Source organism: Enterococcus sp. DIV0755b, assembly GCF_051713765.1.
In the GTDB taxonomy this organism is placed as follows: domain Bacteria; phylum Bacillota; class Bacilli; order Lactobacillales; family Enterococcaceae; genus Enterococcus_C; species Enterococcus_C canintestini.
Genome location: NZ_JBIOQN010000001.1, coordinates 2,762,501 through 2,820,171, shown reverse-complemented (window position 1 = coordinate 2,820,171; position 57,671 = coordinate 2,762,501). Strand labels below are relative to the sequence as shown.

The following is a 57,671-nucleotide window of genomic DNA, read 5'->3' as shown; positions in this document are numbered from 1 at the left end:
ATTGATGAGCAATTTATTCCTACTGGAGAATATTCTACAATGGCTATTCCGGAATATAGACAGTTTAATTTTCTTAAAGAAAAACCTATTTCGAAAAGTCTTAATTTAGGAACTCGTTTATCAAAAATATGTGCAGATGGTATAGATTTAGCATATTGTTTTTTAAAGCCTGAAGAGTCACAACCTAAAATAACGCTAACTGATGAGGCAAAAAGAAATAGATTAAAAATATACTCTGATCAAGAATCTTGCGTTGTTTACACGTTGAATAAGTTAAATCGTTTTCTTAAGGTAAATGGTGGCACTCCTATTCAAAAATTTGGAGGAGTGACATTTGAAATGCAGCGTAAACCTAATTATGTTCATGAGAGCGCTGAAGCTTTAAGTACTAACTATCATGCATACACGACTTTTGAAATTAACTAATAAGGAGGGAGTAAAATGAGTTATTATTTGGGAGTGGATTTAGGTACTAGTTCGTTAAAAATTATTTTGGGAAGGGATGGGAAGTTGTTAGGAAGTTCTAATAGCTCATTTACAATCAATTCTCAAGAAGTAGGCTATAGTGAAGAAAATCCTAATGATTGGATCAGAGCCTTCCATGAAGCATTGGCTGATTTGATTGATGAATTCCCTATTATAAAAACGGAGGATTTGGTTTTTAGCTTTTCTGGTCAGATGCATTCGCTTGTTTTGTTAGATAAAAATGGAAATGTCCTAAGACCCGCTATATTATGGAATGATAATCGAACTGTCGAAGAAGTGGCATTTTTGAAAGAACATTTTAATGAGCATTTATTGCAAGTGGAAAAAAATATTCCTTTAGAAGGTTTTACATTACCCAAAATTTTATGGATACAAAAACATGAGCCATCAATTTGGTCGCAGACTTGGAAATTTCTACTACCAAAGGACTATCTAATTTATTATTTGTCTGGAAAAGTTATGACTGAACCTTCTGATGCAGCGGGCACTATTTTATATGATGTCGAAAAACAAGTTTGGGATGAACTGCTGTTAAAAAAATTAGGAATTGATAAAGATCGTTGTCCAGATATCTTTCCATCTAAAGAGATTGTTGGAGAAATGAAATCTGAAATAAAGAAAAAATTTAATTTATCAGGAAAAATCAAGTTAGTATTAGGTGGAGCTGATAATGCTTGTGGAGCCTTTGGAGTAATCCGTAATCCGGATACTGAAGGATTAATCTCCGTTGGAACTTCAGGAGTAGTCTTAATATATGAAGGAGAGCAATCTGCTGATAATTTAGGTAAATATCATTATTTCAATTCTGTGATAAATAAAAATTATAAAATGGGTGTAACGCTTTCAGCTGGTTATTCATTAGACTGGCTAAAGAAAATAATGGCTCCAAATCAAAATTTTAATGAATTTACTCGTTTGGCTGAAAAAAGTTTTGCTGGTAGCCAAGGATTAACTTTTTTACCTTACTTATTTGGTGAACGGAGTCCTTATTTTGACCCAAATCTTAGTGGATGTCTAATTGGAATAAAAGCACATCATGATAGGGCGGACATAATTCGAGCTGTAATGGAAGGAATTGCATTTTCTTTAAAAAATGTTTTTGAAAACTTAGGAGTTGCCGAGACTAATTCGATTGATTGTTTCCGTGTTACTGGTGGAGTTGTCAAGAATCCCTTTTGGTTGCAAATGTTTGCGGATATTTTTAATAAAAAAATTGAAGTATTAAACTTCAATGAAGGTCCTGCATATGGAGCATTGCTCTGTGCAGCTACTGCAAATAATGAAATGCATAAATGGAAAGATGCTAATAAAGTTAAGAAAACCTACTATCCAATAAAAGAAAATATGGTGATGTATAAAGAAGCGTTTGATCGCTTTAAATTATTGAGTGATGGACGGTAGAATAAATGTAATATCTTATTTATAAAGAATAGCTATTTGTTAAGAATTAAGAAATAGAATATTACATTACAAGTGGATTCACATCAACCGATAAAACAATAGCAAAATATATTTTGAAATAAAAAGATGATAGAAATTACTTTAGATCTATAGGCGTATAAAAAAGTGAATCAAGCTTTGTTATAACATAATGAAAAGTGGTATGGGTAAGCCTAAATAATATTAAAACGAACATTTTTTGCTTAGACATACCACTAATGGTATTAAATATAGAAATATTTTTGAAAATAACTTTAACTAAAAAGTTAATGATTTGTAGCTGTAAAATTAACTAATAAATATTTTTAGGTGGAGTCAATAAATTTGAAGCGTGAGAATACATATTTGCAATACTTTACCCCTCTGACCTAGAAGAGCGACTTACTACTAGTAGTAAAAAAATGAAGATAATACTTACAGTAAGATAAACATGATGATACCCTGCGATATGTTGGTTTTGTGCTAGAAAACTGCGCTGGTTAATGACACCTAAAATTGTTACTAGAAAACTTTGACCTAAGGTGCGGCAAAGTGTAATAAAGCCAGAAACGCTACTTAAATTTTCTTGAGTCGCATAAGCTTGAGCGGAAATTACACTGACAGTAACCCCTGTGCCAATGAAAAAGCCAAGAAAACTTGATAGTAACAATAAAGCACCGTAACCAGTTGTATTGGGTAAGAAACTGAGAATTAAAAAGCCAGACAAAGCACCCGCTAAGATAAGTTGCAGGAGCTTTTTTTGTTTATAACGTAAGAGTAATTTGCCTGAATAATAAGAACCAAGAATAAAAAAGATAGAGGATGGTAAAAGTGCAAGACCACCTAATGTAGCGGATAGATGTAATTCAGTTTGCACCCACAGCGGTAGATAAACTTGAAAACCAATTAAAGCGCCATTAATTAGGAAGACACAAATTGTAAGTAAACGAAAATTACTAATCTGAATGGTTTGAATTGGGATAATTGGAACCGTCGTTTTCGTTTCTTGTCGATAAAAAAGAAAAAGTGTCAGTAATCCTAAAATTAAAAGCGCGCTCCCTATAAATATTTGGCTCGCCATCAATTGGATACCACTTAAGGTAATCAGTAGAGTGACAATAAGCGCGCTATATTGCACAAGACTATTTTGAGGAGAAGGAGCATAAATTTTTTCTTCTTGATAAAATAGTTGAACTAACGTTAAAACAATTAAGATAAAGGGAATATTAATAAAAAAGATCCAGTGCCAGCTAAGTTGACTTAAAATGACTCCACCCAGTAAAGGCGCAATAAGCGAGGCAATTCCCCAAGCTGAATTATTTAAGCCCATCACTTTTCCGCGGGTTGAAAGGTCAAATAACTCACCAATTAACGCAAAAGTCATCGGCATGATTCCACCTGCACCAATTCCTTGGATAACACGAGCTGTCAGTAAAAACCAACTAGAAGGGGCAAAGCCACATAAAGTTGTACCTAATAAAAAGAGTAATAAACCAGTTTGAAAAATTCTTTTTTTACCATAATTATCTGCCATTCGTCCAAAAATTGGCGTTGCTAGGGCGCTTGAAAAAAGATACGTTGAAAAAATGAGAGCAGTGAGATTGGGATTTCCCAAGTCATTGATAATCGCTCTGGTGGCAGTTACTACAATCGTGGCTTCAATTGCAGTTATCAATGTAGCGATATAAATTGCGACAATCATCCATTTTGTCTTTGTTTGGTTCAATTCCAATTCCTCCTGTAAAACAATTTATTTGACGAAGTTCATTATATGATTTATTATTTGCTTGCGCAAGTAAATAAACTGAAAAAGGAAGTGTCGCCGATGGAGAACGATAAAAATGAAAGTGATAGCTTAAAACAATTAGCTAGTGTTAGTCGTCGCTATATTAAATTAGTAGATAATTATCTTGCTCCACATCAATTAAACTCCAGTTTATATTATTACATTTTAAAACTACATGACTATGGAGATTTGCCACAAGAAAAGTTGGTTCAACTGACAGGTGTCAATGCGAGCAATGTCACGCGAGCTATAAAAAAACTAATCGATAGCCAGTATTTAAAACGAAAAGAAAATCCCAATGATCGTAGAGGCTATGTTCTTTCCCTAACACAAGAAGGACACGCGATATATCCGATTATTATTGAAGCATTACAACACGCAAACACAGCTTTTTTTGCTCCTTTAAACGCCGAGGAACAAAAATCGTTTATCGACTCACTTAATAAGTTAAGTGATTAGGTTGAAAGGATGACTACCATGAAAAATACAGAATTACTAAATAAAATTGTTACAATTCCAGATGACTATCAATTAGCACAAGAACGACATGAAACCCGTAATCGCCACAAGGTAACTATTTTGCGGTATCAAAAAGATGGGATTTTTGAACTAAATGGTCCTCGGATTATTGCGGTTTTTTTTAAAGATACTTTAGTGAGTGTTAAAAATCTTGCGATAGTTCCTGAAGGTAAATTACCGTCACCTGAACGTGCCCGTGCCCTTGCCGAAGATATTTTTGCTAAAAGTAATCGTAGTTATGCAAGAGGATTGTCATTTATTCGCATTGAACACCAACAACGGGAATTTATTGGAGAAGATAAAAAAACACATCAGTTTCCGGTTTTATGGATTAAATTTAGTCATACCAATGGCAGCTACAATTGGGTAACATTAGCAGGAAATGGTCAACTAATTGAGATGGAAATTGATTCACGCTGGGATTATTTCCGTGGTCGTCGTAAAACTGAAATGTGGGATAATGACGATTGGGTGTTAGCCAGAGAAGGAAAAGGACCGCAATTAAATAGCCCAAATGCATTAGCTTAAATGAGGTGAGTAAGATGAATGAATTGCAGTATGAAAACAACTTAGCGCTTTTAGGGCAGTTGCGCGATCAGCTCCAACGACTAGAAGAGACAGATTACATGACAGCTTACTATAAAGGCTATAGTGCTAGCGGGGCCACATTAGAAGAAATTAAAGAAGAAATGCAAATGCTGGAAGCGCAAATTCATAAGTTAGAAGAAGAACTAGATGATTTTGAATGGTAAGAAAGAAGGCGTAACCATGGATTATTGGGAAATGATTGCAGCTGTAGTTACGATACCGGCAGATTATCAAATTGCAGAAGAAGATCAGATTCGTAATGGTAAGTTGGTGCATATTTTTCGCTTACAACCAGAAGGAAAGTTTAGTCTGAATGGCCCGCGCATTATTGGCATCTTTGAAGATGATAATTTAATAAGTTTAAAAAATTTAAGTACATTGCCTAATGGTGAATTATTAGAAGATGATGTCGCTGTAGAACGAGCCGAAGAAATAATCGCGGAGGTAAACTGGGAATATGGAAGTGATAATATATTTTTGCGGGTAGACTACCAAGAGCGCAATTTTTATGCAATCGATGGACAAGAACAATTTTTCCCTGTTCAGTGGGTTAAGTTTGCAGCCTCATCTGGTAATTATGCTTGGGTAACATTAGGGGCAGCAGGGGAAATTATTGAAGTGGAATACGAGTCAGAATGGGATTATTTTCATGGTCGTCGTAAAACTGAAATGTGGGATAATGATGATTGGGTCCAAGCCTATTATGGTCAAGGACCACAATTAGCTAGTCCCAACGCGTTAGCGTAGTGAAAATAAAAAGAATTTCTAGGTGAAAAAGGTTTAGAATCACACATAACAGGAAAAAAGAGAATTCTCTACTGTAACAAGTTAGAGGATTCTCTTTTTTATAGCTAAAGAAATCAGAATAGGGTGAAATCTGAAAAACAATTGATTAAAATTCCAGCTTATTACTTGAGCGCTAAGTGAGTTTATTTAACTTTTCATTTTATTTTTGAAATGACAGTAATGTTAGTTTTTTGATAGTTAAATAAATGTCGCGTTTTTTGGTCAAGTTTTATAATAAAAATGTAAATGAAAGGAAGGAAAGATATGAAAAAATTACTAATTGTTCTGGTGGCACTATTAGGGATCGGTTTTATTGGTCTAAAAGTTGCTGACTACTTTATTATGGGTGGCGAACAATATTATGTAAAAATCACAACCGATGGACAAAGAGAAGACGTAAAAGCTGATAATGGTGAAAATGTCACGCAATATAAATATTCTTTACCTGGTTATGATAAAGATGGCAATGAAAAACAAATGGACTTTAATGCATTTAAAGATCGTCCTTTAAGAAAGAATGCCTATTTAAAAATTACTTGGAATAAAAATAAAGGCGTGACTTCATATGAAGAAGTCAAAGAATCTGAATTGCCCACAGCAGCAAAAGAAAAATTAGAGTAGGAGAAGTTATGGAAAATATAGTAGAAATCAACAACGTCAAAAAAACTTATGGTACAGGTAACGAAAAGAAAACAGAAGCATTAAAAGGAATTTCCTTTGATGTAAGAAAAGGTGAATTTGTTGGGATTATGGGAGCCTCAGGTTCTGGTAAATCAACATTATTAAATATTTTATCAACCTTAGACAAACCAACTGCTGGCAAAATTACAATCAATCAAAAAGACGTAACGAAATTAAAAGGCAATCAATTAGCAGATTTCAGAAGTGAAGAAATTGGCTTTATCTTTCAAGATTTTAATTTATTAGAAAATATGACTGCAGCCGAAAATATTGCAGTGCCCTTGTCATTACAAGGTGTAAAACCAAAAGAAATTAAACAACGAGTGAAAAAAATTGCGGAACGATTGTCCATTACGCATATTTTAGATAGTTATCCTGCTGCTATTTCCGGTGGACAAAAACAACGGGTTGCTGCGGCACGGGCTTTGATTACCCAGCCAACAATTTTACTAGGGGACGAACCAACTGGTGCCCTTGATTCCAAAAGTGCCCGGGATTTATTGGATACGATGGAAGAATTAAATGAAAAAGATCGCGTTTCTATTTTATTAGTCACCCATGATCCTTTTTCAGCAAGTTATTGTCAACGTATTTTATTTATTAAAGATGGTGTGATACACCAAGAACTTAAACGAGATCTTCAGACGCGAGAAGAGTTTTATCGTGAAATCTTAGCGCTTCTAGCGGAACAGTAAGGGGGAATTTAAATGCTTTTTAAATTATCTCTTACAGGAATTAAAGGAAAATTGCGAGATTACTTAGTACTATTTTCCGGTTTGGTAATGGCTTCGGCGATATTTTACATGTTTGAATCAATGGCAACTAACAAAGCCTTTTTAGAAAGTAACTCAATTATCTCATCGGTTGTAATGATTTTTCATCTCGGTTCGGTGTTATTGGCTATTATTACCTTAGTCTATATTCTGTATGCTAATTCATTTTTGATGACGATGCGGCAAAAAGACTATGCGATGTTTATGATGTTAGGCGCAAAAGGACGAAAAATTGCCCAACTCATTTTTGTGGAAACTCTATTTATTGGTATTTTAGCGACAATTGCTGGTTCTGCAATTGGGATTGGATTATCAAGTATCGTTAATCAGTTATTAACCAAACAATTAGATGTAAAAGTAACACACTTTTCACCCTTTAATACAGAAGCTTTAATGATTACATTCATTTTTTTCATCATCTTATTTTTAGTATCTGCGGTAATTAACGCTGGCTCAATGATTAAAAAACCGATTTTAACTCTCTTACGAGCAAGTGAAACACCAACTAAGAGTCAACGCAAAAATAGTTTATTATTTGTTGAAACTTTTTGTGGGATTGCCTTTTTAGCAGTTGGTTACTGGGTGATGGCGCAAGTAAATACATTAGGGTTTATAGCGTTAGTAATTGCACTAGTGACAATTATTTTAGGAACCTATCTAGTTTTCCATGGTGTTTTGATTTTCATTTTGCAACTTTTAAAACGTTCTGACCGCTTAGTTTTGAAAAAATTGAACGGCTTTACTTTTTCTCAGTTAAGTTTCCGTATTCAAGATTATACACGCATGTTATCAATGGTTGCTATGTTATTTGCTTTGGCGTTAGGTGCTTTGACGGTGGGGCTAGGTTTCCGCAATGAGATTCCTAAAATGACCGACCAAACTTCATCTTATGATTTAGTATTAAATAATGCTCAAGAAGCAACGCAAGATCAAGTAGATGCATTAAAACCAACTGAAAATACCACATACTTGCAAAAAGAAGATGATAAAACCGTTTATTATCTAAAAGATGAATTTAATAGACATCCGTTAACTGCGGTAGTTTATGAAAAAAATAAAACTAGAAAAACAGAATATGATGGGGATAAATTAGCTGCAGATGTACAAGCAATGGATGGTTTACGTTCTTTAGAATTACCAAGTCAAAGAACCAAAGACCATCAAGTTATTGACCGTCAAAGTTTTGAAGCACTCAATTTACCAGTAACGAAATTACAAGTGGTAAAAGTGAAAGATTTCATGACTGCTTTGCCACAATTGAAAAAATTAGCAACTGAAAATGTGACGAACAATAAAGAATTGAGTGATCCAACATCAATGGGGAGTCTTAGCCAAAAAGTGGACGCCTACACAGCTTTTAATGGGATGTTTTCTGGCTTTGAATTTATGGGCTTTTTCTTAGGCATTGCCTTTTTGACTATGCTAGCAAGTTGTTTAATGTTTAAAATCTTATCTGGAGCCAATAGTGACGTTCGACGTTATGCGATGCTAAATAAAATCGGTACCCGAAAAGGTTTATTAAAAGCATCTTTACGCAAGGAAATTGGAGTTTTGTTCCTTGTACCAGGAATTCTTGGAGTAACTCATGTACTGTTTGGTTTACAAATGTTTACGACTTTATTAAGTGAACCGTATGGCGATATCGCACTGCCATTCACTATTTTCTTTGTTCTATATTTTCTATATTATGTACTCACGATTTGGTTATATAGTGGGATCGTTTTGAAAAAAGTTAAATAGTTCTAGCAAATTTAAAGACCTGAACAAGTTGTATTTTAACTTGTTCAGGTCTTTTAAATATTTTTAGGTGAAATGATACGACTTAATCTAAGCAGTGTAAAGATTATGCAGAGAAGATAACTATTTTCACTTTGCTAAATGATGTTGATGGAGTTTACCAGGGCTATAAGTGTGGTGTGATATTTTTCATTTTAAGTATTTTAATAAATTATTGAAAACTATTTCATAGCCTTTTGGCAAAAGGTGCAAACCATCAAAGCTAAGTTCTTTTCGTAAATTTCCGTTCTTATCGGTTAATCCCTTATTAACATCAATCGCTTCATAGCCATAATTTTTTGCTAATTCCCCAATTTTTGCACTTGTTTGCGCTAATAGTTGATTGGTACGTTCATCGGAATAGCGACCACTTTCTCCCGTATGTGGATCAGTAAAATCATCAACTGTATTAATGGGATAAAATTTCATTGTATATAATTTGCTTTGTGGCAAAGCTGTTTGAACTTTGGTTAAAATAGTGGCGTAATTAGCCAATGTTTCTTTTTCTGAAATACCAAATCCAATATCATTTGATCCGATATTAATAAATATTTTTGCGGGCTGTAAATCAGCGATTAGTGTTTTGAAATGGGTTAGTACATCAGCGGTTGTAGTTGCGCGGATACCTCGATTATAGATGTGTAGGGGTAAGTTCAAATTTTCTTGTGTTTGTAATTTCTCCACAGGAAACATTTCCATCAAACTTGAACCTACAAAAACAATTTGATTTTTATCCGCAGTGTCATTCTCTAAAGCATATTGATTTAATAGTTGGTTTTGGAACTTAGCAAGTTGCGGATTAAGTTTTGTTAGTTTTTTTGTTTCTTCATTCATACAAGTCTACCAACTTTCTAGTTACCTTTTAAATTATCGTATTCTACAGAGCAGAATATTGTCAAATGATTCAAATCTATCTCCGGTATAAAAAACTTCTTTTCTAGGAAAATTTTTTACAATGAGTGCCTAATAGTAAGGTTAAATTTTTTAGGAAAAATAAAAGACTAAAGGAACACTTTGAATGTTTCCTTTAGTCTTATTTTAAAAATATTAGCCAAAAGAAGTCGACTAGCGCTAAAAAGCAACTTTTTAATAAGGTTTTATAATATTTTGCACGGTAAAAAGCCAGAGTTTGTGTACTAGTCTTTCTACTTGCGTATTTAAAGTGGGAAAAACTAGTATGCCAACTAGTAACATAACAAAAATGCTGAAAATAATGATAAAAGATAAATGTATTTTTTTGTGCATGAGAATGACTCCTTTTAATTACAACTTATTATAAGGTGTTTTCTCATGCTTGAGTAGGAACAATAGTGTAAGAAAAAACTATGTTAAAAGTCATGCTGCCCTTATGTTAAAAGGTCATAGATAGGAAACAGACTAGTGTAAGTTTCTTCGATATATTGCATTGCTTTAGCCGGAGTGTGCCACAAAGGGCTGTCTTTTTTTATGACTCGTCCAATTTGAAACTCAGCTTTTTTAACAGTATTTAAGCGGGTTAGAGCACTTTTTAAGTTTTCAGGAGTTAATGGTAATATTTCTGGCTTCGTATGATCTAAACTAATCACGCTGTCTTTTGGTAATGAATCAAAAATGGTAGGATTTTGTAGTAAAATTTCTGCCATTTCTTTTTGATTTTTTGGTTGATCAATAATAGCTAACCACATAAAAACATATTCTGGCCAAATGCCTATTTGAAAATGAGCGTTCATTTTATAGCCTCTTTTACCTTCGCTCATAGCAGCCCAGGTATTTTCAGGCGGATGAACAGTTCTTCTGCGATGTTGGGCAATGTGTAGATAAAAAGGTCGGTTAAAATTTTGTGACAGCATTTCGCAAATTGGTTGTCCAATGGTAGTAAAAACAGGTTGAATTTCACTGCGAATAGCGTTCATTCGCTCATCCAGTCCATTAACTGTAAAGACATTAAAACTATTTTCGTTAAACATTTAGTAACTCCTTTTTTATAATGAATAAGTTAAAGATAGCATAATAAAAAGTAGATATAAAAGAAACTAGTTTCTTTGCAGATGATGTTTAGAAAAGTTTGTTTATTGTTAACTTTGTTTAGCATTTTTTCTTAAAAAGTGAAGTCTAGCAATCTATTCGCTATGAGGTGTTTAATTTATGTTATTTCAAAAAAAAACGCTTGAAAGTGCTTACATTTGTTTTGTATTATGATAGATTGAATATATAAATAAAGTGTGGATTGTTACTAATACGATTAGGCAAGAACCGCAAATATAGAAAAAGATAGTGCCTATCTTTTCTATATTTGCGGTTCTTTTTTTGTAAAGGAGTGAGGAGATGTATGAAATAGCACAGATACTAAATAATAATGTAGTTATTATTTGGGATCATGGGCGCCAAAAGGCTATTGCGATGGGAAAAGGTATTGCATTTCAAAAAAAGAAAGGAGACTTTATTGCAAAAAAAGATATCCATAATTTATTTGTTTTGCGAAATGAGCAATCAGAACAAAATTTTTCTGCGTTACTAAAAGATGTTCCAATTGATTTTATCACAACGAGTTATGAAATTATTGAGCATGGAAAACTAAAGTATCGATTTCCTGTCCAAGAATATATTTATGCAACGCTCACTGATCATATTTATTTTAGTTATCAACGGATTATGAACCATGAGTACGTAACGAGCATGTTACCGGATTTAAGTGAACAATATCCAGTTGAATATCAAATCGCAAGAGATGCATTAATAATAATAAAAAATAAACTCGCTATTATTATGCCAGCTGGAGAAGTTGCAAATATTGCATACCACTTCATTAATGCAAAAGGGATAACGACTCAAGGCCGTTCTTCAAAGTTATCCGTTATAAAAGATACATTGACTGAAATTAGTCAGTTTTTACAAGCGCAAGATATTTCAAGAGATGAAGACGGTAATTTATATGATCGGCTAATGATTCATATTAAATATGCTATCGATCGTGAACCTGAAGAATTAAGTAGCGATGATTTAGCAGAACATTTTCGCGAAAAATTAATCAGTCAATATCCACAAGCTTATCAAATTGCTGGACAAATTTTTAATATTATTACAAGTAAAGCTGGCATTATACTGAGCTCTAATGAACAAGTCTATCTAACAATTCATTTACAACGATTATTACAAAGAAAGCAGGAAAAAAGATGAAAAAAGACGAAGTTGCCATGATTGGTTTTGAAATTGTTGCTTATTCAGGAGATGCACGATCAAAATTATTAACTTTATTAAAAGAGACTAAGTTAGGAAATTTCACTGAAGTTCAACCCACAATTGACATCGTCGATGACTTACTAAAAAAAGCACATGAATCACAAACAAAAATGTTAGCCACAGAAGCAGGAGGTGAGGAAGTAGAACTAGGCTTTATCTTTGTGCATGGACAAGACCATTTAATGACGACCTTATTATTGCGGGATGTTGTAATGGACATGATAGAACTTTATCAGCGAACAAATGTATAAGAAAAGAGTATGGAGGATTTTTTGTAACCAAATTGGGAGGTAAAAAAATGAATAAAATCATTCAGACGATTGAAAAGTGGAAACCTTTTTTTGAAAAAGTGTCAAAAAACAGCTATTTATCCGCCATAAAAAATGGTTTTGTCTCTTGTATGCCAGTAGTTATCTTTTCAAGTATTTTTTTATTAATTGCCTATGTTCCTAATATTTTTGGCTTTTATTGGTCTGAAAATACAGAAGCAATGATTATGACCCCTTATAATTTTACCATGGGATTTTTAGCGGTTGGGGTTGTTGCGACTACGGCAAAAGCACTAACGGATAATTTTAATCGAGACATGCCTAAAACAAATCAAATTAATATTATTGCACCAATGGTAGCTTCTATTTGTGGCTTATTATTATTAGCAACAGATCGGCTTGAAGGAGGAATTTCAACTGTATATCTAGGTTCCAGTGGATTGTTAGCAGCTTTTATTGTCGCATTTGTTACCGTAAATGTTTATCGTTTTTGTGTTAAGCGTAATATTACAATTCGCCTACCAGAAGAAGTTCCGCCTAATATTTCTCAAGCTTTTAAGGATATTATTCCTTTTGGGTTTGCGATTATCATTTTTTGGGTATTTGATTTCGCCTTTCGTTCGGCTTTTGAAATGAATTTTGCTCAAGGTGTTATTACTTTTTTCCAACCGCTATTCACGGCAGCTGATGGTTGGATTGGGCTAGCTATTATTTATGGCGCGATGGCTTTCTTCTGGTTTATTGGTATTCATGGACCATCCATTGTGGAGCCCGCCGTATCAGCCATTTATTATGTTAATATTGCAGCCAATGTGAGTGGTTTTCAAGCTGGAGAACACGCAACCAAACTATTAACACCTGGATTACAATATTTTGTAGCAACGTTAGGAGGAACAGGTGCTACATTTGTTGTACCTTTCTTATTTATTTTCTTTGCTAAGTCAAAAGCTAATAAAGCAATTGGGAAAGCAGCTGTTGTTCCAACTTCTTTTGGGGTGAACGAACCTATTTTGTTTGGTGGACCACTTGTATTAAATCCTGTTTTCTTTATCCCTTTTATTACAGCACCAATAATAAATGTATGGCTGTTTAAGTTTTTTGTTGATTTTTTAGGAATGAATAGTTTTCTCTATGTACTTCCGTGGACTTTTCCAGGACCAATTGGACTGATTTTAGGTACAGGCTTTAGTCCACTATCTTTTGTCTTAGCAGTAGTGTTGCCACTTGTAGATGCTTTAATCTACTATCCTTTCTTCAAATCCTATGATTTACAACGATATGAAGAAGAACAAGCTGAAGTAAATAAGGAGAAAATAGTGGAATCTGATGAAGACGCTATCGTAACACTGGTTTCTGATACAGTAATTTCTGATGAAAAAAATGTATTAGTTTTATGTGCTGGTGGTGGAACGAGTGGATTACTGGCCAACGCCTTAAATAAAGGAGCCCAAGAATTTAATGTAAGTGTTAAAGCTGCAGCGGCAGCTTGGGGTGCTCATCAAGATATGTTAGCGGATTATGATCTGATTGTTCTAGCACCACAAGTTGCAACTAATTTGCCGGATTTACAAAAAGATTGTGATCGTTTGGGTATCTCTTGTATTGCAACAGAAGGAGCAGAATATATTGCCTTAACAAGAGATCCGAAGAAGTCACTAGAGTTTGTTTTAAATACATTAAAACACAAAGGAGGAAATACAGATGATGTTGTCATTGCCTAAAGAATTTGTTTTTGGTGGGGCCACTGCGGCTTATCAGGTAGAGGGGGCTACAACAGAAGATGGTAAAGGTCCTGTTTGTTGGGATGTCTTTTTAAAAGAGCAAGGGCGCTTCTCACCAGACCCTGCCAGTGATTTTTATCATGAGTATCCAACAGATTTAGCTCTAAGTAAAGAATATGGCGTGGATGCAATTCGTGTTTCGATTGCATGGACCAGAATTTTTCCAAATGGTACTGGTGAATTGAATAAAAAAGGTGTGGCATATTATCATGCTTTGTTTGCCGAATGCTTAAAAAATGGCATTACACCATATGTGACATTGCATCATTTTGATACACCGTTAAATTTACATCAAAACGGGGACTGGCTAAATCCTAAAACAATTGATGCCTTTGTGGCATATGCTGATTTTTGTTTTGCTGAGTTTGGTAGTCAAGTGAAAAAATGGATTACTATTAATGAACCAGCTTCTATTGCATTTGGACAATATGTAGTAGGAAATTTTCCTCCTAATATTCAATATGATTTACCAAAAGCAATCCAAGCAATGCACAATCAAATGGTAGCTCACGCCAAAGTTGTTAATCTTTTTAAAGAAAAAGATTACACTGGCGAAATCGGTATTGTGCATATTCTTGAATCATATTATCCAGCGGAAGATTCAGTAGACAATTTAGCTGCTGCAAACACATGTAATGTTTTGTACAACCAATTCATGTTAGATGCTATTTATAAAGGGTATTATGATAATGATACTATGTTTGTTATCAATGAGATATTAAAACAGAACGATGGCAAGCTAACTATTTTACCAATGGATTTAACAGAACTTGCAAAAGCAGCAAAACAAATCGATTTTCTAGGTCTGAATTATTATCAAAGTCATTTTGTACAACCCTTTCACGGTGAAAGTTATATTCATCATAATGGTACCGGTGAGAAGGGGACAGCTGTCTTTCGTTTAAATGGTGTGGGTGAAAGAATTTACAATCCCGCTATTCCAAAGACTGATTGGGACTGGGTGATTTATCCTAAAGGTCTCTATGATATGATGCTTTATATCAAAAATCGTTATCCAAACTATCAAAAAATTTATGTTACAGAAAATGGTTTGGGAGATAAAGATCAGGTAGTAAACGGAGAAGTTTTGGATCAGTCCCGAATAGATTATGTTGCTATTCATTTAAAAGCAATCGAACAAGCTATTTCATCTGGAATTGAAGTAAAAGGGTATTTTATTTGGTCCTTACAAGATATGTTCTCTTGGACAAATGGATATAATAAGCGCTATGGGTTATTTTATGTTGACTTTGATAGTCAAAAGCGAATTCCTAAAAAAAGTGCACAATGGTGGAAAGAATTATCGGAATCTACTAAAAAAGGATAGCTAATCGATTATGAAAAGAGGAGTTATGACAAGTGAAAGTCGTAGCTTCTTTTTTATTAAAAAAATCCTTTCATTTTTCAAAACTAATGTTACAATTGTGTTACAAAAAATATTCGTAAATAAAAGTAAAGAAGTGATAATAGTGAAAAAAATGTTAGGGATTTTAACTTTAGCAATCCTATTGGTGGGACCAAATGTATATGCGGCAGAAGAAACAGCGACGAGTGTGACAACCACTTTGGAAGTTTTAGAAACATCAAACAGTAACGAAAGTATGACTACAAATTCTTCATCAACGGAAGCTAGTGAAGTGTCAACAGATACAACAATAGAAGCAAAGGAAGTTGGCGAAGCAATTAAAAATGGGATTGAAGAACAAACAGGGATACCAGCGGCTGCAGACAATAAAGCTGTAAATCAAAATGTATCAGAAATTAGAAATGAATTAGCCAGTGGACAGTATGATATCTCAGCTGAACAGCTGGCAAGTTATACAGATGAGCAATTAGAGGACGCCTTACAAATATTTACGCGGGTAAATCAAGACTTTTATGGCATGGATCTAGGGGCTTATGTCCGTTTGTTGACTGCTTTATATCAAGATAAAACAGTTAATGTTGCAGCAGCAAACGCAGCACTAAGTTTTGATCCTACTAGTCTTTCACTAGCAGAATTAAAAACTCAAGTGGCGGACTTACAAAACTATTTGCAAAATCTTTATCCCGCAAATAGTAGTTTTATTCCAATTCGCCAGTTGAGTAATGATGAATTGGTGGCCATTTTGAATTTTGTCACACCTTTACAAGAAAAAATGCTTACAGAAGAAGGGCGCTTTTTCCCTGGGATTGTAGCTTGGATTGCACGTTATGCATCTGAGGGTATTCCGCAAGCGCGAGGGGATTTGGCTAAACCAGTTGCGACAAACACTACTGAAACAACAAATAATTCTTCTAATCAAGATACAAGCTCTAAAGAAACAGCAACTACAAAAACAGCAACTACAAAAACCACAGACAGTACCAAAGCAGCTACTGGCATCCTTCCAAAAATGGGAGATAAGCCAATGTTTTATCTCTCTTTTGTTGGTCTTCTGGTAGTCATAATAGTGGCAATTATCTTTTATCGACGTAAAAAGAAATAAAAAATAAAAAATCCTTGTGAGATGGACTGAAGATAAATAATCAGTTCAAAATCACAAGGATCTTTTAATCGGGAAAACAGGATTTGAACCTGCGACCCCTTACTCCCGAAGCAAGTGCTCTACCAAGCTGAGCTATTTCCCGTCAACATTTCTTACGTTACTGCTAAAAAATGATTTTTGCAAAAGAAAGGCTTAAAAACAGGGACAAAATCGATTGTTTCATGACAGAGAAGTGTGCATCAGGTATACTAATTAAAAGTAGATGGGAAGCTAAGCTTTTTAGGAGGTTTTTATGGATTTTGCTAAGCAGGATTTTTCATATTACGAGCGTACGATTGCGTTAATGTATCGTAAATTTTTTATGAAGCGGATTGTTTTAACGCTAGTAGCCTTATTCATTGTCGTTATTTATAGTTTTATTTTTAAAGAACATCTTATTATGAATAGTGTTATTATTGTACTACTTTTAGGTTTGGTTATGCTGTTTTTTAAAAAGTTGCAGGAATTTCCTGAAGTTTACGGGAATTTTCTAACTCAAAATGAACCGCTTGCTCAAATTATTCAAATTGAAGAAGCAGAATACAGCTATAATGTTTTAAAAGACAATGTCTTTGTTGTAGCGATTAATAAAAAAGGGGCGCGTAATTTACCGGCTAGTAACAAACAATACACTTTACTAGTAGGCTTTGCGAAAAACTTTTTTACTATGCAACCGCTCGCGATTTATTATTATGATATGTTGGAGTTGACTTATGAAGAGAAGTTTCGCTTAAAACGCAATGGTTACAATAATGTTCCCCGATTTTTGCGGCGTTTTACTTGGACTAATTTAAAAGCAACTGCCGGTAATGGTGTGAATTTTGTGTTGGGGAATCTATTCTTTCTCTTTATTTTATACCGCTTGTTACGTTATTTATGGCGCTTTTTGCAACTGTTGTTCTAATTGTTATTTAAAAAAATAATTGTTGACAGCAATTTACCTGCAATGGTAGATTGATATCAAATTTAGGAAAGGGGTCATGTAGACATGGCACAGCGAACTGTTTTAATTGCAGATTGTTGTTGTATGGTGCAAAACATTGCAGCATACCGTTTTGTCATGCCTATTAATAGACCTAATTTCTAAAGCATTCGCGAACAGTTCTGTGTGCACCAGTAACTATTTGTGTATATTTTTAGAGTATTCGAGGTACTGATTAATAGTCAGTACCTCTTTTTTTATTTCTTAATTTAAGCTAAGGAGCAAAAGCATGATCATTAATCAAATTAAAGAAGCCATTGGAAATACACCACTGTTACGCTTTACCAGTTCACAATTACCAATTCCAAACGGGACAGAAATTTTTGCAAAATTAGAATTTTTAAATCCTGGCGGTAGCATTAAAGATCGTTTGGGGCAGTATTTAGTCAGTAGCGCTGTTCAAACAGGAAAATTAAAAGCTGGTGGCACTTTAATCGAGCCCACCGCAGGAAATACAGGCATCGGACTAGCGCTAGCGGCCCAAGCCTATGGCATTCAAACGATTTTTGTGGTGCCAGAAAAATTCAGTTTAGAAAAGCAAGCGTTAATGCAGGCACTAGGGGCAACCCTTGTACACACACCTACCAAAATGGGCATGACAGGAGCAATAAAAAAGGCAAAGGAACTCGCACAAGAAATACCAAATAGTTATTTACCGCTCCAGTTTGAAAATGAAGGAAATCCAAAAGCTTATTACGAAACACTGGGTCCTGAAATTGTGGCAGATCTTCCTGAAACAATTACAGCTTTGGTAGCAGGTGTTGGCTCTGGTGGAACGTTTGCAGGCACAGGGGCTTATTTAAAAGAAAAATATCCTGAAATTTTATTGTATGGTGTTGAACCAGCAGGCTCTATTTTAAATGGAGGCTTAAGTCATGCCCATGAAATTGAAGGTATTGGGGTCGAGTTTATCCCCCCATTTTTTGAAAATTTACCTATCGCAGGTTATGAAACAATCAGTGATGAAACAGGTTTTTCTTATACTCGCCAACTAGCAAAAGATTATGGGGTTTTAGCAGGTAGTTCAAGTGGGGCAGCTTTAGCGGCGGCTATTAATGTGGCTCAAAAATTACCAGCGGGTAGTGTGATTACGACTGTCTTTCCCGATGCTGGCGATCGTTACTTATCAAAGGATATTTACACACGTACTAAGTATTAATAAGAATTTATTCGACCAATTTTTTAGGAGGAAATTTTATGCATCGCAATACAAAATTAATTCATGGTGGCATTAGTACTGATCCGGTGACAGGAGCGGTGAGTGTACCAATTTATCAGACTTCAACTTACAAACAAAATGGTGTGGGAAAACCTAAGGGCTATGAATATTCCCGCTCGGGCAATCCAACGCGTTTTGCACTAGAAGAATTGATTGCCGATTTGGAAGGGGGGGTTAAAGGTTTTGCTTTTGCTTCAGGTTTAGCTGGTATTCATGCCGTATTATCAATGTTCAAACCAGGAGATCATATTTTATTAGGCGATGACGTGTACGGGGGAACTTTCCGGTTATTAGCGCAAGTTTTTGAAAAAAATGGACTGGATTATACAACTATCGACACGAGTGATTTAAATAATATTGCTGAAAACGTTCAAAAAAATACTAAAGCACTGTATTTGGAATCCCCAAGTAATCCGTTATTGAAAATAACCGATATTAAAGGCGCTACAGCACTGGCAAAAGCCAATCACTTAATCACGATTGTAGATAATACTTTTGCTACCCCATATTTTCAACAACCTTTAGACCTTGGAGCAGATATCGTGGTTCATAGTGGGACTAAATATTTAGGGGGACATAGTGATGTAGTATCTGGCTTAGTTACGACGAACAGCCCTGAGTTGGCAGAAAAAATCGGCTTTTTACAAAACGCAATTGGTGCGGTTTTGGGACCACAAGATAGCTGGTTAATGCAACGGGGTATCAAAACACTCGGGGTTAGAATGCGGGAACATCAAAAAAATGCCTTGACTGTGGCGCAGTTTTTACAAAATCATCCAGCAGTAGCAAAAGTCTATTATCCCGGTTTGACTAATCATCCTGGTCATGAAATTGCTTTAAAACAAATGCAAGGTTTTTCGGGGATGGTTTCTTTTGAACTTTCAGCTGAAGAAAAAACAACAGAATTTGTAGAAAGTTTAGCCTTATTTACTTTAGGAGAAAGTCTAGGTGGCGTCGAAAGTTTAGTTGAAGTACCCGCTGTCATGACCCACGCTTCGATTCCAAAAGACAAACGGGAAAAAGCTGGCATTAAAGATGGTTTAGTTCGTTTATCCATAGGGTTAGAAGATGAAAGAGATTTATTAGCAGATTTAAAAGCAGCTTTTGAAAAGGTGGGAGCATAATGGGGTTAGAATTTATTCCGATTTTTAAGGAATGGGCCAAGGAATACGATGAAACTGTAGCAGGACATGATCCAGAATATGCTGAAGTTTTTGCTAATTATTCAGAAATGTTAACTATGATTACTGAAAAAGCTGGACAAAATGTGTTAGAATTTGGCAGTGGCACAGGAAATCTAACCATTGCTTTGTTAAAAGCTGGGAAAAATGTTTTCCCAGTTGAGCCCTCTGCAGAAATGCGGGACTTGGCTAAAGAAAAACCAGAACTTGCCGGTATTGATTTTTTAGCCGGCGATATGGAGAATTTTCCGTTACCCGCGGGGAATATCGATACGATTGTCGCTAACTTTGTCTTTCACCATTTAAATGGAATTGAAAAAAAGCGAGCGTTGCAAAAATATGCGGTACTCTTACCAAAAGGTGGCAAAGTAATTATCGGCGATACGATGTTCGTTTCGCAAATGCGCTTTGATGATACCATTACCACAGCTATTAATACTGGCAAAGAGACACTGGCAGCAGATTTACAACGGGAATATTATCCTTTATTGCCCAATTTGGAAAATTATTTTCACGAAGCCGGTTTTACGGTAAAATTCTGGCAAATTAATTCTTTTGCTTGGATTGCTGAAGCGGTGAAACGCTGAGAAATTTTTTGGTAACACGACAATTTTAAGCATTGCAGCCGTGATAATAAAAAAATGAAACAAAAAATGTCTTCCCCAAAAACAATTAAGAAGGAGCAAAAAATATGAAGATGAATGTCGAAAGTTTTAATCTAGATCACACGAAAGTAAAAGCACCTTATGTCCGCGTAGCTGATCGCAAAACAGGTGGAAATGGTGATACGATTATTAAGTATGATGTCCGTTTTAAACAGCCAAATAAAGAACACATGGAGATGAAAAGTCTTCACTCCCTAGAACATTTGACAGCTGAATTGATTCGTAACCACGCTGATTATATTGTGGACTGGTCACCAATGGGATGCCAAACTGGTTTTTATTTAACGGTTTTAAACCACGATGATTACGATGAAATTTTAACTGTGTTGAAAAAGACGATGGAAGATGTGTTAAATGCAACAGAAGTTCCTGCCAGTAACGAAAAACAATGTGGCTGGGCAGCAAACCATACGTTAACAGGAGCCCAAGAACTGGCGCGTGAATTTTTAGCAAAAGAAGATGAATGGTCCACTGTTTTTGCAGCAGAATAATTCATTCATATAATAGTAGACAAATAAAAAGCGTACCCAACAAATGACTGTGGGTGCGCCTTTTATTTGTTTTTGTTTTATAAACTAGCATAATCACTAAATAGTTGGTGAAAAGTGGGGTTTGCTTTTTTTAGCTGCACTAAACGTCCAGTTTCACTTTTTAAAAAGCAGTGCTGACTTTCACCAGTTGTAAGAATTTTGGTTTCATCTGATACCGGTGTAATCTGATAGGTGAAATTTAGACGCGTACCGGTGTATTTTTCTACGTTGACGTGGATTTTGACCGTCTCACCGTAATGAATCATCTCTTTATATTGGCAACTCACGCCTAGAACTGGCACAATAATCCCACTTTCTTCTAACAAATGATAGGGCAGTCCCAAGTGTTCCAATAAAGCAACTCGGGCTTCTTCAAACCAACGAATATAATTGGAATGATGAATAATCTGCATTTGATCAGTTTCGTAATAATGGGGGCTACGGATATAACCAGCGTATTTTTCCATTTTGTCTCCTCGTCTTACTTGTTAACTTAGTAATAATCTTTATTTTACTAAAAAATTAAAAGCGGAATAAGTCATCGATTAATTCATAATCGTCATTATTAATCCGAATATCTGTTGCTTTGGCATTAGCCATCATTTGCTCAACATTTCTTGCGCCGGGAATAACAGCAGCAATATTTGGATTTTTTAAATACCAAGCTAAAACAAGTTGGGTTACGGTTGCATCATTGCGATGGGCGATAATCTTCATTTCTTCCATAGTAGCAATAATTTTTTGATAACGTTCTCCAGTGAAATTAGGATTTTTACTGCGGGAATCATTTTCGGCAAATTTTTGGTCAGCGGTATATTTTCCTGATAATAAACCCGATGCTAATGGGAAATATGGAATAAAGCTAATGTTGTGTTTAGCTAAGTAAGGGAAGAGTTCGGTTTCAGCTTCTCGATGCAATAAATTATAATTGTCTTCAACTACATCCACATAACCGTCTAAATTGGCTTCTTTAATTTGAGCTAAAGAAAAATTAGAAACACCAATTGCTCGAATTTTACCTGCTTCTTTTAATTCATGAAGTGCTTTTACTGCTTCATTTTTTTTCGTTGCTTCATCAGGAAAATGGATATAAAAAATATCAATATACTCTGTTTGTAGTCGTTTTAAGGCATCTTCCACTGCATTTTGTAAAAACTCAGGACTATTATCTAATTGCTCTTCATTACCGGGGACTTGGGCTGCTTTGGTGGCAATAATTACGCGGGCGCGGTCAAATTCAGCTTCTTGCAAAACTTCCCCAATTAATTTTTCCGATTGTCCAAAACCATACGCATAAGCGGTATCTAAGAGGGTGACACCATTGCGTAATGCAGTCCGTAAGACTTCTTTGCCTACTTTGTCATCCAAGTTTTTAAATAGGTTGTGACCACCAATTTTATTGGTACCTAATCCTAATGTGGATGCGTAAACTTGTGATTTGCCAATTTGTACATCTGCCATGAAAAAAACCTCCTATATGTTTTTTACTCTAATACAAGTCTAAATCAAACTGCCAAAAAGCTGAATTGAAACGTCTTATCAGTAAAACTTTTAAATGAAAGCAGGGAAATTTTGAAAAGCACTTTGAAAAATCTTGACATTTTCACGTAATTCTAGTAGCTTAACATTAATAGTAAAAATCAGTGAAAGAAAGAGTAGCAAATAAGATCCTTTTAAGAGAGAACTGCCTTGGCTGAAAGTAGTTTAAGCCTTATTTGTCAAAGACATTCTGGAGATGAGCGCGTGCAAAGCCGCTTCCGTTTTACCAACGTTATCGGTCTTGAGGAAAGTTTAACTTTCAAATTTAGGTGGTACCGTGGATTGATCATTCGCCCTTGTGAGAACAAGGGCTTTTTTTGTATTCCAAAAACGGCCAAAAGCTGATTAAAAAAGAGTTTGATGGAGGGTAAAAAATGGCAAAACGAACTGTATATTGTGGTTTAGTTTCAAAAGCTGAGTTAGAACAAACTGTAACCTTAAAAGGTTGGGTACAAAAGCGTCGCGATTTAGGTGGCGTAATTTTTATTGATTTACGTGACAGAGAAGGCATTGTACAAGTGGTCTTTAATCCTGAATTATCAAAAGACGCCTGGGAAATTGCCGATAAATGTCGCAGTGAATATGTGATTGAAGTGACAGGTAAAGTTATTTTACGAGAAGCAGCAGCAATTAATCCCAAAATGAAAACCGGCGAATTTGAAGTTATCGTCTCTGAAATTACTGTTTTAAACAAAGCCAAAACACCACCATTTGCAATTGAAGATGATCAAGAAATCAGTGATGAAATTCGTTTAAAAAATCGCTCACTTGATTTACGTCGTCCTAAAATGACGCAAAATATTATCATGCGTCACAAAACAACCCAAGCCATTCGTCATTATTTAGACGAAAAAGGTTTCTTGGATATTGAAACACCTTATTTAGGTAAATCTACGCCAGAAGGTGCGCGGGATTATTTGGTACCTTCACGAGTACATCCGGGTCACTTCTATGCTTTGCCACAATCACCGCAATTGTTCAAGCAATTGTTGATGAACGCAGGCTTTGATCGTTACTATCAAATTGCGCGTTGTTTCCGGGATGAAGATTTAAGAGGCGACCGCCAACCTGAATTTACGCAAGTCGATATGGAAATGAGTTTTCTAACGGTAGAAGAAATTCAAGAGATTACAGAAGGTATGATTGCAAAAGTCATGCAAGAAGTAAAAGGAATTGAAGTGACGTTGCCATTTCCGCGCATGACTTATGATGAGGCGATGAATCGTTACGGTAGTGATAAGCCAGATACTCGTTTTGCGATGGAATTAGTGGACTTAGGTGATGTGGTAAAAGATGTCGATTTTAAAGTCTTCCAAATGGCACTAACTTCTGGTGGTGTAGTCAAAGCACTAAATGCAAAAGGTGCCGCTAGCAAGTATTCTCGTAAAGATATGGATAACTATGCCCATTATGTTGGTCAGTTTGGTGCAAAAGGACTAGCTTGGGTTAAAGTAGAAGAAGATGGCTTAAAAGGGCCAATTGCTAAATTTTTAACAGAAAAACAAGCGGACATTATTGCCGCTACAGATGCTGAAGTTGGCGATTTAATCATGTTTGGTGCAGATTCCTTTAACGTGGTAACAGCAGCTCTTGGTGCAGTTCGGAATAAAATGGCCAAAGAATTAGGCTTAATTGATGAAAGCAAGTTTAACTTTTTATGGATTACCGATTGGCCTCAATTTGAATATAGTGAAGAAGAAGGTCGTTATGTTTCGGCCCATCATCCTTTCACTTTACCCAAAAAAGAAGATATTCAATATCTAGCAACTGATCCAACCAAAGTACATGCCGAAGCTTATGACATTGTTTTAAATGGTTATGAATTAGGTGGGGGCTCATTGCGTATCCATGAACGCGAATTACAAGAAAAAATGTTTGCTGCTCTAGGTTTTGGCCGCGTAGAAATGCAAGAACAATTTGGTTTCTTATTAGACGCTTTAGACTATGGTTTTCCACCACTAGGCGGAATTGCCTTAGGTTTAGATCGTTTTGTTATGTTACTAGCAGGTGAAGACAATATTAGAGAAGTGATTGCCTTTCCAAAAAATGGGAAAGCGGCTGATCCTATGACGCAAGCACCAAGTACCGTTTCACCATTACAACTATTTGAATTAAATATTGAAGTCACTGCAACCGAAGAAGACTAAAAGAATCTTAAAAGGACACTCACTTTAGTGGGTTGTCCTTTTCTTTTTGCATCAGACTTCGTATAATGTACACAGCGAGAAGAAAGTTGAATTACTGCGATGGGCTTTGATTTGGCTTGCCTCTTAGTTATAGGCATAAGGAGCTTTTTTTATCATGAAAAATATTGCGCAAAAAGTCACTATTTCAGACTATTTGCAAAAGTTTTCGTTTTCTGTTGTTTACGCAATTTTAGCCTCAATTGCAGTAAACTTTTTCTATCAACCAGGAAAGATTTATTCTAGTGGAATTACCGGTGTGGCACAAATTATTACCACACTTTCAACAGATTGGTTCGGGTTTAATCTTCCAGTTTCGGCCAATTTATTAATTTTAAATCTACCTTTGTTTTTAGTCGGGTGGTTTAAAGTTGGTCATAAGTTTACGATTTTCACCGGTATCACCGTTGTTTTAGCTTCTTTATTTATGCAGATTATGCCAGAAGAAGTCTTAACAACAGATCCAATTGTTTGTGCCATTTTTGGTGGGGCTGTGATGGGCGCAGGAATTGGTTATGCATTAAGAAGTGGCTTGTCTTCAGGTGGTTTGGATTTTGTTAGTATTGCAATCCAAAAAAAGACGGGAAAGACAGTCGGCTCGATTTCGATTATTTTTAATATTATGATTATGTTCGCTGCCGGGTTACTGTTTGGCTGGCAGTATGCGTTATATAGTGCCATTGCCATCTTTGTAAGTGGCAAAGTAACCGATGCAGTTTTTACAAAACAAAAGAAAATGCAGGTAACCATTATTACGCGTCATCCTGATGCGGTGATCCATCATATTCAAGATAAGATGCGTCGGGGAATTACGATTATAAATGAAGCAGAAGGTGCCTATAAACATGATAAACAGACAGTCTTGTTAACTGTTTGTACACGGTTTGAATTACCTTTGATGCGTCAGGCAATGAGAGAGTCAGATCCAAAAGCTTTTGTCAGTATCGCTGAAAATGTTCAAATTTTAGGACGCTTTTATGAAGAAGAATTGTAATAAAAATTTATAGAATCTAGTGGGAAAAGTGGCGAAGTCATGGAACAAAAAACAAAACGACGATATATTACTGGCCTAGATGGTGTCCGCACTCTGGCTGTTTTAGGCGTTATCTTTTATCACCTTTTACCAGATAAAGTTAAAGGGGGGTATTTAGGGGTAGCGATATTTTTTGCGATTTCCGGTTATTTAATTACGGATCACTTAAATCAAGAGTGGCAAGAAACGGGGAAAATTCGCTTGCTAACTTTTTATAAAAAAAGAATTAAACGCCTATGGCCTAATCTAGCTCTTGTCATGGTGCTTTCTACGGCCTATATTACTTTATTTCAGCGCAATCTTTTAAATAATTTGCGGGGCGTATTTTTTAGTAGCCTTTTATTTTTTAATAACTGGTGGCAGATTCAAAACGGGGCCTCTTATTTTGATCGTTTCAATAACGAGTCGCCTTTTACGCATATCTGGTACACAGCAGTTGAAGCGCAGAACTATTTAATTTGGCCGATTTTATTTATTATTTTGATGCTACTATTGAAAAAAAGAGGCAAAATTTTTATCGCCGTCATGATTGGCGCGTTAGCTTCTGCCATTTGGATGGCAATCTTATTTAAACCTGGCAGTGATCCAACTCGTGTTTATTATGGCACAGATACGCGGGTCTTTGGTATTTGGATGGGGAGCGCGCTAGCTTTTATTTGGCCGTCAAATCATTTAAAAGAAAGAATTCCTAAAGAAGCAAAACGCTTATTAAATGGTGTGGGCTTAACTTCTTTATTCCTTTTAATTTTAAGTTTCTTTTTCTTAAGTGATCAAAATAGTTTTCTTTATTATGGTGGTTTCTTTTTAATTAGTATTCTGTGTGTCGTTTTACTGGCGGTGGTAGTTCATCCTGGTGCAAGCCTGAACAAATGGCTAACTAATCCGCTCTTTAAGTATATTGGTAGCCGCAGTTATTGGATTTATTTATATCAATATCCTGTCATGATTTTTTATGAAGCAAAAATCAAAAATTTAGCAGACAACGTTTTGTTACACACTGTGGTTGAAATATTTTTAATTATGTTACTAAGTGAATTATCTTATCAATTCTTTGAAAAACCATTGCGACACTTTGATTATTCTAAGACGTGGCAAGTAGTCAAAGGTTGGTTTAAAAAACCAATTCTTAGTTGGCAAAAACCAGCTTTTCTTCCAACAGTTGCAATCTTAGGTATCACGGTAGTCGGGCTTATTATTGCACCGGTCAATCATGTGGATGCCAATCAACAAAAAATGAAAGAACAAATTTTAGCCAATCGTAAAATTGCAGCGGAGTCTAAAAAAACAGCAAAAGAAAAAACCACTAACACAACGACAAGTACAACAGACGATAAAGCGGCTAATGCCAAAAAAGCGGAGCAACATTCAGAATTAGCCCAAAAGTATGGCGTGACCGACAGTCAAGTTAAAAAAGCGGATGCAGCTAAATTTACTTTCTTTGGTGATTCCGTCATGTTAGGGGCGGCAGCGGGATTAAATGAAATGTTTCCTAATTCTGTAGTAGATGCCGAAATCAACCGCCAAGTTTATGCCAGTGTTGATTTACTCCAAAAATTAAAAGACGATAAATTGTTACATGACACTGTGATTATCGGATTGGGGACCAATAGTCCATTTACGGATCAACAATTTGCCGATATTATGGCGATTATGGGACAAGAGCGCAAAGTTTATTGGATTAACATGCGGGCCCCAACTGTGCGTACCCAAGGAACGGTAAATGCAGCCTTAACCAGTATGGCCAAAAAATATAAAAACTTAACGATTATTGATTGGTATGATTATAGTATTAATCATAATGAGTGGTTTTATGAAGATGGTACCCACATCAATCCCGATGGTTTAACTAACTACGTTAAATTAATGGTTGATAGCCTGATCAAGTCTTAAACTTTCACTAGTTTTATAAAAATAAGAAAACTCCTTTTGCTACAAAACGAACCAGTTACCGAAACTGTCTGTCGTTTGTGCAAAAGGAGTTTTTTGTTTAGAAAATCACTTAAAGACGTTCAAATCATCAGATTTACTAGATTGTGTTACCATTAAACTATGAAAAACAGTTTTTTAATCTGAAGTAGGTTGTTGCATTTTAAAATTATGTGTAAAAACAATGGGTTTTATTTACCGATTGTTTAAAAAAATAAGCGTTACGCTTAGTAAAAAAGGAGTAGGACAATGACAGTAGATTATAATTCAAAAGCCTATCTAGAAAAAGTTGATGCTTGGTGGCGTGCGGCTAATTATATTTCAGTAGCACAAATTTACTTAAAAGGAAATCCTTTATTAAGAAGAGAAATCCAACCTAAAGATGTTAAAGTGCGCCCAATTGGTCATTGGGGAACGATTGCTGGTCAAAACTTTATTTACGCCCATTTAAATCGTGTTATCAATAAATATGATTTGAATATGTTTTATATTGAAGGTCCTGGACATGGTGGACAAGTAATGGTTTCAAATGCGTATATTGATGGTCATTATTCTGAAATTTACCCTGAAGTTACCCAAGATGAAGCAGGACTAGAAAGATTATGTAAAATTTTCTCATTTCCTGGGGGAATTGCTTCTCATGCAGCGCCAGAAACGCCAGGATCAATTCATGAAGGTGGCGAATTAGGTTATTCACTTTCCCATGCTACAGGAGCTATTTTAGATAATCCTGATGTGATTGCCGCAACTGTTGTTGGTGATGGTGAATCAGAAACAGGACCACTGGCAGCTTCGTGGTTTTCAAATGTTTTTATTAATCCAGTCAATGACGGAGCTGTGTTGCCAATTTTACATTTAAATGGTGCCAAGATTGCCAATCCAACCATTTTAGCCCGTAAATCAGATGAAGATTTGCAGAAATACTTTGAAGGAATGGGCTGGGATCCAGTCTTTGTTGAAGGAGACGATCCAGCAATTTTACATGAACAAATGGCAACAGTTATGGATGAAACGATTGAAAAAATTAAAGCAATTCAAGCAAAAGCGCGCCAAGACAAAGCCGAAAATGCAACGATGCCCCATTGGCCGGTGATTATTTGCCGCACACCTAAAGGCTGGACAGGGCCAAAGGAATGGGATGGCGAAGCAATTGAAGGTAGTTTTCGCGCCCATCAAGTACCAATTCCAATTGATGAACAACACATGGATCACGTTGATGCGTTAACGAACTGGTTAAAATCTTATCGTCCGGACGAACTTTTTGATGATAAAGGGACAATTAAGGCAGAAATTCAAGCACTTGCACCAAAAGGCGCTAAACGTATGTCAGCCAACCCGATTACAAATGGTGGCATAGATCCAAAACCTTTAAAGATTACCGATTGGAAAAAGTACGCCATCGATACGCAAAAACCTGGTGCCGTAATGGCGCAAGATATGATTGAGTTTGGTAAATTTGCTCGGGATATTATCACCGCTAATCTCCATAATTTTCGAATTTTTGGTCCAGATGAAACAAAATCAAATCGTTTGAATGAAGTTTTTGATGTTACCAATCGTCAATGGTTAGAACCAGAAAATACAAAATATGATGAATGGTTAGCGCCAGTCGGCCGAGTAATTGATTCACAACTATCAGAACATCAAAGTGAAGGCTTTTTAGAAGGTTATGTTTTAACCGGACGGCATGGTTTCTTTGCCTCTTATGAAGCATTCTTGCGCGTGGTAGATTCCATGATTACCCAACACTTTAAATGGATGCGAAAAGCCAAAGAACAAGCGTGGCGGAAAAATTATCCATCTTTAAATTTGATTTCATCTTCGACTGCTTTTCAACAAGATCATAATGGTTATACGCACCAAGATCCTGGGGTGTTAACGCATTTGGCGGAGAAAAAACCAGAATTTATTCGGGAATATTTACCAGCTGATACTAATACCTTACTGGCAGTAATGGCAGAAACTTTGGCATCAGAAGAAAAAATTAATTTGATTGTTTCATCTAAACATCCTCGTCCACAATTTTATTCAGTGGCAGAGGCAGAAGTTTTAGTAAAAGATGGGTTGAAAATTATTGATTGGGCTTCAACTGATGGCAATAAAGAACCAGATATTGTTATTGCGGCAGCTGGCACTGAACCTAACTTAGAAGCCTTAGCAGCAATTACAATTTTGAATCAAGAATTTCCACAGTTGAAAATTCGCTTTATTAATGTCGTCGACTTATTAAAATTACGTCACCCAGATGTTGATCCAAGAGGACTAAGCGATGAAGAATTTGAAAATTATTTTACCAAAGATAAACCAATTGTTTTTTGTTTCCACGGTTATGAAGGTTTGATTCGTGATATTTTCTTTAATCGTACCAATCGCAATGTCCGCATCCATGGTTATCGCGAAAATGGTGATATCACTACACCGTTTGACATGCGGGTTTACTCTCAAATGGATCGTTTCCATGTAGCGCAAGATGTCGCACTGGCAGTTTATGGTGCACAAGGAGCTGAATTTGGTCAAAAAATGGAAGATAAACTTAATTTCCATCATGATTATATTCGTGAAAATGGCGTCGACATTCCAGAAGTTGAAAATTGGCAATGGCAAGAGTTGAAATAGTTTATTAAACAGTAACAGCCCCTTTTTTCTTAACTGCAAATTAGAGCAGCAAAGGAGAAAAGGAGCTGTTTTTTTAGGTAAGAAAAAAGTTAATCTTTGTTACTAAAATACTGCATATAGTGAGGTAAAGCAGCACTGATAGTGGTTGGTAAAACCACATAATTATCTTCTGCCAAGAGATCGCCAATATAGCTGTGGAGATAAACAGCCGCACAGATTGCATCACTTTTATTTTGAAATTGCGCCAAAAAGCCAGTCACCATTCCGGCTAAAGTATCACCAGTACCACCGGTTGCCATAGCAGGATTACCTAAAGGACAATGATAGCACTCTTTTATAGTATAAATTTCGGTGCGATGACTTTTAACGATTACATTGGCCTGAAGCTTTTGTTGAAAAGTAGCATTAGTCTGCTCATTTTGTTGCTCTATTGGAATACCACTGAGGCGCTGCCATTCCATTTGATGCGGTGTAAAAACGGTGTGAGAAGGATGAGTTAGTGACAATGCTTCTTGGGCAAATAAACTAATCCCAGAGCCGTCAATAACCAGCCACTGATTTTTTGTTTGTAGCGATAAAACAATTTTTAATAATTTAAGACTGTGTTCATCCAATCCTAGTCCTGGTCCGATTAAAATGACAGTTGCACTTTCCAGCACTTGAAAAATAAGTTTTTCATCCTCCCAATCCACGACCATAACTTCTGGTAAACGAGCGTGCAAGGGGGCGTGGTTGTCTTTTTGAGTAATCACAGTGACTAAGCCCGCCCCACTTTTAACGCAAGCTTCAGCACTCATCATAATTGCTCCACCATATTGCTTGTTGCCCCCAATTAGAACAGCACGACCAAATGTACCTTTATGGGAAATAGCTGGCCGTTTTTTGATGACGTTAGTTAAAATAGCTTCTGATAAAATTTCCATAGGTTCTCCTTTTTGTTCTTTAGTTTTATTATAACCAATCTTTTTTATTTCAACCAAAAATCAGTCAGCATCCTTTGTCAAAAAGTTGCTAAAAGTGGTATGATAGTTGAGAATAATGCAGTTTTATACATAGACTTAATATTTATGACAGATGTCTAATTAAGTTATGTAATTGTCAGGAGGAAATGTAGATGGATATTAATTGGCAAAAAGAAGTTGATGCTAGAAAAGACGATTTACTTAAAGATTTATTTGATTTATTACGCATTAACAGTGAACGAGATGACAGTAAAAAAACAGACGATGCACCTTTTGGACCAGGGCCAAAAGACGCTTTAAAACACATGCTGGCTTATGGCCAACGCGACAGCTTTACTGTAAAAAACGTCGACAATTATGCAGGTCATATCGAATTTGGTGAAGGAAATGAAACTTTAGGTATCTTCGGTCACATGGATGTAGTACCTGCTGGTGATGGTTGGGACACAGATCCCTATGAACCAGTCCTAAAAGATGGCAAAATTTTTGCTCGCGGTTCTTCAGATGATAAAGGTCCAAGTATGGCAGCATATTACGGCATGAAAATCGTCCGTGATTTAGGTTTACCATTAAGTAAAAAAGTACGCTTTGTCGTAGGTTCTGATGAAGAATCAGGTTGGGCCGACATGAACTATTACTTTGAAAAAGAAGAAAAACCTGATTTTGGCTTTTCACCAGATGCAGAATTTCCAATTATTAATGGTGAAAAAGGGAATATTACTTTAGGTGCTCATTTTCATGGTAACAACGAAGGCGCTTATGGTTTGAAAAATTTTGCAGCGGGTCTTAGAGAAAATATGGTGCCAGGTGCAGCAACAGCAAAAATGTTAGTACCAGATGAAGAAGCTGCCTTAGCAATGGAAAAAGCTTTTTATGACTTTGTTGAACAAAATCCTGTTACTGGTACGATTACTGTTGAAGATGTGGAAGTTTCAATTGAATTAGTCGGTAAAAGTGCCCATGGTGCTAGTCCTCAATCTGGGATTAATGCCGGAACATTCTTAGCTCTATTTTTAGATCAATTTGAATTTGGTGGCGGCGCCAAACAATTTTTACATGTGGCGGCTACAATTATTCACGAAGATTTTTATGGTGAAAAATTAGGTGTAGCGTATGAAGATGAAAAAATGGGTAAATTGACAATGAACGCTGGACTGTTTGCTTTTAAAGAAAATGAAGAAGGCTTCCAAGCAGATAATTTTATTGCAATGAACTTCCGCTATCCCAAAGGTGTGACAGCAGAAGGACTAGAAATTTCTGTTGATGGTAAATTAGGCATGGAAGGTGCCTCTATTACCCACAATGAACGCAATATGTTACCTCATTACGTACCAGAAGATGATCCATTGGTAGCAACTTTACTAGCCGTTTATGAAGATCATACTGGCGAAAAAGGACATGAAAAAATCATCGGTGGTGGCACGTATGGCCGTCTATTAGAACGAGGTGTCGCTTATGGCGCTATGTTCCCAGGTTATGTTGATACTATGCACCAAGCCAATGAATTTATGACATTAGACGATTTATTGCGGGCGACAGCTATCTACGCTGATGCTATTTATCGTTTAGCGAAGTAAGAATTAACAACACTTAGTAAAAGTCTTATTAAAAAGTACCTGAACAGAAGTTTGATGTATTTGCTTATAGCTTACATTCAAAAGCATTTAAACCGTGCATATTCTTCTGCTTTAGGTGCTTTTCTTTTACATTTGATTCTTAATAAAAGGAGGAGTTAGATGAAAAAGAGTTGGATTATTTTAGGCAGTGTTTTATTCATCATTATGATAGGAATTGGGTATAAAGTTTATCAAAATGATAGTAAAAAAGCCAATGTTCTAAAAACAAAAGAGCAACAATTGACGATTTTAAAAGAATATCCTGAAGTTAAAGCGGCACTGCTTCCAGCAGATGATCCTAAAGCAGGGATGTACCCTATCCCAGGTCTTTTTGAAGGGGAAAGTATCGCGTTAAAAACCGGTGAAAAATCTTTATGTCACGATTTAACACCACAAGGGATTGCTATGAGTGCTGATAAAATTTATATAAGTGAGTATTGTCATTTGCATGAACATCATTCTGTGGTACAAGTAATTGATAAAAAGACGAAAAAATGGGAAAAAACAATTGTCGTACCAGGAGAGCCTCATTTGGGTGGGATAGTTTATCGCAAAGAAGCACAACAGCTATGGTTGGCAACTGAAACAAATAAAAAAGCAAGTTTATCTTTGTTATTAACAGATACATTGGCCAATTATGATTTAGCTGAAAAAAACCAGCCAATCCGCTATGATATGACAATTCCAATCGGAGATATACCGAGAGCCTCTCTTTTGGCTTACTTGGATCCCTTTTTAGTTGTCGGCTATTTTTCTAATAAAAAGGAAGGTAAATTAGCGATGTTTCCTTTTGATACTAAAGGGGATTTAGTTTCTGTTGTTACCCAAACGCAGTCACTTAATGACTTAGGGGCAGCAGATGACTTAAATTCTGAAGATACCACTCATATCTTGAAAAAAATTCAAGGAATTGCTTATTGGAAAAATTACATGTTTATGTCGCAATCTTTTGGTAATCGTGATAGTAAATTATATGTTTTTGATTTACAAGATACAAAAGGAGGCTTTAATCCTGAGTCAGCAAAACTTGTACTGGATTTCCCGCCTTATCTTGAGCAAATCAATACCGATGGAGATTCGTTATTTGCGATGTTTGAAAGTGGCGCCAAGGCGTATCGTCATCACACCAATAAGAATATCGAGTACGCTATCCAGTTAGATATTAAAACGTTATTAGGTAATTTAAAAATAAAAGAATAATTTTCATTGTTACTAACAGACACAAAAGGAATAAAAGTCGCTTGTGGATACGAAAAAAGACTGAAAGCTACAGTTAACGTGTAACTTTCAGTCTTTTGGTATAGATAAAGAACTTAGCTTCTGTATCAAATAAAATTAATTGATTTTAATCCGTTTGATGTCTAAAACAGTACCTGTTTTAGCATCAGCCAAAAACTCATAGGTGACTAACTGATCGTCTTCTAAACGTGTAATACCGCCTTCATAGCCTTCAGAATGGACGGCAAATTTACGTAAAGGTTGTTTTTCAAAATTAATCCAAGAGCCTTCAATTGGTCCTTCTTTTAAAAATTCATCTTTAACGATTTGTAAAACATCATCCGCTCGTAAATTTTTTTTGCGTTGTAGCCAAAAAGCAGAAGCCATCCCACTAACTAGACCAACGCCCATTCCTAGCGCCAGTCCGCCTTTAAAATATGAAATTTCATTTTCGTTGTTCATTAGGCGCCCTCCTATATTTTTCATCTAATCTCTGCTAGTAAGTTGCAGAGGATATCTTCTTTTTTATCCACTTTTATTCTATCACAAAGTAAAAAAATACATAGAAAAAACTACTTTTGGCGTGAATGAATTTGTCTGGGAATTTGTTATGCTATAATAGGCACGTAAAGATTTTTATGAAAGAAGGGTTAGCCTACGGGCGCAAATAGATGGAAGAAAAAACATTTGCACGTATTAAAGAATTAACAGAACTACAAGGAACAAGTGGCTTTGAACATGAAGTCAGAGCGTATATGAAAGAAAAAATGACGCCACTTGTAGATGAAATGCAACAAGATGGTTTAGGCGGGATTTTTGGTATTCGTCATCATGAAGATGAAGATGCTCCCCGCGTAATGGTCGCAGCGCATATGGATGAAGTTGGTTTTATGCTAACAGAAATTACTCCGACTGGCTTATTTAAAGTTGTACCATTGGGTGGTTGGAATCCTTACGTAGTATCAGCACAACGTTTTACTTTGAAAACTTCAACAGGGCATAATTATCCTTGTATTTCAAGCTCTGTTCCACCACATTTATTAAGAGGAACGAGCGGTCAACAAAATGTTTCAGTTGAAAGTATTTTATTTGATGCTGGTTTTGCTTCAAAAGAAGAAGCACTAGAATATGGTGTTTTACCAGGAGACACTATCGTACCGCAAGTAGAAACAATTAAAACAGCTAATGGTAAAAATATTATTAGTAAAGCTTGGGATAATCGTTACGGTTGTACCTTAGTTTTAGAAGCATTAGAAGCTTTAGAAAATGAGAAATTGGGGCATACTTTAATTGCCGGTGCAAATGTGCAAGAAGAAGTCGGTTTAAGAGGTTCAAAACCTTCTGTTTCCAAATTCAAACCGGATTTATTCTTTGCTGTTGACTGTTCTGCTGCTGATGACACCGTCACAAAAAATGGAACATTTGGTCATTTAGGCGAAGGTACTTTAATGCGTATTTATGATCCTGGTTTGATTATGTTGCCTCGCTTAAAAGAGTACTTGTTAGATACAGCCGCAACCTACAACATTCCATACCAATACTTTGTTTCAAAAGGTGGTACAGATGCAGGTGCAGCTCATACAACAAATGAAGGTGTGCCAAGTACCGTTATTGGTGTTTGTGGGCGCTATATTCACACTCATCAAACGATGTTTAGTATCGCTGATTTTGAAGCAGCACGGGAAATGTTAATCCAAACTTTAAAAGGTTTAGATAAAAGTACAGTGGAAACGATTATTGGTGGTAAATAGTAAGTAATTCCGAAAAAATGGCGTTAAAAAGAGGAGAGACTCATGATTATTCCTAAAAATTTAGAAGAATTAGCAACTTACGTAGATAAGGGGCAAAATGTCTTTTTCTTCACAGCTGATTGGTGTGGTGATTGTCGGTTCATTAAACCTGCATTACCAGAAATTGAAGCTGATTTTCCGCAGTATAACTTTATTGAAGTTGACCGAGATAAATACATTGATGTTGCAGCCAAGTGGAATATTTTTGGTATTCCTAGTCTAGTGGTCATAAAAGAAGGCAAAGAACTAGGACGTTTGGTTAATAAAGATCGTAAAACAAAAGCGGAGATTGAAGATTTTTTGAACAGTTTATAAGCTTTGGAAAAGAGGAGATTGCAATGAGTAGACAGGTGTATCAAAACATTTTAGTCGGCATTGACGGTTCTGAACAAGCAACGCAAGCATTTCAAAAAGCAGTGGAAGTTGCCCGACGCAACGATGGTAAAGTTTATGTGGCAAATGTCATTCAACAAAATGTCCCCGTTTTAATGGGGTACAGTTCATTGAATCAAAATATTGTGGATCAAGAAACCGAGGCAGCCAAAGTGTTGATTGAAGAATGTAAGGATTATGGCAAATCAGTTGATTTTACGAATATTGAAGGTATTGTGGCTTATGGCTCTGCCAAAACTGCAATGGCGACACAATTACCAGAAAAGTATGATATTGATTTAGTTATGGTAGGACAATCAGGCTTAAATGCAGTCGAACGCTTTATGACCGGAAGTGTGGCAAGTTTTGTTATTCGCGAAGCTCCTTGTGATGTTTTAGTGGTAACTTATGAAGAAAAGAACGAAAAAGCATGACGATTCCTTGCTTTTTTGGTAAGATAGCTAGCGGAAGTTTTAAAACTTCCGCTACTAATTTTTAATAGTGTTTTTAAGGAGGAAACGTTGTGATTTTTGCATACAACAAAGCCCATGTTGGCGATACTTTACTTGTAATGATGGCTGACGATCAGGGATTGGAACAAACGGTTGAACGAAAATTCAATATTGCGCAAATTAAAAATAGCGCAGGTACAATTGTCGGCTGGAACTTTTTCCACGTTTCTGAATTTCTAGAATTAACTGGCAATGGCGCCATTTCATTAACTGATGAACAAATCGATCTTTTAAATGAAAAATTAGCAATTTCAGGTTTTAATGAAAAATTACCTTATGATCATGAACCTCATTTTGTAGTTGGTTTTGTCAAAAGTTGTGTGCCACATCCAGACAGTGATCATTTATCAATCACTGAAACTGAAGTAGACAATGGTGAAGTTTTACAAATTGTTTGCGGCGCACCAAATATTCGGGAAGGTTTAAAAGTCGTTGTAGCAAAACCTGGTACAATGATGCCTGATGGAATGCTAATTTGGCCAGGCGTTTTACGTGGGGTTGAAAGTTATGGCATGATTTGTTCAGCTAAAGAATTAGAGTTACCCAATGCGCCACAGAAAAAAGGTATTTTAGAATTAAGCCAAGATGCAGTCGTTGGCAGTGAATTTAAACGCGCATAACAAGAAAATCTTCATAAACGCGCATAACTTTTTTGGTTTAGGGTAGAATGATAAAAAATTATTTCGCATATTTCTTGTTATTTTGATTCAATGTGCGAAGAGTTCGTGTGTAAAGCTAGACAACAAGAAAAGCTTCTTACATTAAGTAGGAAGCTTTTTTATTGTGCTAAATTTTTGTAGTTGAATAGTGTGTGCAACTGGTTAAGAATCAAAAATTATCAGTCTTTCGACAAAAACATCCGCAACCTTTTCTAAAGGCTACGGATGAAATCCTGTTTAAAATTAATTATTTTGCTTTAAAGCAGATTGGTCGATTGTTAAGGCGACTTTTGTTGTGTGTTCTTTGCTACCACGGTAATAGGTAATTTCAATGGAATCGCCGACTTTTTTCTTGTATAAAGCAGATTGTAAATCAGAAGTAGAGTCGACTTCTTTGCCATCAATTTTAGTGATCACATCATATTGTTTTAAGCCAGCTTGTTCTGCTGGAGTTGCATTTTGAACCGTCGTGATGACAACCCCATTTTTAAGTGAGCTAGGTACTTTTAAGATTTGTTCTTGTTGTTGTGATGTAACAGCTGATAAGTCTACCATAGTAATACCAAGAGCTGGGCGAGTAACTTTGCCATCTTTTTCAAGCTGATTAATAATAGAAACTACGTCATTACTTGGAATGGCAAAGCCCATACCTTCAACGCTGATGTCAGAACTAGAAGAGTTCGTTGAGGCAATCTTACTTGAATTAATACCAATTACCTGACCGGCAATATTAACTAAAGGACCACCAGAGTTACCAGGGTTAATTGCAGCATCAGTTTGAATTGCACTGATATTCACGCCAGTTTGTGAATCAGAGACTTGGCGATTTAAAGAAGAAATAATCCCAGAAGTAACAGAGTTAGCATATTGGGAACCTAAAGGCGAACCAATTGCAATCGCAGGTTCACCAACCTTCAAGGCTGAAGAATCACCAAAAGTAGCTGTTTTATCAACTTTATCACTACTAATTTTTAGAACTGCTAAGTCAGTATAAGTATCTGTTCCAACTAATTCGGCTTTAATTTTTTCGCCATCTTTTAAAACAACTTCTAATCCATCTTGTCCTTCAACAACGTGATTATTAGTAACTACATAAGCAGTATTGCCATCCTTTTTATAAATGACACCACTACCTTCACCGACTGCTTGTAAGTCACCAGACTCACTATCACTGTCTGATTCTGACTCAGATTGTCCTTGACCAAATAAGTCTCCAAATGGATTACTTGATGAGGCTTGTTGTTTTTGTAAATTAATAACTGATACGACAGCATCTTGAACTTTTTCTACGGCAGAAGTAATATCTGTATCTGCATCAACTTTTACATTTGATACTTTTGTTTCACCACTCGCTGTTGTTGTTTGTTCTGAGGTATTACTTGGTTGTAAATTGGAACCATTGGCGAGATAAAAACCACCACCTACTAAGGCTGCTCCTAATACACCACCTAATATCCCGATGAAAAAGCGACTAAGCGCGCCACCTGATTTTTTTCTTTGCATGTTTGTTTCCCCCTTATTGTGGAATTCTTATAATTATAGTATATGATTTATTGCTGAGTTTAGTCTAATTATAGACTTTGAATAAAATATGAAAAAGTTGGTAGGAAATATTTCACAAATGAAGAAATTTTATCTTTTCCTTTGAAAACGATCGTTATTGCACTTTTGTAAAAATTGGGGATTAGTTATCCACAGACTTGTGAACAATGTGGATAAAAATGTGGAAACGTATGTTTGCTATGCTTTGATAGGATTAACTCGACATTTTTGCGTAGTAAATATTTAGCGAAAAGAAAAATGAATGTGTAAAACTTTGTGGTAAACTAAAAAAGACTTATGAACAATTGGGGAAAAGAGGTAAAATATGCAAATTAAAATTATTGCAGTCGGCAAATTAAAAGAAAAATATCTCGTGCAAGGGATAAAAGAATATATGAAACGTTTAGGCGGTTATACAAAAATTGAGTTAATTGAAGTAGCAGATGAAAAAGCACCAGAAAATTTAAGTGCAGCTCAAATGCAACAAGTAAAAGACAAAGAAGGAGAGCGAATTTTAGCTAAAATCAAAGAACAAGATTATGTTTTTGCCTTAGCAATTGAAGGTGAAAATCCAACCAGTGAGGCTTTTGCTAAGCAAATGGCCCAGCTAATGGTACAAGGAAAAAGTCATTTTGTTTTTGTCATTGGTGGTTCACTAGGGTTAAGTACTGCTGTTATGAAACGGAGTAATGCAGCAATTTCATTTGGCAAAATGACGTACCCGCACCAATTAATGCGACTGATTCTAGTAGAACAAATCTACCGCGCCTTTCGGATTAATCATGGGGAGCCGTATCACAAGTGATGCGGTTTTTTGCTGTCTATTTTATAGATTTAATTTAATGAAAGCCAAAAGCTGGCTAATTTATCTTTTTACTAACTACTTCTAAATGCTAACAATCCGTGCTTTGTAAGTAAGCGATCAGAGTTTACTCTTTGTTGAAAACGTTTGCTGTAAAAAGCGACCTAATGATACACGTATAAGGAAAGGCGGGGAAAATTGTGAAGAAAATTTTGTTAGGGTTAGCAATTATTTCTTTGTTACTGGTGGGTTGTTCAAATAAGTCAGAAGAAGCGTACCAATCTGCAATGACAGACGGTATTCAAGCAGTGGCAGACCAGAATTATCCTAAGGCAAAAGGCTATTTTGAAACAGCTTTGAAAGAAAAAAATGATGATAAAAAAGCGGAGAATTACTTAGCTGCAGTAAAAAATTATCAAATCTTACTTAAATACCAAGAAGAAGAGGATTTGGAGAAAGGTTTGGATTTATCAACTAAACTTTCGAATGATAAAAATGTACCAGATACAATTAAGAAACATGTTCAAAAAGTTGGTGAAGAATTTATTGCTATTAAGAATACGCTTGATGAGAGCATGAAATTGTATAATGAGGCGGAAAAATTGTCTGAGGAGAAGAAGTATACTGAGTCAAATGAGAAACTGAAGGTTATTCAAAATGAAAAACTACAAGGTACATATTACAAAGATTTAATAGCTAAGACAGTAGAACTTTCCCAATTAAATTTAACAGAGATTGAGAAAATAGCGTTAGCTGAAAAAGAAGCCGCTGAGCAAAAAGCAAAAGAAGAAGCACAAAAAAAGGCGGCTGAAGAAAAGATAGCAAAACAAAAAGCGGCAGAGCAACAACTAGCTTCTGGAAATGAAATGGATTCCACTTTTTCAATTACAGAAAGACAGGCATTGGATATTGCAGAGAACTTTTATAATTTCAACTCAGATGGTCAACAAGTTAGTTTTCAAAATATGAATCCGGGCAAGATTTTTTTAAATGAGGATGGAAGTGGGTTTTATAATATCTATGTAATGATAGAGGGCGCCCCAAGTGCAGCAATTTCTGTTGACGCTAATACTGGAGAAGCCAATCACAGTATCATGCATTTTCGTGGATTAGGTGTAGAAATTATAACTGTGGATGCACCTTGAGGAAGTTCCTAAATTGCTTTAATTACTGTGAGTTTAAAAGAAAATGTAGTGTCTTTTTGGTTTTAAAGGAGAAGAGTAAGAAAAAGTGGCTGTAGATATAGTTGATTGGTTACTTTGGACAATAGGAGTGTTATTAAAAGTAAAGCCTGCTACAACTTTAAACGCAAAATAAATCTGCATAATTTCTAGTTTTCTACAGCAGGGGATGTAATTTCTTGCTATTTATGCTAAGTTGAAACTTATTAAATAAAGTTATGCTTAAAGTAAGTAATAAATAATAAGTTAGGGGAAATAAATGAATAACAATGATAGATTATTGCGATTGCGTTATGCGATTGATTTAAAAGACACTGATATGATAAAAGCGTTTGAATTGGGCGGGGTACCTGTAACCAAAGAAGAGATGCGGGCTATATTGACAAAAGTTCACGATAAACACGAAGATAATAAGGGAAATAATGTTTATGAAAAAGCGATCAATAATCAAGTTTTTGATGCGTTTTTAAATGGCTTAATTCTTCTTGCACGGGGACCACAAAAGGATAAACCTGTAGAGGAAAAATCGCAAAAAAGTAAGGAAATAAAACATATTAATAACGTTATGTTGAAAAAGGTGAAGATTGCCCTTTCGATGACTACAGAAGATATCTTAGCTATCTTTGCAGAAGTTGCGCTTTATCCATCAAAAGGAGAGATTGGGGCTTTTTTACGAAAAGAAGGCCAGCGAAATTTCAAACCTTGTGGCGATAAATATATGCGTAATTTTCTTAAAGGGTTAGGGATATATAATAGAAAAGTTTAGTTGGATGGAAACAACTTTTTCACTCTAGATTCCGCGCAAGTAAGGAAGCAGTTTATGCTTTACAAACTTGGGCGGTAAATTTTTGTTTATTGAACAATGTATTTATTAGGTGACTAGAAACCTGATTATTGTTAGTGGTAAACTATAAAAATTTCTTGATTCGTACGCTAATTGTTATGCACTGTTTCTTTCAAGGTTTCTAATAGTACCAATCAAATGATTTTACATCTTCTTCAACCCTCTTCTATAATCAACTTATGATGAAACAAAATCATAAGTTGATTAATGGAGGTGCAACATGGAAAAATATGAAAATATTATTATCGGCTTTGGTAAAGGTGGTAAAACATTAGCCAAAACATTGGCGGCTAAAGGAAAATCTGTTTTAGTAATTGAAAAATCACAGCGGATGTACGGGGGAACTTGTATCAATATCGGCTGTATTCCATCAAAATCCCTCATTATAAATGGTGAGAAAAAGTTGGATTTTACCACAGCAGTTGCCCATAAAGAAAAATTGACTGGTAAGTTACGTAATAAAAATTATCATATGGTTGCCGATGAACCGACGGGTACAGTTTTGGATGGCACTGCGAAGTTTATTTCCGATCATGTTTTAGAAGTAACTTTACCTGATCAGACAACTATGCAAGTTGAAGGGGAAAAAATCTTCATTAACACTGGCGCCTTGCCAATAATTTTACCAATTCCTGGTTTAGCTACGAGTAATTATTTACTTGATTCAACTAGTGCAATGGATCAAAATAAATTGCCAGAAACATTAGTAATTATTGGAGCAGGATATATCGGTTTAGAATTTGCGGCCATGTTTGCAAGTTATGGTAGTAAAGTTGTCGTTTTAGATGCCCATCAAGAGTTCATTCCAAGAGAAGATGATGATGTATCAGAAATGATTTATCAAGATTTAACCGCTGCTGGTATTAGCTTTCATTTAGGGGTTTCAGTTGATAAAGTTGAAGATGGTGAAGATTTTGTCAATGTCACCTTTACAGAAAATGGGGCAGAAAAGACAATTAAAGCAGACAAAGTATTAGCTGCTACTGGTAGAAAACCAAATACGGCTAATTTAGGATTGGAAAATACAAACATTAAAGTTGATGATCGTGGCGCAATTGTGGTAGATGATCTTTTAAAAACGACAGCGGAAAATGTTTGGGCAATTGGGGATGTAAAAGGCGGTTTACAGTTTACTTATATTTCATTAGATGATTATCGGATTATTTTAGATCAATTAGTAGGTGAAAGTAAACGCCGCGTATCTGATCGCAATGTAGTACCATACAGCGTCTTTATTACGCCACCGCTATCTAATGTTGGCTTGACGGAAAAAGCAGCTAAAAAAGCGGGAGTACCATATAAATTGTTTAAATTTATGAGTGCAGGTGTGCCAAAAGCACAAGTGTTAGAAGATCCAAAAGGGATGTTCAAAGTATTAGTAGATCCAGAAAATGATCAAATTTTAGGTGCCAGCATTTATGCTGAAGAATCTCATGAAGTCATCAACTTAATTGCCCTAGCCATGAAAGGACAATTACCATATACTTTATTACGAGATCATATTTATTCTCATCCAACTATGAGTGAAGCATTAAATGATGTATTGAAATAAGTTAAAAAAAGCAGTATGACAAAATTCTTGTCATACTGCTTTTGTTATCGGTGTGTTCCAGAAGTGAATTTTTTTAATAAGCCATAAGCAGAAATTTCGCTAAAATTTGAACAACGATTTTCTTAAAACTCATTCTTATTCTTGAAGCCGAATACTTCTGTTACAATCGGCTTTTAAAATAATGACGTTTCATAACAATAGCTATTATGTGATTTGTATACATCGCAAATTATTTTAATAGTAATCCTGCTTTTTTGACAAAATCAGTTACTTCATAACGGGGTTTTTGATTAATGGCATGGCTGCAACGTTCTACCCAGTTATACTGATCAACACCATTTGTTAGATGGTAGAAAAAGTCGCTAACGGTTTGGTTATAAGTTGCAATACTCATACTTTCTTCTGGGTAACTATCTTTACCAACGACGAATGCTTGTGGCAACCGTGGTTTTTGTACAGCAGGTTCAGCGGGATACCCGATACATAAAATAAAAAGTGGTACCACTTTATCTGGTAAGTTGAAAAGAGTCGCTAAGCGGGGCATATCATTACGAATACCTCCGACTGTAATGCCACCTAACCCCATACTTTGTGCAGCAATTAGCGCTTTTTGTGCCGCTAGTGAAGCATCGACTACTGCCACGGTATAAAGCTCAGTGTTTTCAAAAACTGCCTCATCAGAAACTTCCAATAATGTTTCACTTCGATGTAAATCGGCGCAGAAAACCAAGGCTAATGGCGCTTTTGTAACCCATTCTTGTCCACCAGAGATTTCACTTAAAGCATTGCGTTTTTCAATATCAGTGACTTCAATAATTGAGTATGCTTGCAGATAACTGGAAGTTGGAGCCATTTGTGCACAAGTGAGAATGGTTTGTTTTGTGGTTTCATCAATTTGCTGTTCTGTAAAATTTCGCACAGAGCTGTGATTTAATAATGTTTGAATCATATCATTTTGTTCTGCCATATTATTATCTCCTTTAGTAATCTGAGTTGAGTAAATCGTAGCTTTTATAGTGTTATTTTACAAACGAAACAGCTTGACGGCACTTTCCATCATCAGAGCTACTGTAAGTGTAAAACTTAAGGAAAGTAAGAAAAAGTTATTCGGTAGCATAGCCGTGCTAAGAAAAGTCATCATTGCAATTACAGCAATCAATTTCCAAAAAACAGAAGCATGATATGCCAGTTCTTTTGCAAAAGGTATAATCCAGATGTTTTTTGTTTCTTGACTGGTTTCTTTCAAGCGATTTCCTAGTGTACGGACGCCAATTACGCCACAAATGAACATGAGTACCCAGATAAGCCATGTTACACCAGTATTATGCAGCAAAGAAAAGCGATTAGCTAAAAGCCAGATAATCAGTGCCGCTAAATAACTCAAAGTTGTAGTGGCCGTCATTTCCAATAAGAGTGTTATCTTTGTAATAGCTCGTTTTTCGGCACGACGGATTAAAAATAGTCCAATGAATACTATGATAAATAATAAACTAGTTGTTATCATTTTCGTACCTCGTTTTCTGAATCATTGGTCATTTGCAAAATAATTTTACCTTTTGCTCGTCCAGATTTTGAATAGGTAAGTGCTTTTTCAATTTCTGTAAAAGGTACCACTCGGTCAATAATAGGCTTAATAGTTTCTGTTTCAATCAATTGGCCTAAAATATCCAGTTGTGCACCACTGGGTTTCATAAATAAAAAAGTATAAGAAGCACCTGTTTGTTTTTCCAATTTGGTTAATTTATGGGTAGCCAAACCAAAAGCCAATTGTTTCCACAATGGCACACCATATTCTTTGCCGAAGCGTTGGTTTGGTAATCCAGCAATGCTAACTACTTTGCCACCGGGTTTAACAATTTTAAAGGCATCTTCTAATGTTTTGCCGCCACGAGTATCAAAGACATAATCATAATCTGAAAGTACCGTAGAAAAATCTGTTGTCCGATAATCAATAGGATAATCAGCGCCTAGAGATTTAACCAAGTCAAAATTATCTGCGGAAGTGGTCGTGGCAACATAGGCACCGAGATATTTGGCGATTTGGATAGCAATGGTACCAATACCACCAGAACCTCCTTGAATCATAACTTTTTGTCCAGGTTTAATTTGCATAATATCATGTAGTGCTTGATAGCTAGTTAAACCTACCAAAGGAATTGACGCCGCTTCTTCAAAATTAATATTATCCGGTTTTAAAGCGATGTCTCCTTGGTCAACGGCGATATATTCTGCAAAAGTACCAATCCGATTTTTTTGGACGCGCCCATAAACAGCATCACCAACTTGATATTTGGAAACATTTGCCCCAACTTTTGTAATAACGCCTGAAAAATCACTGCCCATAATCATCGGCATCTCATATTTAAGTAACATTTTCAGTCCGCCGTCTTTGGTTTTTAAATCAATCGGATTAATGCTGGCGGCGACAATTTTTACCAATACATCGTTTGTGCGAATATTTGGCACATTGACTTCCTTTAGTTTTGGCATGGATTGTTTATAGTGATCAATTACAGCAGCCTTCATTTTCTTTGTCATTTTCTTTTCCTCCATTTTTTGTTGAATTCGGTTTTGTGTTTGTTGGTTTATTTTTTTGAACGATTATGTTTCTGAGTTTAGTTTGTTGGTTTAAAAATGTCAACCAATAATGATTGACAAATAAAAAATTCTAGCGTTTAATGGTTTAAGAAGATAAACGTTATGACAAAGAGGAGGTAATTAAAATTGGCAGAACAAACATTGGAAATTTTTAAAAAAGGAATCCCAATTTTTACGATATTACAAGATGAAAATCGGCAACAAATCTTGGTTATGCTTTGTAAAACAAATCGTATGACGGTAAATCAAATTACTGAAAAATTATCATTATCAAGACCCGCTGTTTCTCATCATTTGAAATTAATGTTGAATGCCGGAATATTGTCCGTCAGTCAAAGTGGGACAGAACGCTATTATAGTGCAGATATGACGAGTACATTAGCGCTGTTAAAAGCGTTAACGCAATCTTTAGAAGCGGATACGAAAAATAAAGCTTAGCAATAAGTTTTTATTTTTTAAAACTAATGTTTAAACGTTTAAACATAATGACTGTTAAGGAGCTGTAATAAATGAATCAAAATATGCTATTTCAACCATTAAAACTAAAAAACGGTATTGTTGTAAAAAATCGCTTTGTAAAACCTGCTATGAGTGAAGTGATGGGAGATGATAATTATCGTCCAACAGAAGCTATCATCAACTTATATCGTAACTGGGCGCTGGGAGGGACTGGTTTATTAATAACCGGGAATGTGATGATTGACTCCAATGCCCTTGGAGAAAAAGGGAATATTGTGATAGAAAACGAGAAAGATTTGGCTCTTCTAAAAAGGTGGGCAGATGCAGGGAAAATTAACGGAGCTCAAACTTGGGTACAATTAAATCACCCTGGACGACAATCACCAAAACATGTGAGTGCACAACCAGTTGGCCCAAGTGCAGTCCCTCTTGAGGGCCCCAATTCATTTGCTTTTAATAAGCCTAGAGCGTTAACTGTATTTGAAATTCAGGAAATCGTTCAACGTTTTGCTACTTCAGCAGCGATTGTTAAAAAAACCGGTTTTGGAGGAGTAGAAATTCACGCAGCACATGGGTATCTATTGAGTCAATTTTTGTCTCCTATTTCAAATATTCGCACAGATCAATACGGAGGTTCTCTTGAAAATAGAATGCGAATTATTGTAGAAGTTTACGAAGCAATGAGAAAAAAAGTTGGTGAAAAATTTCCAATTGCCTTGAAAATTAACTCTTCTGATTTTCGTGATGGTGGATTTAGCGAGGAAGATTCAATTGAAGTTATTCATCAAATGGCTAAATTAGGTGTAGATTTAATCGAGATATCGGGCGGAAACTATGAAAATACCATGGTCCAAGGTAGTAATGCAAAAGGGGCCTTCTTCATTGATTATGCGGCAAAAGCTAAAAAAGGAATCGAGACACCAATTATTGTAACTGGGGGATTTCGTACCTTAGCCGGAATGGAACATGCTGTGTTAAATCATGAAACTGAGATGGTAGGATTAGCAAGAGCCATTGCCTTAATTCCTGATCTGCCAAATCAAGCAGCAAAAGGCACCTTCAAAGAAATTAATCTGGAAATGTTAAGTACAGGGATTAAGTCTTTAGATAAAAAAGCCGGAAGTTATATTGGGTTAAGCTATTATGAAATGCAAATGGTGAGAATTGCTAAAAACAAACCGGTGAAACGTACCCAAAATGCGTGGATTCCGCTTTGGTTCGCTTTTAAAACACAAGGTTTTACTATGTTACTGCCACAAAGAGCTTAGAGGAGGAATCAAAATGGATAATGGAAAAGTTGTTTTAATTACAGGTGCGTCAAGCGGTATTGGTTATCAAACGGCTGAAATGTTGTTGCAGCAAGGATATCGTGTATATGGTGCTGCCCGAAGAGTAGAAAAGATGGAGCCGCTCAAGGAAAAAGGCTTACAAAGTTTAAAACTTGATATTACAGAAGAAGCTTCAATTGTTAATTTAGTAGATACAATAATTCATGATGCAGGTAAAATTGATATTTTAATTAATAATGCCGGCTATGGTTCTTATGGCGTAATTGAAAATGTTTCGCTACAAGAAGCACGCAATCAGTTTGAAGTGAATTTATTTGGGCTGGCGCGGCTTGTTCAGTTGGTTTTACCATATATGAGAAAGCAAAAAAATGGGAAAATAATTAATATTTCATCAATGGCGGGTCGTGTCACTACCTATATGGGGGCTTGGTATCATGCAACAAAATATGCCTTAGAAGCCTTTAGTGATGCTCTGCGCATGGAAACGAAACCCTTTGGAATTGATGTAGTAATTATTGAACCAGGTGGTATTAAAACCAATTGGGGTATAATCGCAGCTGATCATCTTAAAGAATCCTCTCAAAAGACCGCTTATGAAATTCGAGCAAATGAAGCAGCGAAAAAAATGAAAAAATCTTATACCTCCAATCGACTGTCAGATCCTAAGTTAATTGCAGAAACAATAGTAAAAGCGGTGCATAGTAAACGTCCAAAAACGAGATATCTTGTGGGTTATGGCGCCAAAGCGTCTGTATTTTTTCACACTATTTTACCTACGCGTTGGTTTGATAGTCTGATACAAAAGGTTGTATAAGAACAAGTTTAAAAGAAAGAAATTACAATCACAAACTTACTTTAAAATTATTTTTTTAGTAACAGAAGAAGCCACTCCTTAAATGATAAGGGTGGCTTCTTACTGGTTACAGATATTAACCTGCTGCTAAAGTGCAATCAACAATAAATTTTCGTAAACAAAAGTTGCTTTTTTGCTGAAATCTCGACTGAATCTATGAGTATGCTGTGTTTAAATAGTTATGGTTATTCGCTGTAGTCATGAGTAGTTTGTAAAGTACCATCTTGTTTATAAATTTGTAAGGTGGATTTCTTATTAGCTGCAATTTCTTTGCCACGGGCAATGGCATCTTCTTTTTTTTCAAATGTATCACTCGCTCGTTTGGCACCAGTCGAAAATACCTCCCACGTATCACCGGAATATTTTACATTAACATCAGCATCCAGTAATTTCGTCGCATTTTTATCTTTGTGATGGGTATCGTCTTTTTGCGGATTAGCTGTTTGTTTAAATGTAGCCTTTTCTTTTTCACTCGCTTTGTTATACCATTTTTCTGCTTGACTGATTGCAATTGGAATGGCACGATCTTCTGGATAATCATCAGCGAGTAGGGCATTGGCAATTTCAATTGCCTTCTTTTTTACAAGCGTATCCAAATTTTTCATTGATGCAGGGTAGTCTTTCATGTTCCAAGCCATAAAACCGCCTCCAATTTTTGTTGTTATTTTCATCATACTACGATAAAAATTTTTTTGAAATTGAGAAGATTGGATCACGTTTAAAGTTCTGTGTATAGATTGGGACGGTATAGTAAAAACAAGCGACTTTTCTATTCAAAAATGAAATGGTTATTACGTGAGATTATTATCTTCGTTAGGCTGTTGAGTGAATTGATCGGCAATAACTTGTTGAATAAGTTTTTCAATTTCTAACACATCATACTGATTACAACAATCGGAAAAAACATAATAATAACTGCTATTTGTTGCAAAATTTTCATTATAGATGTTTGACAATAAAATGTCATGAGATGTTTCATCATCATACACTGTTAAATCGAGTTCATACTTATTGCCTAAGGTATTTTTTAACAACTGAATCGTCAATGCTGCTAAAAATGGATTTAAACTATGGTGAACGGCAATTGCAATATGTTTATTGGCTAAATCTTGTGCAATATTTAAGATCGATGAATAGTTGATTTCAGATAAGACATTCCGATAACGTTGCAAAGGGTCATTTGGATAAAATTGTTTTTGACAAAAATCCATAAACTTGTGCACATCATCAAAATTAAAGGGTTCCCTTAAGTTTTGGGCGGTTAAAAATAAGCCCCAAGAATCAAAATTAAGAATGAAACCGTCAAAATAATAGAGTTGCGAGTGATACTGATATAAATAATGTGACAAAATACGGTGCCGTTTCGGGAAAAAATTATTTTGTAGATAGCCAATTTGATTTAAGTAATTTAAAATTTGCTGATTTTGATAATCCAAATATGTTTTCTCTTCACGTTGTTGCTGTGCTAAACGATATGCAAAAGGTGAGTAAACCGAAAAATTTCGTAGACTGCAAAAGAAATCGTAAAACATCAACCCTTCATAAAGCGTATAAGGACGATCGTAGTTTTTCATATAATGAAACAAAATTTGATTTAGTTCATCAAAGAGGGGGCGATCTTTACGTTCAAAATCTGCCGCAAAAGTATATTCTCGAGTTTGGTTCAGTCGCGTGAATGTTATTTTCATCCACAGTTTAATCTGAAGTTCTTCCAAGTGATCAAAAGTAATATCCAATGCTTCTGTTAGTTCATCAATTAATGGAATATATAATTTGTTGATTTCTTGATCTAAGTCTTCTTTATTTTCACGCAAAAACCAGAAGTAACAATAGTAAAAGTAACGTATTTGAGTTTCATTTCCGATAATTTTTCCTCGTCTAAACGAAAGTTGAAATTCTTCTAAAAGCGCATTTAATTCCGTAACTCGCCGATAGTAAGTGGCTGAGCTGATATTAAAATAATCTTGAAATACCGGTCCATTAATCGATCCATTGGTAAATAACCATTTTATTATTTGATATTTGATAGAGCGTTCCAAAAACTTCAGATAACATAATTTTAAGGGAAAAGTAGGCTTTTTTTGCAAAAATAACGTTTGAGTATCTTCAATAATCGTAATATCAGCTGAAAAATCGTTTTCTACAATAAAGTTTTGTAAAAGAGTGGTATATTCACTTAGCGTATTAGGCGTAATCACTAAGTTGCGGCAAAGATTTTCCTTAGTACACTGACCGCCATTATTGTACAGGTAGACTAAGATGTCATTCATTAAATCGTATGGTTTTTCGAGCAATTCTCTTTTTAACAAATTATGCCCCCTTGTAGTTTAAATGATTGTTGTATAACAAAAAATAAGATTTTGGTCTGTTGCATCATCTTTATAATATTAGAAAAAACAAAAAAAATGAAGTAAAATGAAAAGAAAAGGAGGCTTGCTGATGAAAAAAACGATAATTATTGGTGCTTCACATAGTGGTCAAATGGTAGCACGGGAATTAAAAAGATTTGATGCAGATCATGAAGTGATTTTGATTGAAAAAGAAACGGTGACACCTTTCATTGCCAGTGGGATTAATCTGGTTTTAAAGCAAGCCGTTGGTAGACTACAAGAGGCCACAGCACCGATTGCCGATTTAAACAAAATCGGTGTTAAAAGCTATTTTGGATATGAAGTAATAAAAATTGACTGGCAACAGAAAACAGTTTTTTTTACTGACGGTGTTAAGAAATTAGCGGAAACTTATGAAAATTTAGTTTTAGCAACAGGCTCACGTCAATACGTGTCAAAAAAGTATGCGGAGTTTAGTGAAATTTATTGTTATAAATCATTTTTTCAATCACAAAAGTTAATGGATGCTTTGAAAACAGCACAAACGATTGCGATTTCTGGGCTCGGACATGCGGGAGTTGAGTTAGCTGAAGCGTTGCTTCAAGACGGGAAAAAGGTAGTTTTGTTTGGTCCCAATCAGCGATTATTACAGGCGTATTATGATAAAGAAATTAGTGATTTTCTCTTGTCACAATTTGAACGAAAAAAGACTGCTGTTTTGTGTGCTGATCATCTCATTGAAGTAACTAAAAAAGACAAAGGATTAAAACTACAGTTAATCGAGTCTTCAATAGATTGTGACCTGTTAGTAATTGCAAATAATTCCCGACCGAATAGTGAGCTTTATTGGGATGGGGTAACTCTTTTACCAGATAAATCAGTAGCAGTTAACTCTTATTTACAAACTACTCGGCCAAACGTTTATGCGGTGGGAGATTTAATTGGAATACCAGAATTAATCACCAATAAAAAAGTACGCCTATCAAAAGTGACACATGCACGTCAAACTGCTCGGACTGTAGCAAGCAATATCAGTGGCAAGAAATTCCCGCAGCCGAAGTATCTAAATACTTCATCTACCAAACTTTTTGGTTTTTATCTAGGTTCAGTAGGACTAACCAAGGAACAAGCGCAACAAGAAAGAAAGAGTATTACGACGATAAAAGTAGGCACATTGGCTTCAACTGAAGGGAGTCAAATTTTTTTACATATAGATTTAAACGAGCAAATAGTCGGGATGCAAATATTAAGTAAACAACCAGTTCAAATCTTTTGTGACTTATTAGCAATTGTGATTCGCAATCGTTGGCGGATTACCGATTTATATTACAATGCTACTTCGTTTTTTCCGATGAGCGTAACACTTACGCCGTTATTAAATGAAGCTGCGGCTGATTATTTAGCTAACTTTAATGAAGTAAAAAAGAATTCTGACCAAAGTTAATTGGTTAGAATTCTTTTTTGTTAGATAGTGTCTTAAACTGATTTTGCAGTAATTAAAATTTTAAGTAAATTACTGAGGGCGGATGAGTGTTAACACTTCGCCAAATAAAGAATAGTTATTCCCTGCTAAGCGTGCAACCGGCCGTAATTTTTCGCTTAGGATATACTCTTTAGTGACATCAAATATTTTTTCAGCAAAATAATAATCTAAAACTTTTAAAATAAATAAGTCAGAAACAATATTGCCGTTATCATCAGGTAAAGAAATTTCTTGTTGTAAGCGAACTTCTAGACGAATTAAAGGATCAACAAGACCAGGTGGGGTCACGCTATGACTTTTCACCGTCGGTAGATTGATTAATGCAAGTTCACTTTCGTCAGGCTTTAAGTTGGCTGCTGTTTCATTCATCTGATGTAAGACATTTTCATCTACCACGTGAATAACGCCTTCTTTTGTTTGACTCAAATTGTTAGCAGTGTCTTTTTTTTGCCCATTTTTACGAGTTGTTGCAATTAAAACGTAAGGTAAATCACTAGATACAACTGTAAAAAAGCTAAAAGGCGCAAGGTTGACGATACCACTCTCTTTGTTTTGCGTTGTTATCCAAGCGATTGGACGAGGGGAAACAGCTCCTGTTAAAAATTTATAATTTTGTTTTGCTCCCAAGTCAGCGGCGGAAAAATGAATCATAATTAGGCCTCCTCTCCTATAATAAAAAAATACCCGAACAACTTCAAATATAGATTAAGTGTCCGCAGATTAAAAATAGCTTGTGGACAATGAAACAACTATACTGTGTGTTCGAGTAATTTATCAAACTAGAATGTACGCATAGATACGAGATGTTCAAACAAAAGCTTATGCGCGTTTTTTGTTAGCATCACTTGTATCAAATGGTCGTACGTAGTCTTCAATTTCTTGACGTTTTGGTTCTAAGAAAGGTGGTAATGATAAGATTTCACCAGCTGTTTCATACGTTTCATCTTCTAAGAAACCAGGACCGTCCGTCGCCAGTTCAAATAAAACATTTGGTGCAGCCATAAAGTATTCAGAAGCAAAGTAAAAACGTTCTGTAAAACCAGAGTTAGGAAATTCTAATTCGTTAATGCGTCCAATCCACCATTCTAAAGCCTCTTTATCTGCTACACGTAACGCTAAATGATGGACGTTGCCAAAACCTTCTGTGGCGCGAGGAATATCATCGCGATGCTCTACGATAATACTAGCACCGTTACCACCTTCACCGATTTCAAATAAATGAAAATTACCATCACTAGCAATTTCTTTAAAACCTAAAACATTTGTTAGAACCAAAGTCATATGTTCTAAATTTTCAATGGTTACAAAAGCAGGGCCTAAGCCAACAATAGCATGTTGACTTGGAACATTACTATTTTTCCAAGGTGTACCACCGGCTACGCCTTGATTATTTTGGTCAGAAATTAATTGATAGCGTTGGTTGTCAAAGTCTTCAAATTCAAGATATTTTTTACCAAAACGTTCTTTAATTTCACCATGTTCAACCTTGTTGTCGTCAAAACGTGATATCCAATAAGTTAAAGCATCATCATTTTTTACACGAAAAGAAGTGCGGGAAATAGTGTTTGTTCCTTTTGTTCCCTTTGGAATACCAGGGAAATCAAAAAAAGTCATATCTGTACCAGCTGAACCCAAGTCATCGGTAAAATATAAATGATACGTTTCAATATCATCTTGGTTAACAGTTTTTTTGATTAAACGTAAGCCTAAAATATCAGTAAAAAAGCGATAGATTTTTTCAGCGCTAGAAGTCATTGCTGTCACATGATGAAGCCCTCTAATTTGTGTATCCATTTTAATTCCTCCAAAGTGTTCAATTATTATCCTTACTAAAAGTAAGTATAACGAGTAATTGTTTTTTCAGCAATTAATATGCTTATCTATTAGAAGATTAAAAAAGAGTCAATTAGAAAAGTAAGGATTAAAACATAAGTAAGCACACAATACTTCAAGCTCATACAAAAAAAAATTCACAATAACCCTTTTTTTGGAGTAGACTAATAGTAGAAATAGAAAGGATGTGTCTGTTTGCAACAAAATCATTTGTTTTTTGATCTGGATGGTACAATCATCAATTCTCAAAAGGGAATTTTTTCTTCTATTCGTTATGCATTAAAGAAAATGAACCTTGCTGATTTGCCAGATGAAAAATTACTTTCATTTATCGGACCACCATTAATTACCTCTTTTAAGAAAATTGGCATGACAGAAGAACAAGCAGTACAAGCAGTCGCTTACTATCGTGAATATTATCAAGCTAGTGGCATGTTTGAAATTACACCTTATATTGGTATAAAGGAAACCCTTGATCAACTTGCTACCAAGAAAAAGTTATATTTAGCTACTTCCAAGCCAGAAATTTTTGCTAAGGCAATTTTGGACTTTTTAAAATTTACCCCTTATTTTACTGGAATCTATGGAGCAGACATGGATAATAAACGGGCGGAAAAATCAGCAGTTTTAGCGTATGCTATTGCATCTTCTGGTTTGAAAGATAAAAATGATGCAGTAATGATTGGTGATCGAGAAAACGACATCTTAGGAGCAAAAGAAAATGCTGTTTTACCAATCGGAGTCTTATATGGTTTTGGTACCATCGAAGAACTAAAGGACGCAGGTGGCGAGATTTTTGTAGAAAGTCCGCTTAAATTGTTAGAATTGTTCAGGTGAAAAGTGCCAAAGTTATAACTTTGGCACTTTTTTTTATGAAAATTATCCGAATTTACTAAGGGGCTTTGTTCAATAAAAGTCTTTAATGAAGTTGATTTTGTTTTATTAACTGGAGGTTAAATTGTTGTATACGTTCTAAAGCCGAACAATCGTTAGAAATAGCTTTGTTTAGCTTTTTTTGTAGTCGAAAATTTTTTCTGTTTTTATGTTGACCAACCCTAGATTACGTGGTAAATTAATCAACGTTGACGAAGCAGTCACACAGCTGAAAACAACTTGAAATATTCTTGAAAAAAGTTGTTGACAATTGTAACAATGATTGCTAAACTAACGAAGTTGCTTAGTGAGCAGTACTTTTATGAAATATCATTTCAAAAAGTTTTGAAAACTTTTTGAAAAAAACTGTTGACAAACAAAACGTCAGCTGATAAGATATAAGAGTTGCTGAAACATTTAAAAAAGCAGCGATGTAGACCTTTGAAAACTGAACAAAGCAAGCAAACGAACCAATGTGTAGGGCGCTTCTATTATAGAAGCAAACAACATGCAAGCAATAGCTAGCAAAGTTAATTTTATTGAGCTTAACAGTCTGATGACTGTTCAAACACTTTTTATGAGAGTTTGATCCTGGCTCAGGACGAACGCTGGCGGCGTGCCTAATACATGCAAGTCGAACGCTTCTTTTTCCACCGGAGCTTGCTCCACCGGAAAAAGAGGAGTGGCGAACGGGTGAGTAACACGTGGGTAACCTGCCCTCAAGCGGGGGATAACACTTGGAAACAGGTGCTAATACCGCATAACAATAGTAAACACATGTTTATTATTTGAAAGGCGCTTTTGCGTCACTTGAGGATGGACCCGCGGTGCATTAGCTAGTTGGTGAGGTAACGGCTCACCAAGGCCACGATGCATAGCCGACCTGAGAGGGTGATCGGCCACACTGGGACTGAGACACGGCCCAGACTCCTACGGGAGGCAGCAGTAGGGAATCTTCGGCAATGGACGAAAGTCTGACCGAGCAACGCCGCGTGAGTGAAGAAGGTTTTCGGATCGTAAAACTCTGTTGTTAGAGAAGAACAAGGATGAGAGTAAAAAGTTCATCCCTTGACGGTATCTAACCAGAAAGCCACGGCTAACTACGTGCCAGCAGCCGCGGTAATACGTAGGTGGCAAGCGTTGTCCGGATTTATTGGGCGTAAAGCGAGCGCAGGCGGTTTTTTAAGTCTGATGTGAAAGCCCCCGGCTCAACCGGGGAGGGTCATTGGAAACTGGGAGACTTGAGTGCAGAAGAGGAGAGTGGAATTCCATGTGTAGCGGTGAAATGCGTAGATATATGGAGGAACACCAGTGGCGAAGGCGGCTCTCTGGTCTGTAACTGACGCTGAGGCTCGAAAGCGTGGGGAGCAAACAGGATTAGATACCCTGGTAGTCCACGCCGTAAACGATGAGTGCTAAGTGTTGGAGGGTTTCCGCCCTTCAGTGCTGCAGCAAACGCATTAAGCACTCCGCCTGGGGAGTACGACCGCAAGGTTGAAACTCAAAGGAATTGACGGGGGCCCGCACAAGCGGTGGAGCATGTGGTTTAATTCGAAGCAACGCGAAGAACCTTACCAGGTCTTGACATCCTTTGACCACTCTAGAGATAGAGCTTCCCCTTCGGGGGCAAAGTGACAGGTGGTGCATGGTTGTCGTCAGCTCGTGTCGTGAGATGTTGGGTTAAGTCCCGCAACGAGCGCAACCCTTATTGTTAGTTGCCATCATTTAGTTGGGCACTCTAGCGAGACTGCCGGTGACAAACCGGAGGAAGGTGGGGATGACGTCAAATCATCATGCCCCTTATGACCTGGGCTACACACGTGCTACAATGGGAAGTACAACGAGTTGCGAAGTCGCGAGGCTAAGCTAATCTCTTAAAGCTTCTCTCAGTTCGGATTGTAGGCTGCAACTCGCCTACATGAAGCCGGAATCGCTAGTAATCGCGGATCAGCACGCCGCGGTGAATACGTTCCCGGGCCTTGTACACACCGCCCGTCACACCACGAGAGTTTGTAACACCCGAAGTCGGTGAGGTAACCATTTGGAGCCAGCCGCCTAAGGTGGGATAGATGATTGGGGTGAAGTCGTAACAAGGTAGCCGTATCGGAAGGTGCGGCTGGATCACCTCCTTTCTAAGGAATATTACGGAAACTACACAGTTTGTAACTTGTCTTTGTTCAGTTTTGAGAGGTCTACTCTCAAACAATTTTGTTCATTGAAAACTGGATACTTGAAGAAAAAAATCAAAACAAACCGAGAACACCGCGTTGAATGAGTTTTTTAATAAGTTCAATTGCTTATTTTCTTGAGTAAGCTTCTATCGCTAGAAGAACTGCTCAAAACCAGACCGAAAGGTCTTATAAGGTTAAGTGAATAAGGGCGCACGGTGGATGCCTTGGCACTAGGAGCCGATGAAGGACGGGACTAACACCGATATGC

Annotated in this window: 53 protein-coding genes, 1 tRNA gene, 2 rRNA genes and 1 other annotated feature (2 of these 57 running past the window's edge); of the genes, 40 read left to right on the top strand and 16 right to left on the bottom strand. The window is 36.0% G+C overall.

Features of this window, described 5'->3' with window-relative positions:
- Together IGI65_RS13605 and xylB are read left to right on the top strand one after the other, a co-directional pair.
- On the top strand, nt 1-426 hold the 3' end of the coding sequence (locus tag IGI65_RS13605) for a hypothetical protein (RefSeq protein WP_438774381.1). 543 nt of this gene lie to the left of the window's left edge; 426 of the gene's 969 nt are visible here — the last part of the coding sequence; its start codon lies off the left edge, out of view; it ends in the stop codon at nt 424-426.
- A 15-nt stretch (nt 427-441) separates the two neighbouring features.
- Nucleotides 442-1,887: a xylulokinase gene (xylB, locus tag IGI65_RS13600; RefSeq protein WP_438774380.1), complete on the top strand. Its 1,446-nt coding sequence runs from the start codon at nt 442-444 to the stop codon at nt 1,885-1,887.
- Nucleotides 1,888-2,281: 394 nt separating this feature from the next.
- Here xylB and IGI65_RS13595 read toward each other — a convergent pair whose 3' ends face one another.
- Entirely contained in the window at nt 2,282-3,631 is a 1,350-nt protein-coding gene (locus IGI65_RS13595; protein WP_438774379.1) for an MFS transporter, read from the bottom strand.
- A 99-nt stretch (nt 3,632-3,730) separates the two neighbouring features.
- Here IGI65_RS13595 and IGI65_RS13590 point away from each other — a divergent pair, with 99 nt between their 5' ends.
- The 7 genes from IGI65_RS13590 to IGI65_RS13560 all read left to right on the top strand — a co-directional run bounded on the left by IGI65_RS13590 (nt 3,731) and on the right by IGI65_RS13560 (nt 8,778).
- Complete coding sequence (locus IGI65_RS13590) at nt 3,731-4,150, top strand: MarR family winged helix-turn-helix transcriptional regulator (RefSeq protein ID WP_095006685.1); 420 nt, start codon at nt 3,731-3,733, stop codon at nt 4,148-4,150.
- Nucleotides 4,151-4,168: 18 nt separating this feature from the next.
- Nucleotides 4,169-4,738 (top strand): hypothetical protein, encoded by a 570-nt coding sequence (locus tag IGI65_RS13585; RefSeq protein ID WP_438774378.1) that lies wholly within the window; start codon nt 4,169-4,171, stop codon nt 4,736-4,738.
- A gap of 14 nt (nt 4,739-4,752) precedes the next feature.
- Entirely contained in the window at nt 4,753-4,962 is a 210-nt protein-coding gene (locus IGI65_RS13580; protein ID WP_095006639.1) for a hypothetical protein, read from the top strand.
- A complete protein-coding gene (locus IGI65_RS13575; protein ID WP_438774377.1) occupies nt 4,946-5,545 on the top strand; it encodes a hypothetical protein in 600 nt (199 codons plus the stop codon). Before IGI65_RS13580 ends, IGI65_RS13575 begins: the two co-directional genes overlap by 17 nt.
- A gap of 303 nt (nt 5,546-5,848) precedes the next feature.
- Nucleotides 5,849-6,205 carry a YxeA family protein gene (locus IGI65_RS13570; RefSeq protein ID WP_071865116.1) on the top strand — a complete coding sequence of 119 codons (357 nt, stop codon included), beginning with the start codon at nt 5,849-5,851 and terminating at the stop codon, nt 6,203-6,205.
- Nucleotides 6,206-6,213: 8 nt separating this feature from the next.
- Nucleotides 6,214-6,960 carry an ABC transporter ATP-binding protein gene (locus IGI65_RS13565; RefSeq protein ID WP_071865115.1) on the top strand — a complete coding sequence of 249 codons (747 nt, stop codon included), beginning with the start codon at nt 6,214-6,216 and terminating at the stop codon, nt 6,958-6,960.
- Between the two features lie 12 nt (nt 6,961-6,972).
- The gene (locus tag IGI65_RS13560) at nt 6,973-8,778 is read left to right on the top strand and encodes an FtsX-like permease family protein (protein WP_438774376.1); all 1,806 of its coding nucleotides are present in this window, start codon (nt 6,973-6,975) and stop codon (nt 8,776-8,778) included.
- A 186-nt stretch (nt 8,779-8,964) separates the two neighbouring features.
- On the opposite strand, the gene IGI65_RS13555 is transcribed toward IGI65_RS13560, so the two are convergent.
- Nucleotides 8,965-9,648, bottom strand: coding sequence for a GDSL-type esterase/lipase family protein (locus IGI65_RS13555; RefSeq protein ID WP_438774375.1), 684 nt, complete (start codon nt 9,646-9,648; stop codon nt 8,965-8,967).
- Between the two features lie 512 nt (nt 9,649-10,160).
- The gene (locus IGI65_RS13550; protein ID WP_438774374.1) at nt 10,161-10,760 is read right to left on the bottom strand and encodes a DUF1054 domain-containing protein; all 600 of its coding nucleotides are present in this window, start codon (nt 10,758-10,760) and stop codon (nt 10,161-10,163) included.
- A gap of 358 nt (nt 10,761-11,118) precedes the next feature.
- On the opposite strand from IGI65_RS13550, the gene IGI65_RS13545 reads away from it, so the two are divergent.
- From IGI65_RS13545 to IGI65_RS13525, 5 genes are all read left to right on the top strand, one after another.
- Entirely contained in the window at nt 11,119-11,970 is an 852-nt protein-coding gene (locus tag IGI65_RS13545) for a PRD domain-containing protein (protein ID WP_438774373.1), read from the top strand.
- Nucleotides 11,967-12,284: a PTS lactose/cellobiose transporter subunit IIA gene (locus IGI65_RS13540; protein ID WP_438774372.1), complete on the top strand. Its 318-nt coding sequence runs from the start codon at nt 11,967-11,969 to the stop codon at nt 12,282-12,284. Before IGI65_RS13545 ends, IGI65_RS13540 begins: the two co-directional genes overlap by 4 nt.
- Nucleotides 12,285-12,331: 47 nt before the next feature.
- Complete coding sequence (locus IGI65_RS13535; RefSeq protein WP_438774371.1) at nt 12,332-14,023, top strand: lactose-specific PTS transporter subunit EIIC; 1,692 nt, start codon at nt 12,332-12,334, stop codon at nt 14,021-14,023.
- A complete protein-coding gene (gene lacG / locus IGI65_RS13530; protein ID WP_438774442.1) occupies nt 14,007-15,410 on the top strand; it encodes a 6-phospho-beta-galactosidase in 1,404 nt (467 codons plus the stop codon). The genes IGI65_RS13535 and lacG overlap by 17 nt, the downstream gene beginning before the upstream one ends.
- Nucleotides 15,411-15,561: 151 nt before the next feature.
- On the top strand, nt 15,562-16,551 hold the full coding sequence (locus IGI65_RS13525) for an LPXTG cell wall anchor domain-containing protein (protein WP_438774441.1): 990 nt from the start codon (nt 15,562-15,564) through the stop codon (nt 16,549-16,551).
- 68 nt (nt 16,552-16,619) lie between these two features.
- Here IGI65_RS13525 and IGI65_RS13520 read toward each other — a convergent pair.
- Nucleotides 16,620-16,693: transfer RNA gene (locus IGI65_RS13520), tRNA-Pro, on the bottom strand.
- Between the two features lie 150 nt (nt 16,694-16,843).
- Between IGI65_RS13520 and IGI65_RS13515 the strand changes: the two genes are divergently transcribed.
- From IGI65_RS13515 to IGI65_RS13495, 5 genes are all read left to right on the top strand, one after another.
- Nucleotides 16,844-17,494, top strand: a complete 651-nt coding sequence (locus tag IGI65_RS13515; RefSeq protein WP_438774370.1) for a hypothetical protein — start codon at nt 16,844-16,846, stop codon at nt 17,492-17,494.
- A 307-nt stretch (nt 17,495-17,801) separates the two neighbouring features.
- A complete protein-coding gene (locus IGI65_RS13510; protein ID WP_438774369.1) occupies nt 17,802-18,731 on the top strand; it encodes a PLP-dependent cysteine synthase family protein in 930 nt (309 codons plus the stop codon).
- 38 nt (nt 18,732-18,769) lie between these two features.
- Nucleotides 18,770-19,915, top strand: a complete 1,146-nt coding sequence (locus IGI65_RS13505) for a cystathionine gamma-synthase (protein WP_438774368.1) — start codon at nt 18,770-18,772, stop codon at nt 19,913-19,915.
- On the top strand, nt 19,915-20,559 hold the full coding sequence (locus tag IGI65_RS13500) for a class I SAM-dependent methyltransferase (protein ID WP_438774367.1): 645 nt from the start codon (nt 19,915-19,917) through the stop codon (nt 20,557-20,559). Before IGI65_RS13505 ends, IGI65_RS13500 begins: the two co-directional genes overlap by 1 nt.
- Before the next feature lie 104 nt (nt 20,560-20,663).
- Nucleotides 20,664-21,128, top strand: coding sequence for an S-ribosylhomocysteine lyase (locus tag IGI65_RS13495; protein WP_071865105.1), 465 nt, complete (start codon nt 20,664-20,666; stop codon nt 21,126-21,128).
- A gap of 77 nt (nt 21,129-21,205) precedes the next feature.
- Here the strand turns inward: IGI65_RS13495 and IGI65_RS13490 are convergent, their stop codons facing one another.
- Both IGI65_RS13490 and IGI65_RS13485 read right to left on the bottom strand, forming a co-directional pair.
- The gene (locus IGI65_RS13490) at nt 21,206-21,634 is read right to left on the bottom strand and encodes an acyl-CoA thioesterase (RefSeq protein ID WP_071865104.1); all 429 of its coding nucleotides are present in this window, start codon (nt 21,632-21,634) and stop codon (nt 21,206-21,208) included.
- 55 nt (nt 21,635-21,689) lie between these two features.
- Entirely contained in the window at nt 21,690-22,628 is a 939-nt protein-coding gene (locus IGI65_RS13485) for an aldo/keto reductase (RefSeq protein WP_438774366.1), read from the bottom strand.
- A gap of 173 nt (nt 22,629-22,801) precedes the next feature.
- Nucleotides 22,802-23,007: a binding site (T-box leader), on the top strand.
- 73 nt (nt 23,008-23,080) lie between these two features.
- Here IGI65_RS13485 and aspS point away from each other — a divergent pair.
- The 4 genes from aspS to IGI65_RS13465 all read left to right on the top strand — a co-directional run bounded on the left by aspS (nt 23,081) and on the right by IGI65_RS13465 (nt 30,464).
- Nucleotides 23,081-24,853, top strand: coding sequence for an aspartate--tRNA ligase (gene aspS / locus IGI65_RS13480; RefSeq protein ID WP_438774365.1), 1,773 nt, complete (start codon nt 23,081-23,083; stop codon nt 24,851-24,853).
- Between the two features lie 154 nt (nt 24,854-25,007).
- Nucleotides 25,008-25,883 (top strand): YitT family protein, encoded by an 876-nt coding sequence (locus IGI65_RS13475; protein WP_095006650.1) that lies wholly within the window; start codon nt 25,008-25,010, stop codon nt 25,881-25,883.
- Nucleotides 25,884-25,922: 39 nt separating this feature from the next.
- Nucleotides 25,923-27,812 carry an acyltransferase family protein gene (locus IGI65_RS13470; protein WP_071865100.1) on the top strand — a complete coding sequence of 630 codons (1,890 nt, stop codon included), beginning with the start codon at nt 25,923-25,925 and terminating at the stop codon, nt 27,810-27,812.
- 285 nt (nt 27,813-28,097) lie between these two features.
- Nucleotides 28,098-30,464, top strand: a complete 2,367-nt coding sequence (locus IGI65_RS13465; protein WP_438774364.1) for a phosphoketolase family protein — start codon at nt 28,098-28,100, stop codon at nt 30,462-30,464.
- 89 nt (nt 30,465-30,553) lie between these two features.
- Here the strand turns inward: IGI65_RS13465 and IGI65_RS13460 are convergent, their stop codons facing one another.
- Nucleotides 30,554-31,387 carry an NAD(P)H-hydrate dehydratase gene (locus IGI65_RS13460; protein WP_438774363.1) on the bottom strand — a complete coding sequence of 278 codons (834 nt, stop codon included), beginning with the start codon at nt 31,385-31,387 and terminating at the stop codon, nt 30,554-30,556.
- A 191-nt stretch (nt 31,388-31,578) separates the two neighbouring features.
- On the opposite strand from IGI65_RS13460, the gene pepV reads away from it, so the two are divergent.
- Both pepV and IGI65_RS13450 read left to right on the top strand, forming a co-directional pair.
- Nucleotides 31,579-33,003 carry a dipeptidase PepV gene (pepV, locus tag IGI65_RS13455; RefSeq protein WP_438774362.1) on the top strand — a complete coding sequence of 475 codons (1,425 nt, stop codon included), beginning with the start codon at nt 31,579-31,581 and terminating at the stop codon, nt 33,001-33,003.
- Nucleotides 33,004-33,162: 159 nt separating this feature from the next.
- Nucleotides 33,163-34,242 (top strand): hypothetical protein, encoded by a 1,080-nt coding sequence (locus IGI65_RS13450; RefSeq protein ID WP_438774361.1) that lies wholly within the window; start codon nt 33,163-33,165, stop codon nt 34,240-34,242.
- A gap of 135 nt (nt 34,243-34,377) precedes the next feature.
- Here IGI65_RS13450 and IGI65_RS13445 read toward each other — a convergent pair whose 3' ends face one another.
- Complete coding sequence (locus IGI65_RS13445; protein WP_438774360.1) at nt 34,378-34,722, bottom strand: PepSY domain-containing protein; 345 nt, start codon at nt 34,720-34,722, stop codon at nt 34,378-34,380.
- A gap of 209 nt (nt 34,723-34,931) precedes the next feature.
- Here IGI65_RS13445 and pepA point away from each other — a divergent pair, with 209 nt between their 5' ends.
- From pepA to ytpR, 4 genes are all read left to right on the top strand, one after another.
- Nucleotides 34,932-36,011 (top strand): glutamyl aminopeptidase, encoded by a 1,080-nt coding sequence (pepA, locus tag IGI65_RS13440; protein ID WP_438774359.1) that lies wholly within the window; start codon nt 34,932-34,934, stop codon nt 36,009-36,011.
- Nucleotides 36,012-36,053: 42 nt separating this feature from the next.
- Entirely contained in the window at nt 36,054-36,365 is a 312-nt protein-coding gene (locus IGI65_RS13435) for a thioredoxin family protein (protein WP_438774358.1), read from the top strand.
- A gap of 23 nt (nt 36,366-36,388) precedes the next feature.
- Nucleotides 36,389-36,856, top strand: coding sequence for a universal stress protein (locus IGI65_RS13430; protein WP_071865093.1), 468 nt, complete (start codon nt 36,389-36,391; stop codon nt 36,854-36,856).
- Nucleotides 36,857-36,945: 89 nt separating this feature from the next.
- A complete protein-coding gene (ytpR, locus tag IGI65_RS13425) occupies nt 36,946-37,554 on the top strand; it encodes a YtpR family tRNA-binding protein (RefSeq protein WP_071865092.1) in 609 nt (202 codons plus the stop codon).
- Nucleotides 37,555-37,836: 282 nt separating this feature from the next.
- On the opposite strand, the gene IGI65_RS13420 is transcribed toward ytpR, so the two are convergent.
- Nucleotides 37,837-39,096: a S1C family serine protease gene (locus tag IGI65_RS13420; protein WP_438774357.1), complete on the bottom strand. Its 1,260-nt coding sequence runs from the start codon at nt 39,094-39,096 to the stop codon at nt 37,837-37,839.
- Between the two features lie 364 nt (nt 39,097-39,460).
- On the opposite strand from IGI65_RS13420, the gene rlmH reads away from it, so the two are divergent.
- The 4 genes from rlmH (at nt 39,461) to IGI65_RS13400 (ending at nt 43,514) form a co-directional block, all read left to right on the top strand.
- Entirely contained in the window at nt 39,461-39,940 is a 480-nt protein-coding gene (rlmH, locus tag IGI65_RS13415) for a 23S rRNA (pseudouridine(1915)-N(3))-methyltransferase RlmH (RefSeq protein ID WP_438774356.1), read from the top strand.
- A gap of 197 nt (nt 39,941-40,137) precedes the next feature.
- On the top strand, nt 40,138-41,082 hold the full coding sequence (locus IGI65_RS13410) for a hypothetical protein (RefSeq protein WP_438774355.1): 945 nt from the start codon (nt 40,138-40,140) through the stop codon (nt 41,080-41,082).
- Between the two features lie 295 nt (nt 41,083-41,377).
- On the top strand, nt 41,378-41,884 hold the full coding sequence (locus IGI65_RS13405; RefSeq protein ID WP_438774354.1) for a DUF1456 family protein: 507 nt from the start codon (nt 41,378-41,380) through the stop codon (nt 41,882-41,884).
- 298 nt (nt 41,885-42,182) lie between these two features.
- On the top strand, nt 42,183-43,514 hold the full coding sequence (locus IGI65_RS13400) for an FAD-containing oxidoreductase (protein ID WP_438774353.1): 1,332 nt from the start codon (nt 42,183-42,185) through the stop codon (nt 43,512-43,514).
- 229 nt (nt 43,515-43,743) lie between these two features.
- On the opposite strand, the gene IGI65_RS13395 is transcribed toward IGI65_RS13400, so the two are convergent.
- From IGI65_RS13395 to IGI65_RS13385, 3 genes are read right to left on the bottom strand one after another with little or no spacing between them, the layout of a single operon-like run.
- On the bottom strand, nt 43,744-44,481 hold the full coding sequence (locus IGI65_RS13395; protein WP_438774352.1) for an NADPH-dependent oxidoreductase: 738 nt from the start codon (nt 44,479-44,481) through the stop codon (nt 43,744-43,746).
- 57 nt (nt 44,482-44,538) lie between these two features.
- Nucleotides 44,539-45,018, bottom strand: coding sequence for a hypothetical protein (locus tag IGI65_RS13390; protein WP_438774351.1), 480 nt, complete (start codon nt 45,016-45,018; stop codon nt 44,539-44,541).
- Nucleotides 45,015-46,052, bottom strand: a complete 1,038-nt coding sequence (locus tag IGI65_RS13385) for an NADP-dependent oxidoreductase (RefSeq protein ID WP_438774350.1) — start codon at nt 46,050-46,052, stop codon at nt 45,015-45,017. Before IGI65_RS13385 ends, IGI65_RS13390 begins: the two co-directional genes overlap by 4 nt.
- A 186-nt stretch (nt 46,053-46,238) precedes the next feature.
- On the opposite strand from IGI65_RS13385, the gene IGI65_RS13380 reads away from it, so the two are divergent.
- The 3 genes from IGI65_RS13380 (at nt 46,239) to IGI65_RS13370 (ending at nt 48,674) form a co-directional block, all read left to right on the top strand.
- Complete coding sequence (locus tag IGI65_RS13380; protein WP_095006667.1) at nt 46,239-46,550, top strand: ArsR/SmtB family transcription factor; 312 nt, start codon at nt 46,239-46,241, stop codon at nt 46,548-46,550.
- A gap of 71 nt (nt 46,551-46,621) precedes the next feature.
- Complete coding sequence (locus IGI65_RS13375; protein WP_438774349.1) at nt 46,622-47,839, top strand: NADH:flavin oxidoreductase/NADH oxidase family protein; 1,218 nt, start codon at nt 46,622-46,624, stop codon at nt 47,837-47,839.
- Between the two features lie 13 nt (nt 47,840-47,852).
- Nucleotides 47,853-48,674, top strand: a complete 822-nt coding sequence (locus IGI65_RS13370; RefSeq protein ID WP_262929302.1) for an oxidoreductase — start codon at nt 47,853-47,855, stop codon at nt 48,672-48,674.
- A gap of 224 nt (nt 48,675-48,898) precedes the next feature.
- Here the strand turns inward: IGI65_RS13370 and IGI65_RS13365 are convergent, their stop codons facing one another.
- Nucleotides 48,899-49,351, bottom strand: coding sequence for a DUF2188 domain-containing protein (locus tag IGI65_RS13365; RefSeq protein WP_438774348.1), 453 nt, complete (start codon nt 49,349-49,351; stop codon nt 48,899-48,901).
- A 153-nt stretch (nt 49,352-49,504) separates the two neighbouring features.
- The gene (locus IGI65_RS13360) at nt 49,505-51,022 is read right to left on the bottom strand and encodes a helix-turn-helix domain-containing protein (protein ID WP_438774347.1); all 1,518 of its coding nucleotides are present in this window, start codon (nt 51,020-51,022) and stop codon (nt 49,505-49,507) included.
- Between the two features lie 130 nt (nt 51,023-51,152).
- Between IGI65_RS13360 and IGI65_RS13355 the strand changes: the two genes are divergently transcribed.
- A complete protein-coding gene (locus tag IGI65_RS13355) occupies nt 51,153-52,487 on the top strand; it encodes an NAD(P)/FAD-dependent oxidoreductase (protein WP_438774346.1) in 1,335 nt (444 codons plus the stop codon).
- Between the two features lie 69 nt (nt 52,488-52,556).
- Here the strand turns inward: IGI65_RS13355 and IGI65_RS13350 are convergent, their stop codons facing one another.
- Both IGI65_RS13350 and IGI65_RS13345 read right to left on the bottom strand, forming a co-directional pair.
- Nucleotides 52,557-53,177: a flavin reductase family protein gene (locus IGI65_RS13350; RefSeq protein WP_071865081.1), complete on the bottom strand. Its 621-nt coding sequence runs from the start codon at nt 53,175-53,177 to the stop codon at nt 52,557-52,559.
- Between the two features lie 168 nt (nt 53,178-53,345).
- Nucleotides 53,346-54,320: a ring-cleaving dioxygenase gene (locus tag IGI65_RS13345; RefSeq protein ID WP_438774345.1), complete on the bottom strand. Its 975-nt coding sequence runs from the start codon at nt 54,318-54,320 to the stop codon at nt 53,346-53,348.
- A gap of 234 nt (nt 54,321-54,554) precedes the next feature.
- On the opposite strand from IGI65_RS13345, the gene IGI65_RS13340 reads away from it, so the two are divergent.
- The 3 genes from IGI65_RS13340 to IGI65_RS13330 all read left to right on the top strand — a co-directional run.
- Nucleotides 54,555-55,196 carry an HAD-IA family hydrolase gene (locus IGI65_RS13340; protein WP_438774344.1) on the top strand — a complete coding sequence of 214 codons (642 nt, stop codon included), beginning with the start codon at nt 54,555-54,557 and terminating at the stop codon, nt 55,194-55,196.
- A gap of 609 nt (nt 55,197-55,805) precedes the next feature.
- Nucleotides 55,806-57,364, top strand: a 16S ribosomal RNA gene (locus tag IGI65_RS13335).
- A 231-nt stretch (nt 57,365-57,595) separates the two neighbouring features.
- A 23S ribosomal RNA gene (locus tag IGI65_RS13330) occupies nt 57,596-57,671 on the top strand; it runs 2,839 nt beyond the window's last position.
- Together the 16S and 23S rRNA genes form the textbook arrangement of a ribosomal RNA operon.

What these genes read in the sequence shown, in the direction of transcription:
- IGI65_RS13475 (WP_095006650.1), top strand. Translation starts at nt 25,008, where the DNA reads ATGAAAAATATTGCGCAAAAAGTCACTATTTCAGACTATTTGCAAAAG.
- lacG (WP_438774442.1), top strand. Translation starts at nt 14,007, where the DNA reads ATGTTGTCATTGCCTAAAGAATTTGTTTTTGGTGGGGCCACTGCGGCT.
- IGI65_RS13375 (WP_438774349.1), top strand. Translation starts at nt 46,622, where the DNA reads ATGAATCAAAATATGCTATTTCAACCATTAAAACTAAAAAACGGTATT.
- pepA (WP_438774359.1), top strand. Translation starts at nt 34,932, where the DNA reads ATGGAAGAAAAAACATTTGCACGTATTAAAGAATTAACAGAACTACAA.
- IGI65_RS13495 (WP_071865105.1), top strand. Translation starts at nt 20,664, where the DNA reads ATGAAGATGAATGTCGAAAGTTTTAATCTAGATCACACGAAAGTAAAA.
- IGI65_RS13515 (WP_438774370.1), top strand. Translation starts at nt 16,844, where the DNA reads ATGGATTTTGCTAAGCAGGATTTTTCATATTACGAGCGTACGATTGCG.
- IGI65_RS13540 (WP_438774372.1), top strand. Translation starts at nt 11,967, where the DNA reads ATGAAAAAAGACGAAGTTGCCATGATTGGTTTTGAAATTGTTGCTTAT.
- IGI65_RS13450 (WP_438774361.1), top strand. Translation starts at nt 33,163, where the DNA reads ATGAAAAAGAGTTGGATTATTTTAGGCAGTGTTTTATTCATCATTATG.
- IGI65_RS13500 (WP_438774367.1), top strand. Translation starts at nt 19,915, where the DNA reads ATGGGGTTAGAATTTATTCCGATTTTTAAGGAATGGGCCAAGGAATAC.
- rlmH (WP_438774356.1), top strand. Translation starts at nt 39,461, where the DNA reads ATGCAAATTAAAATTATTGCAGTCGGCAAATTAAAAGAAAAATATCTC.
- IGI65_RS13430 (WP_071865093.1), top strand. Translation starts at nt 36,389, where the DNA reads ATGAGTAGACAGGTGTATCAAAACATTTTAGTCGGCATTGACGGTTCT.
- IGI65_RS13580 (WP_095006639.1), top strand. Translation starts at nt 4,753, where the DNA reads ATGAATGAATTGCAGTATGAAAACAACTTAGCGCTTTTAGGGCAGTTG.
- IGI65_RS13485 (WP_438774366.1), bottom strand. Translation starts at nt 22,628, where the DNA reads ATGGCAGATGTACAAATTGGCAAATCACAAGTTTACGCATCCACATTA.
- IGI65_RS13445 (WP_438774360.1), bottom strand. Translation starts at nt 34,722, where the DNA reads ATGAACAACGAAAATGAAATTTCATATTTTAAAGGCGGACTGGCGCTA.
- IGI65_RS13505 (WP_438774368.1), top strand. Translation starts at nt 18,770, where the DNA reads ATGCATCGCAATACAAAATTAATTCATGGTGGCATTAGTACTGATCCG.
- IGI65_RS13370 (WP_262929302.1), top strand. Translation starts at nt 47,853, where the DNA reads ATGGATAATGGAAAAGTTGTTTTAATTACAGGTGCGTCAAGCGGTATT.
- IGI65_RS13355 (WP_438774346.1), top strand. Translation starts at nt 51,153, where the DNA reads ATGAAAAAAACGATAATTATTGGTGCTTCACATAGTGGTCAAATGGTA.
- IGI65_RS13575 (WP_438774377.1), top strand. Translation starts at nt 4,946, where the DNA reads ATGATTTTGAATGGTAAGAAAGAAGGCGTAACCATGGATTATTGGGAA.
- IGI65_RS13490 (WP_071865104.1), bottom strand. Translation starts at nt 21,634, where the DNA reads ATGGAAAAATACGCTGGTTATATCCGTAGCCCCCATTATTACGAAACT.
- IGI65_RS13465 (WP_438774364.1), top strand. Translation starts at nt 28,098, where the DNA reads ATGACAGTAGATTATAATTCAAAAGCCTATCTAGAAAAAGTTGATGCT.
- IGI65_RS13560 (WP_438774376.1), top strand. Translation starts at nt 6,973, where the DNA reads ATGCTTTTTAAATTATCTCTTACAGGAATTAAAGGAAAATTGCGAGAT.
- IGI65_RS13365 (WP_438774348.1), bottom strand. Translation starts at nt 49,351, where the DNA reads ATGGCTTGGAACATGAAAGACTACCCTGCATCAATGAAAAATTTGGAT.
- aspS (WP_438774365.1), top strand. Translation starts at nt 23,081, where the DNA reads ATGGCAAAACGAACTGTATATTGTGGTTTAGTTTCAAAAGCTGAGTTA.
- IGI65_RS13550 (WP_438774374.1), bottom strand. Translation starts at nt 10,760, where the DNA reads ATGTTTAACGAAAATAGTTTTAATGTCTTTACAGTTAATGGACTGGAT.
- IGI65_RS13565 (WP_071865115.1), top strand. Translation starts at nt 6,214, where the DNA reads ATGGAAAATATAGTAGAAATCAACAACGTCAAAAAAACTTATGGTACA.
- IGI65_RS13525 (WP_438774441.1), top strand. Translation starts at nt 15,562, where the DNA reads ATGTTAGGGATTTTAACTTTAGCAATCCTATTGGTGGGACCAAATGTA.
- IGI65_RS13435 (WP_438774358.1), top strand. Translation starts at nt 36,054, where the DNA reads ATGATTATTCCTAAAAATTTAGAAGAATTAGCAACTTACGTAGATAAG.
- IGI65_RS13395 (WP_438774352.1), bottom strand. Translation starts at nt 44,481, where the DNA reads ATGGCAGAACAAAATGATATGATTCAAACATTATTAAATCACAGCTCT.
- IGI65_RS13345 (WP_438774345.1), bottom strand. Translation starts at nt 54,320, where the DNA reads ATGGATACACAAATTAGAGGGCTTCATCATGTGACAGCAATGACTTCT.
- IGI65_RS13585 (WP_438774378.1), top strand. Translation starts at nt 4,169, where the DNA reads ATGAAAAATACAGAATTACTAAATAAAATTGTTACAATTCCAGATGAC.
- IGI65_RS13555 (WP_438774375.1), bottom strand. Translation starts at nt 9,648, where the DNA reads ATGAATGAAGAAACAAAAAAACTAACAAAACTTAATCCGCAACTTGCT.
- IGI65_RS13460 (WP_438774363.1), bottom strand. Translation starts at nt 31,387, where the DNA reads ATGGAAATTTTATCAGAAGCTATTTTAACTAACGTCATCAAAAAACGG.
- IGI65_RS13535 (WP_438774371.1), top strand. Translation starts at nt 12,332, where the DNA reads ATGAATAAAATCATTCAGACGATTGAAAAGTGGAAACCTTTTTTTGAA.
- IGI65_RS13390 (WP_438774351.1), bottom strand. Translation starts at nt 45,018, where the DNA reads ATGATAACAACTAGTTTATTATTTATCATAGTATTCATTGGACTATTT.
- xylB (WP_438774380.1), top strand. Translation starts at nt 442, where the DNA reads ATGAGTTATTATTTGGGAGTGGATTTAGGTACTAGTTCGTTAAAAATT.
- IGI65_RS13405 (WP_438774354.1), top strand. Translation starts at nt 41,378, where the DNA reads ATGAATAACAATGATAGATTATTGCGATTGCGTTATGCGATTGATTTA.
- IGI65_RS13350 (WP_071865081.1), bottom strand. Translation starts at nt 53,177, where the DNA reads ATGATTCATTTTTCCGCCGCTGACTTGGGAGCAAAACAAAATTATAAA.
- IGI65_RS13420 (WP_438774357.1), bottom strand. Translation starts at nt 39,096, where the DNA reads ATGCAAAGAAAAAAATCAGGTGGCGCGCTTAGTCGCTTTTTCATCGGG.
- IGI65_RS13385 (WP_438774350.1), bottom strand. Translation starts at nt 46,052, where the DNA reads ATGACAAAGAAAATGAAGGCTGCTGTAATTGATCACTATAAACAATCC.
- pepV (WP_438774362.1), top strand. Translation starts at nt 31,579, where the DNA reads ATGGATATTAATTGGCAAAAAGAAGTTGATGCTAGAAAAGACGATTTA.
- IGI65_RS13470 (WP_071865100.1), top strand. Translation starts at nt 25,923, where the DNA reads ATGGAACAAAAAACAAAACGACGATATATTACTGGCCTAGATGGTGTC.
- IGI65_RS13400 (WP_438774353.1), top strand. Translation starts at nt 42,183, where the DNA reads ATGGAAAAATATGAAAATATTATTATCGGCTTTGGTAAAGGTGGTAAA.
- IGI65_RS13570 (WP_071865116.1), top strand. Translation starts at nt 5,849, where the DNA reads ATGAAAAAATTACTAATTGTTCTGGTGGCACTATTAGGGATCGGTTTT.
- IGI65_RS13510 (WP_438774369.1), top strand. Translation starts at nt 17,802, where the DNA reads ATGATCATTAATCAAATTAAAGAAGCCATTGGAAATACACCACTGTTA.
- IGI65_RS13545 (WP_438774373.1), top strand. Translation starts at nt 11,119, where the DNA reads ATGTATGAAATAGCACAGATACTAAATAATAATGTAGTTATTATTTGG.
- IGI65_RS13590 (WP_095006685.1), top strand. Translation starts at nt 3,731, where the DNA reads ATGGAGAACGATAAAAATGAAAGTGATAGCTTAAAACAATTAGCTAGT.